The 55,672-nt window shown below is 67.9% G+C and carries 54 protein-coding genes and 1 tRNA gene (2 of these 55 only partly in view); 34 read left to right on the top strand and 21 right to left on the bottom strand.

Annotated elements, in window-relative coordinates; genetic code table 11:
• From paaA to HWX03_RS35610, 8 genes are all read left to right on the top strand, one after another.
• Positions 1 to 998, top strand: the 3' portion of a protein-coding gene (gene paaA, locus HWX03_RS35645) for a 1,2-phenylacetyl-CoA epoxidase subunit PaaA (RefSeq protein ID WP_175874528.1). 1 nt of this gene lie to the left of the window's left edge; only the last 998 of its 999 coding nucleotides appear in the window; only part of the start codon is in view: it crosses the left edge, with 2 bases visible at positions 1 to 2; its stop codon occupies positions 996 to 998.
• A 36-nt stretch (positions 999 to 1,034) separates the two neighbouring features.
• Positions 1,035 to 1,319, top strand: a complete 285-nt coding sequence (gene paaB / locus HWX03_RS35640; RefSeq protein WP_006482881.1) for a 1,2-phenylacetyl-CoA epoxidase subunit PaaB — start codon at positions 1,035 to 1,037, stop codon at positions 1,317 to 1,319.
• 10 nt (positions 1,320 to 1,329) lie between these two features.
• Positions 1,330 to 2,133 carry a 1,2-phenylacetyl-CoA epoxidase subunit PaaC gene (gene paaC, locus HWX03_RS35635; protein ID WP_175874527.1) on the top strand — a complete coding sequence of 268 codons (804 nt, stop codon included), beginning with the start codon at positions 1,330 to 1,332 and terminating at the stop codon, positions 2,131 to 2,133.
• A gap of 25 nt (positions 2,134 to 2,158) precedes the next feature.
• A complete protein-coding gene (paaD, locus tag HWX03_RS35630) occupies positions 2,159 to 2,722 on the top strand; it encodes a 1,2-phenylacetyl-CoA epoxidase subunit PaaD (protein ID WP_175874526.1) in 564 nt (187 codons plus the stop codon).
• A gap of 2 nt (positions 2,723 to 2,724) precedes the next feature.
• On the top strand, positions 2,725 to 3,813 hold the full coding sequence (gene paaE, locus HWX03_RS35625; protein ID WP_175874525.1) for a 1,2-phenylacetyl-CoA epoxidase subunit PaaE: 1,089 nt from the start codon (positions 2,725 to 2,727) through the stop codon (positions 3,811 to 3,813).
• A gap of 129 nt (positions 3,814 to 3,942) precedes the next feature.
• Entirely contained in the window at positions 3,943 to 4,755 is an 813-nt protein-coding gene (locus HWX03_RS35620; protein ID WP_175874524.1) for a DUF1835 domain-containing protein, read from the top strand.
• A gap of 16 nt (positions 4,756 to 4,771) precedes the next feature.
• Positions 4,772 to 5,377 (top strand): TetR/AcrR family transcriptional regulator, encoded by a 606-nt coding sequence (locus HWX03_RS35615; RefSeq protein WP_006757885.1) that lies wholly within the window; start codon positions 4,772 to 4,774, stop codon positions 5,375 to 5,377.
• 233 nt (positions 5,378 to 5,610) lie between these two features.
• Positions 5,611 to 6,258: a GNAT family protein gene (locus HWX03_RS35610; protein ID WP_175823282.1), complete on the top strand. Its 648-nt coding sequence runs from the start codon at positions 5,611 to 5,613 to the stop codon at positions 6,256 to 6,258.
• A 66-nt stretch (positions 6,259 to 6,324) separates the two neighbouring features.
• Here HWX03_RS35610 and HWX03_RS35605 read toward each other — a convergent pair whose 3' ends face one another.
• The gene (locus HWX03_RS35605) at positions 6,325 to 6,849 is read right to left on the bottom strand and encodes an Lrp/AsnC family transcriptional regulator (protein WP_040143005.1); all 525 of its coding nucleotides are present in this window, start codon (positions 6,847 to 6,849) and stop codon (positions 6,325 to 6,327) included.
• Between the two features lie 214 nt (positions 6,850 to 7,063).
• Between HWX03_RS35605 and hppD the strand changes: the two genes are divergently transcribed.
• Positions 7,064 to 8,161, top strand: coding sequence for a 4-hydroxyphenylpyruvate dioxygenase (gene hppD / locus HWX03_RS35600; protein WP_132023223.1), 1,098 nt, complete (start codon positions 7,064 to 7,066; stop codon positions 8,159 to 8,161).
• Positions 8,162 to 8,292: 131 nt separating this feature from the next.
• On the opposite strand, the gene HWX03_RS35595 is transcribed toward hppD, so the two are convergent.
• Positions 8,293 to 8,487: a hypothetical protein gene (locus HWX03_RS35595; protein ID WP_174432447.1), complete on the bottom strand. Its 195-nt coding sequence runs from the start codon at positions 8,485 to 8,487 to the stop codon at positions 8,293 to 8,295.
• Between the two features lie 330 nt (positions 8,488 to 8,817).
• Here HWX03_RS35595 and HWX03_RS35590 point away from each other — a divergent pair, with 330 nt between their 5' ends.
• Positions 8,818 to 12,408, top strand: a complete 3,591-nt coding sequence (locus HWX03_RS35590; RefSeq protein ID WP_175874523.1) for an indolepyruvate ferredoxin oxidoreductase family protein — start codon at positions 8,818 to 8,820, stop codon at positions 12,406 to 12,408.
• Positions 12,409 to 12,555: 147 nt separating this feature from the next.
• On the opposite strand, the gene HWX03_RS35585 is transcribed toward HWX03_RS35590, so the two are convergent.
• Entirely contained in the window at positions 12,556 to 14,826 is a 2,271-nt protein-coding gene (locus tag HWX03_RS35585; protein ID WP_175823284.1) for an NADP-dependent malic enzyme, read from the bottom strand.
• Between the two features lie 460 nt (positions 14,827 to 15,286).
• On the opposite strand from HWX03_RS35585, the gene HWX03_RS35580 reads away from it, so the two are divergent.
• The 7 genes from HWX03_RS35580 (at position 15,287) to HWX03_RS35550 (ending at position 22,825) form a co-directional block, all read left to right on the top strand.
• The gene (locus tag HWX03_RS35580; protein ID WP_011546659.1) at positions 15,287 to 15,973 is read left to right on the top strand and encodes an orotate phosphoribosyltransferase; all 687 of its coding nucleotides are present in this window, start codon (positions 15,287 to 15,289) and stop codon (positions 15,971 to 15,973) included.
• A gap of 240 nt (positions 15,974 to 16,213) precedes the next feature.
• On the top strand, positions 16,214 to 16,810 hold the full coding sequence (locus HWX03_RS35575; RefSeq protein ID WP_175874522.1) for a YbhB/YbcL family Raf kinase inhibitor-like protein: 597 nt from the start codon (positions 16,214 to 16,216) through the stop codon (positions 16,808 to 16,810).
• Between the two features lie 215 nt (positions 16,811 to 17,025).
• Positions 17,026 to 17,598, top strand: a complete 573-nt coding sequence (locus HWX03_RS35570) for a flavodoxin family protein (protein WP_175823286.1) — start codon at positions 17,026 to 17,028, stop codon at positions 17,596 to 17,598.
• Positions 17,599 to 17,789: 191 nt separating this feature from the next.
• The gene (argC, locus tag HWX03_RS35565) at positions 17,790 to 18,740 is read left to right on the top strand and encodes an N-acetyl-gamma-glutamyl-phosphate reductase (RefSeq protein WP_175874521.1); all 951 of its coding nucleotides are present in this window, start codon (positions 17,790 to 17,792) and stop codon (positions 18,738 to 18,740) included.
• A gap of 433 nt (positions 18,741 to 19,173) precedes the next feature.
• A complete protein-coding gene (locus tag HWX03_RS35560) occupies positions 19,174 to 20,586 on the top strand; it encodes a DUF2957 domain-containing protein (RefSeq protein WP_175874520.1) in 1,413 nt (470 codons plus the stop codon).
• A 145-nt stretch (positions 20,587 to 20,731) separates the two neighbouring features.
• Complete coding sequence (locus tag HWX03_RS35555; RefSeq protein WP_175874519.1) at positions 20,732 to 21,973, top strand: DUF2957 domain-containing protein; 1,242 nt, start codon at positions 20,732 to 20,734, stop codon at positions 21,971 to 21,973.
• Between the two features lie 18 nt (positions 21,974 to 21,991).
• Positions 21,992 to 22,825: an OmpW family protein gene (locus tag HWX03_RS35550; protein WP_174432440.1), complete on the top strand. Its 834-nt coding sequence runs from the start codon at positions 21,992 to 21,994 to the stop codon at positions 22,823 to 22,825.
• 184 nt (positions 22,826 to 23,009) lie between these two features.
• On the opposite strand, the gene HWX03_RS35545 is transcribed toward HWX03_RS35550, so the two are convergent.
• Entirely contained in the window at positions 23,010 to 23,939 is a 930-nt protein-coding gene (locus HWX03_RS35545) for a LysR family transcriptional regulator (protein WP_175874518.1), read from the bottom strand.
• A 97-nt stretch (positions 23,940 to 24,036) separates the two neighbouring features.
• On the opposite strand from HWX03_RS35545, the gene HWX03_RS35540 reads away from it, so the two are divergent.
• Positions 24,037 to 25,320 carry an MFS transporter gene (locus HWX03_RS35540; protein ID WP_175874517.1) on the top strand — a complete coding sequence of 428 codons (1,284 nt, stop codon included), beginning with the start codon at positions 24,037 to 24,039 and terminating at the stop codon, positions 25,318 to 25,320.
• 89 nt (positions 25,321 to 25,409) lie between these two features.
• Here the strand turns inward: HWX03_RS35540 and HWX03_RS35535 are convergent, their stop codons facing one another.
• Positions 25,410 to 26,045 (bottom strand): LysE family translocator, encoded by a 636-nt coding sequence (locus tag HWX03_RS35535; RefSeq protein WP_175874516.1) that lies wholly within the window; start codon positions 26,043 to 26,045, stop codon positions 25,410 to 25,412.
• A 75-nt stretch (positions 26,046 to 26,120) separates the two neighbouring features.
• On the bottom strand, positions 26,121 to 27,197 hold the full coding sequence (locus tag HWX03_RS35530) for an NAD(P)-dependent oxidoreductase (RefSeq protein ID WP_279612264.1): 1,077 nt from the start codon (positions 27,195 to 27,197) through the stop codon (positions 26,121 to 26,123).
• Between HWX03_RS35530 and HWX03_RS35525 the strand changes: the two genes are divergently transcribed.
• A complete protein-coding gene (locus HWX03_RS35525; protein ID WP_175874514.1) occupies positions 27,087 to 27,866 on the top strand; it encodes a Mut7-C RNAse domain-containing protein in 780 nt (259 codons plus the stop codon). The genes HWX03_RS35530 and HWX03_RS35525 overlap by 111 nt on opposite strands.
• Before the next feature lie 80 nt (positions 27,867 to 27,946).
• Here the strand turns inward: HWX03_RS35525 and HWX03_RS35520 are convergent, their stop codons facing one another.
• The gene (locus HWX03_RS35520; protein WP_174389400.1) at positions 27,947 to 28,183 is read right to left on the bottom strand and encodes a hypothetical protein; all 237 of its coding nucleotides are present in this window, start codon (positions 28,181 to 28,183) and stop codon (positions 27,947 to 27,949) included.
• Positions 28,184 to 28,542: 359 nt separating this feature from the next.
• Between HWX03_RS35520 and HWX03_RS35515 the strand changes: the two genes are divergently transcribed.
• From HWX03_RS35515 to HWX03_RS35500, 4 genes are read left to right on the top strand one after another with little or no spacing between them, the layout of a single operon-like run.
• On the top strand, positions 28,543 to 29,748 hold the full coding sequence (locus HWX03_RS35515) for an efflux RND transporter periplasmic adaptor subunit (protein WP_175874513.1): 1,206 nt from the start codon (positions 28,543 to 28,545) through the stop codon (positions 29,746 to 29,748).
• 5 nt (positions 29,749 to 29,753) lie between these two features.
• Positions 29,754 to 30,452 (top strand): ABC transporter ATP-binding protein, encoded by a 699-nt coding sequence (locus HWX03_RS35510; RefSeq protein ID WP_174432433.1) that lies wholly within the window; start codon positions 29,754 to 29,756, stop codon positions 30,450 to 30,452.
• An 18-nt stretch (positions 30,453 to 30,470) separates the two neighbouring features.
• A complete protein-coding gene (locus HWX03_RS35505) occupies positions 30,471 to 31,625 on the top strand; it encodes an ABC transporter permease (protein WP_175874512.1) in 1,155 nt (384 codons plus the stop codon).
• A gap of 8 nt (positions 31,626 to 31,633) precedes the next feature.
• Positions 31,634 to 32,800 (top strand): ABC transporter permease, encoded by a 1,167-nt coding sequence (locus HWX03_RS35500; protein WP_175874511.1) that lies wholly within the window; start codon positions 31,634 to 31,636, stop codon positions 32,798 to 32,800.
• A gap of 19 nt (positions 32,801 to 32,819) precedes the next feature.
• Here HWX03_RS35500 and HWX03_RS35495 read toward each other — a convergent pair whose 3' ends face one another.
• From HWX03_RS35495 to HWX03_RS35485, 3 genes are all read right to left on the bottom strand, one after another.
• Positions 32,820 to 34,151, bottom strand: coding sequence for a carotenoid oxygenase family protein (locus HWX03_RS35495; RefSeq protein ID WP_175874510.1), 1,332 nt, complete (start codon positions 34,149 to 34,151; stop codon positions 32,820 to 32,822).
• A 15-nt stretch (positions 34,152 to 34,166) separates the two neighbouring features.
• The gene (locus HWX03_RS35490) at positions 34,167 to 34,799 is read right to left on the bottom strand and encodes a DUF2239 family protein (RefSeq protein ID WP_175874509.1); all 633 of its coding nucleotides are present in this window, start codon (positions 34,797 to 34,799) and stop codon (positions 34,167 to 34,169) included.
• A gap of 131 nt (positions 34,800 to 34,930) precedes the next feature.
• Positions 34,931 to 35,662 (bottom strand): glutathione S-transferase, encoded by a 732-nt coding sequence (locus HWX03_RS35485; RefSeq protein WP_175874508.1) that lies wholly within the window; start codon positions 35,660 to 35,662, stop codon positions 34,931 to 34,933.
• Between the two features lie 39 nt (positions 35,663 to 35,701).
• Between HWX03_RS35485 and HWX03_RS35480 the strand changes: the two genes are divergently transcribed.
• The 4 genes from HWX03_RS35480 (at position 35,702) to HWX03_RS35465 (ending at position 40,122) form a co-directional block, all read left to right on the top strand.
• Complete coding sequence (locus HWX03_RS35480; RefSeq protein WP_175874507.1) at positions 35,702 to 36,676, top strand: LysR family transcriptional regulator; 975 nt, start codon at positions 35,702 to 35,704, stop codon at positions 36,674 to 36,676.
• Positions 36,677 to 36,891: 215 nt separating this feature from the next.
• Positions 36,892 to 38,232: an MFS transporter gene (locus tag HWX03_RS35475; RefSeq protein ID WP_175874506.1), complete on the top strand. Its 1,341-nt coding sequence runs from the start codon at positions 36,892 to 36,894 to the stop codon at positions 38,230 to 38,232.
• A gap of 40 nt (positions 38,233 to 38,272) precedes the next feature.
• Positions 38,273 to 39,676 carry an enolase C-terminal domain-like protein gene (locus HWX03_RS35470; protein ID WP_175874505.1) on the top strand — a complete coding sequence of 468 codons (1,404 nt, stop codon included), beginning with the start codon at positions 38,273 to 38,275 and terminating at the stop codon, positions 39,674 to 39,676.
• 134 nt (positions 39,677 to 39,810) lie between these two features.
• Positions 39,811 to 40,122, top strand: coding sequence for a hypothetical protein (locus HWX03_RS35465; RefSeq protein ID WP_175874504.1), 312 nt, complete (start codon positions 39,811 to 39,813; stop codon positions 40,120 to 40,122).
• A 69-nt stretch (positions 40,123 to 40,191) separates the two neighbouring features.
• On the opposite strand, the gene HWX03_RS35460 is transcribed toward HWX03_RS35465, so the two are convergent.
• The 5 genes from HWX03_RS35460 to HWX03_RS35440 all read right to left on the bottom strand — a co-directional run bounded on the left by HWX03_RS35460 (position 40,192) and on the right by HWX03_RS35440 (position 42,649).
• Positions 40,192 to 40,267, bottom strand: a tRNA-Ala gene (locus tag HWX03_RS35460).
• Positions 40,268 to 40,332: 65 nt separating this feature from the next.
• Entirely contained in the window at positions 40,333 to 40,695 is a 363-nt protein-coding gene (locus HWX03_RS35455; RefSeq protein ID WP_175874503.1) for a c-type cytochrome, read from the bottom strand.
• Complete coding sequence (locus HWX03_RS35450) at positions 40,692 to 41,492, bottom strand: BON domain-containing protein (RefSeq protein WP_175823304.1); 801 nt, start codon at positions 41,490 to 41,492, stop codon at positions 40,692 to 40,694. The genes HWX03_RS35455 and HWX03_RS35450 overlap by 4 nt, the downstream gene beginning before the upstream one ends.
• 17 nt (positions 41,493 to 41,509) lie before the next feature.
• Positions 41,510 to 42,094 carry an SIS domain-containing protein gene (locus HWX03_RS35445; RefSeq protein ID WP_174391265.1) on the bottom strand — a complete coding sequence of 195 codons (585 nt, stop codon included), beginning with the start codon at positions 42,092 to 42,094 and terminating at the stop codon, positions 41,510 to 41,512.
• 126 nt (positions 42,095 to 42,220) lie between these two features.
• Entirely contained in the window at positions 42,221 to 42,649 is a 429-nt protein-coding gene (locus tag HWX03_RS35440; protein WP_175823444.1) for a YraN family protein, read from the bottom strand.
• A 46-nt stretch (positions 42,650 to 42,695) separates the two neighbouring features.
• On the opposite strand from HWX03_RS35440, the gene rsmI reads away from it, so the two are divergent.
• Positions 42,696 to 43,583 carry a 16S rRNA (cytidine(1402)-2'-O)-methyltransferase gene (gene rsmI, locus HWX03_RS35435; RefSeq protein WP_175874502.1) on the top strand — a complete coding sequence of 296 codons (888 nt, stop codon included), beginning with the start codon at positions 42,696 to 42,698 and terminating at the stop codon, positions 43,581 to 43,583.
• An 80-nt stretch (positions 43,584 to 43,663) separates the two neighbouring features.
• On the opposite strand, the gene HWX03_RS35430 is transcribed toward rsmI, so the two are convergent.
• Positions 43,664 to 44,275, bottom strand: coding sequence for a septal ring lytic transglycosylase RlpA family protein (locus HWX03_RS35430; protein WP_175823307.1), 612 nt, complete (start codon positions 44,273 to 44,275; stop codon positions 43,664 to 43,666).
• A 655-nt stretch (positions 44,276 to 44,930) separates the two neighbouring features.
• On the opposite strand from HWX03_RS35430, the gene HWX03_RS35425 reads away from it, so the two are divergent.
• The 3 genes from HWX03_RS35425 (at position 44,931) to HWX03_RS35415 (ending at position 46,781) form a co-directional block, all read left to right on the top strand.
• A complete protein-coding gene (locus HWX03_RS35425; RefSeq protein ID WP_012327719.1) occupies positions 44,931 to 45,575 on the top strand; it encodes an MBL fold metallo-hydrolase in 645 nt (214 codons plus the stop codon).
• The gene (locus HWX03_RS35420) at positions 45,572 to 46,231 is read left to right on the top strand and encodes an exonuclease (protein WP_174432417.1); all 660 of its coding nucleotides are present in this window, start codon (positions 45,572 to 45,574) and stop codon (positions 46,229 to 46,231) included. Before HWX03_RS35425 ends, HWX03_RS35420 begins: the two co-directional genes overlap by 4 nt.
• 79 nt (positions 46,232 to 46,310) lie before the next feature.
• Positions 46,311 to 46,781 (top strand): Lrp/AsnC family transcriptional regulator, encoded by a 471-nt coding sequence (locus tag HWX03_RS35415; RefSeq protein WP_006477376.1) that lies wholly within the window; start codon positions 46,311 to 46,313, stop codon positions 46,779 to 46,781.
• Between the two features lie 43 nt (positions 46,782 to 46,824).
• On the opposite strand, the gene HWX03_RS35410 is transcribed toward HWX03_RS35415, so the two are convergent.
• The 3 genes from HWX03_RS35410 to HWX03_RS35400 form a co-directional block, all read right to left on the bottom strand.
• Positions 46,825 to 47,982: a cation diffusion facilitator family transporter gene (locus HWX03_RS35410; protein ID WP_174432416.1), complete on the bottom strand. Its 1,158-nt coding sequence runs from the start codon at positions 47,980 to 47,982 to the stop codon at positions 46,825 to 46,827.
• Between the two features lie 243 nt (positions 47,983 to 48,225).
• Positions 48,226 to 48,519, bottom strand: coding sequence for an H-NS histone family protein (locus HWX03_RS35405; RefSeq protein WP_006491875.1), 294 nt, complete (start codon positions 48,517 to 48,519; stop codon positions 48,226 to 48,228).
• A 361-nt stretch (positions 48,520 to 48,880) separates the two neighbouring features.
• Entirely contained in the window at positions 48,881 to 49,540 is a 660-nt protein-coding gene (locus HWX03_RS35400) for a pyridoxamine 5'-phosphate oxidase family protein (protein WP_175874501.1), read from the bottom strand.
• Between the two features lie 361 nt (positions 49,541 to 49,901).
• On the opposite strand from HWX03_RS35400, the gene HWX03_RS35395 reads away from it, so the two are divergent.
• The gene (locus HWX03_RS35395) at positions 49,902 to 51,014 is read left to right on the top strand and encodes an MFS transporter (protein ID WP_347879551.1); all 1,113 of its coding nucleotides are present in this window, start codon (positions 49,902 to 49,904) and stop codon (positions 51,012 to 51,014) included.
• 88 nt (positions 51,015 to 51,102) lie between these two features.
• On the opposite strand, the gene HWX03_RS35390 is transcribed toward HWX03_RS35395, so the two are convergent.
• Positions 51,103 to 52,245, bottom strand: coding sequence for a branched-chain amino acid ABC transporter substrate-binding protein (locus tag HWX03_RS35390; protein WP_175874499.1), 1,143 nt, complete (start codon positions 52,243 to 52,245; stop codon positions 51,103 to 51,105).
• A gap of 438 nt (positions 52,246 to 52,683) precedes the next feature.
• Positions 52,684 to 53,763: a nitronate monooxygenase gene (locus HWX03_RS35385; RefSeq protein ID WP_175874498.1), complete on the bottom strand. Its 1,080-nt coding sequence runs from the start codon at positions 53,761 to 53,763 to the stop codon at positions 52,684 to 52,686.
• A gap of 224 nt (positions 53,764 to 53,987) precedes the next feature.
• On the opposite strand from HWX03_RS35385, the gene HWX03_RS35380 reads away from it, so the two are divergent.
• Both HWX03_RS35380 and HWX03_RS35375 read left to right on the top strand, forming a co-directional pair.
• Positions 53,988 to 54,680 (top strand): dienelactone hydrolase family protein, encoded by a 693-nt coding sequence (locus tag HWX03_RS35380; RefSeq protein ID WP_175874497.1) that lies wholly within the window; start codon positions 53,988 to 53,990, stop codon positions 54,678 to 54,680.
• Between the two features lie 80 nt (positions 54,681 to 54,760).
• Positions 54,761 to 55,672: the 5' portion of an amidase family protein gene (locus HWX03_RS35375; protein ID WP_175874530.1), read on the top strand. Its footprint extends 567 nt past the window's final position; the window shows 912 of its 1,479 coding nt (coding positions 1-912); it begins with the start codon at positions 54,761 to 54,763; its stop codon lies off the right edge, out of view.

Here is a 55,672-nt window from a genome sequence, read left to right as displayed (position 1 = left end):
TGTACACGCAATCCCTCGACATCCCCGGCAACGTCGCGCCGCTCGACGCCGCAGCCGAGTCGCCCGAGCAGGCGCGGTTCGATGCAGTGATGGCCGCGGACGGCAAGATCGAACCGCAGGACTGGATGCCCGACGCGTATCGCAAGACGCTGGTACGCCAGATCTCGCAGCACGCGCATTCGGAAGTCGTCGGCATGCTGCCGGAAGGCAACTGGATCTCGCGCGCGCCGAGCCTGAAGCGCAAGGCGATCCTGCTCGCGAAGGTGCAGGACGAAGCCGGCCACGGCCTCTATCTTTATAGCGCGGCCGAAACGCTCGGCGTATCGCGCGACTCGCTGATCGACGCACTGCACGCCGGCAAGGCGAAATACTCGAGCATCTTCAACTACCCTACGCCAACCTGGGCCGACGTCGGCGTGATCGGCTGGCTGGTCGACGGCGCCGCGATCATGAACCAGATCCCGCTGTGCCGTTGCACGTACGGCCCGTACGCGCGCGCGATGATCCGCGTGTGCAAGGAAGAGTCGTTCCACCAGCGCCAGGGTTTCGACGCGCTGCTGTCGATGATGAAGGGCAGCGACGCGCAGCGCGCGATGGTCCAGCAGGCCGTCGACCGCTGGTGGTGGCCGGTGCTGATGATGTTCGGCCCGGGCGACGCCGATTCGGTCCACAGCAGCCAGTCCGCCAAATGGGGCATCAAGCGGATCTCGAACGACGATCTGCGCCAGAAATTCGTCGACGCGACGGTCGACCAGGCGAAAGTGCTCGGCGTGACGTTGCCCGACCCTGGCCTGAAATGGAACGAGGCGCGCGGCCACCACGACTACGGCACGATCGACTGGGACGAATTCTGGCGCGTCGTCAACGGCGACGGCCCGTGCAACAAGGAACGCCTCGCGACTCGCGTGAAAGCACACGAGGACGGCGCCTGGGTGCGCGAAGCCGCGCTCGCGCACGAAGCGAAGCGCCGCGCCCGCGCCGAACAACACGCCGCCTGAGCGGCAACCCTCGAATTCAGGAATCAGGAGAAAGCGATGAACAAGGAATGGCCGATCTGGGAAGTGTTCGTGCGCAGCAAGCAGGGCCTCGATCACAAGCATTGCGGCAGCCTGCACGCCGCCGACGCGACGATGGCGCTGCGCATGGCGCGCGACGTCTACACGCGCCGCCAGGAAGGCGTGAGCATCTGGGTGGTGCCGTCGTCGGCGATCACCGCGTCGGATCCGAGCGAAAAGGCCGAACTGTTCGAGCCGGCGGGCGACAAGATCTACCGTCACCCGACGTTCTATACGCTGCCCGACGAAGTCAACCACATGTAACGCCCGCGCCATGACGATCACGCCCGAACACCTCTCCTACGTGCTGCGCCTCGCGGACAACGCGCTGATCCTCGGTCAGCGCAACGCCGAATGGTGCGGCCACGGCCCGATCCTCGAGGAAGACATTGCGCTCACCAACATGAGCCTCGACCTCATCGGCCAGGCGCGCATGCTGTACACGCACGCGGCCGAGCTCGATCGCCAGCTCACCGGCGCGACGAAGACCGAGGACGACTACGCGTACTTCCGCACCGAGCGCGAATTCGCAAACTTCACGCTCGCCGAGCTGCCGCACTACGGCCCGCTCGCCGGCACCGCGCACGCCGACAAGGACTACGCGGTGACGATCGTGCGCAACTTCCTGTACGCGGCGCTGATGCTGCACGTGTGGAGCGCGCTGGAAACGTCGACCGACACGCAACTGGCCGCGATCGCCGCGAAATCGGTGAAGGAAACCCGCTATCACGTCCAACATGCGCGCGAATGGCTCGTGCGCCTCGGCGACGGCACCGATGAATCGCACCACCGCGCGCAGGCCGCGCTCGACTACCTGATGCCGTATACGCGCGAATTCTTCGCCGCCGATGCGGTCGACGACGCGATCGTCGCACCGGGCATCGGCCCGGCGCCGGCCGCGATCGAGGCCGCGTGGCGCGCGGACGTGGACGACGCGCTCGCCGAAGCGACGCTCACGCTGCCGGCCCCCGTGAAGCATGTGACGACCGGCAAGCAGGGCGAGCACTCGGAACACATGGGCTACCTCCTCGCGGAAATGCAGAGCCTCGCGCGCCAGCACCCCGGCGCGAGCTGGTAACCGGCCCACGCCACGGAGCCCGACGATGTCCGCCCAGACCGCCGCCCCTGCCCACGCCGCCCCCGCCGCGCACCCCGACGATCCGCTGCTCACCCGCGCGTGGGACGTGCTGGAAGCCGTGCCCGATCCGGAGATCCCGGTCGTGTCGATCCGCGAGCTCGGCATCCTGCGCGACGTCCGCCGCGCGGACGACGGCCGGCTCGAAGTCGTGATCACGCCGACCTACTCGGGCTGCCCGGCGATGTCGCAGATCGCCGAGGACATCGCCGCCGCGCTGCAGGCCGCCGATCTGCCGCCGCACCGGATCGAGACCGTGCTCGCCCCCGCGTGGACGACCGACTGGATCACGCAGGAAGCGCGCGACAAGCTGCGCGCGTACGGCATCGCGCCGCCGGTCGGTCAGTGCGGCAGCGCCGCGCCGCGGGAAAACGTCGTGCGCTTCGTGCCGCGGCCGGTCGCGGCGCCCGCCTGCCCGCGTTGCGGCTCCGCGCGCACCGAACGTCTCGCGCAATTCGCGTCCACGGCCTGCAAGGCGCTGTATCGCTGCGTCGACTGCCGCGAACCCTTCGACTACTTCAAACCCTACTGAATATGGCGACCCCGCAATTTCACCCGCTGCGTATCCGCGACGTGCGGCCCGAGACCGCCGACGCCGTGACCGTCTCGTTCGACGTGCCGCCCGAGCTGCGCGACGCATACCGCTTCACGCAGGGCCAGTTCGTCACGCTGAAGACTCACATCGACGGCGAGGAGACGCGCCGCTCGTATTCGATCTGCGTCGGCACGACGGACTACGACCGTGACGGCGAACTGCGCATCGGCATCAAGCGCGTGCGCGGCGGCCGCTTCTCGAACTTCGCGTTCGACACGCTGAAGCCCGGCCACACGATCGACGTGATGACGCCGGACGGCCGCTTCTTCACGCACCTGAACGCCGACCACGGCAAGCAGTACGTCGCGTTTTCCGGCGGCTCGGGGATCACGCCGGTGCTCGCGATCGTGAAGACGACGCTCGAACTCGAGCCGCGCAGCACGTTCACGCTGATCTACGGCAACCGCAGCGTCGACGCGATCATGTTCGCGGAGGAGCTCGAGGACCTGAAGAACCGCTACATCAACCGCTTCGTCCTCTATCACGTGCTGTCGGACGATCTGCAGGACGTCGAGCTGTTCAACGGCGTGCTCGACCAGGCGAAATGCGCGGAATTCCTCGGCACGCTGACGCCGGCCGACGCGATCGACGAGGCGTTCATCTGCGGCCCGGCGCCGATGATGGACGCCGCCGAAGCCGCGCTGAAGGCGGCCGGCGTGCCGCCGGCGAAGGTGCACGTCGAGCGCTTCGGCTCGCCGCTGCCCCAGGCCGGCGCACCGGTCGTCGAGATCACCGACCAGACGCCGGCCGCCGACCTCGAAATCGTGCTCGACGGCAAGAAGCGCAAGCTGCGCTTGCCGTACGAAGGCGTGAGCCTGCTCGACGTGGGCCTGCGCGCGGGCCTCGCGCTGCCGTACGCGTGCAAGGGCGGCGTGTGCTGCACGTGCCGCGCGAAGGTGGTCGAAGGCGAAGTGCGGATGGAGAAGAACTACACGCTCGAGGCGCACGAAGTGAAGGACGGTTTCGTGCTGACGTGCCAGTGCCACCCGATCAGCGACAAGGTCGTCGTGAGCTTCGACGAACGTTGAGCGGCATCGCACCGGCGCGGCGCGCCGGTTTCTCGTCGTCACACATCTCGCTTACACTAGGGGCCGCCGGCCGGCGGGACATCGCAACGTCCGCCCGGCCGGCGGTTTTCTTTTGTTGACGACAGGCCGATGAGTACCATTCATGTGATTCAGGGCGGCACCGCCGCCGCGTCGCTGCGCGAGGCCCTTGCGCAAACCGGACGCGACGAGCGCGTCGTCGGTTTGCTCGACGATCTTGCGGTCGGGCCGCTGAAGGGCGTCGACGAGACGCCCGACACGCGCGCCGCTTTCTGGCAGCACGTGCTCGGCGACCAGATTCCCGACTGGAACGCGGAAATCGAAGGCGAAATCGCACGCCTCGACCAGCTCGCGACGGAGACCGGCCAGGTCGTCGTGTGGCACGCGCCGAGCGTCGGCGACAAGCTGCTGCTGCGCCGCGTCGCCTATCACCTGCGCAACGCGCCGCAGCGCCTGAACGAGGTGCGGCTGTCGGCCGCCGACCTCGACGCCGCGCAGCGCGCAGCGCTGTCGCGCACCGACCAGGCCTGCGCGACCGGGATGTTCTCGCCCGCGGAACTGGCGCGCAAGCGGCCGGTGGCCGCGCCGGTCTCGGTCCTGCGCATCGGCCGTCTCGCGCTCGAATGGCAGGAAGCGAAGCACCTGAACGCCGAACTGCGTTATTGGGTCAGCAACACGATCAAGAGCGGCCACTACGCCGATCTCGACGCACTGATCGTCGCGCGCGCGGAAACCGACTGGCAGCCCGCGCGGCACCTCGTCGGCAGCATCATGGCCGCCGCCGACCGCGGCGGGCTGTTCGTCAGCGACTCGATCGCCTGGTGGCGCTGCCGCGAACTCGCGGCCGCCGGCCGGCTCGAGCTGCGGGACGACGCGCCCGACGCCCTCTCTTCCACGCAGGTGCGCGCGGCCGCGCACCGCTAATCTTCCGTATTCGACCATGGCCCGAACCCGAGCGCCCGACCACGAATCCCAGCGCGAGCAGATCCTCGACCTGGCCGCAGAGAAATTCGCGCAGACGAGCTACCCGAGCACGTCGATGTCCGATCTCGCGACCGCGAGCGGCACGTCGAAGGCGCGGCTCTATCACTATTACGAGAGCAAGGAAGCGATCCTGTTCGACCTGCTCGACCGCTACACGAAACGGCTGATGCTGATCATCGCCGAGGTCGAGGGCGCGAGCCAGCGGCGCGGCCTCAGCGAGCGCGACGCGTTCGCCGAACTCGTGCGCGCGTTCCTCGCCGAATACGAGACGTCGCACAGCCGCCACGTCGCGCTGCTCAACGACGTGAAGTACCTGGAGGATGCGCAGCGCGAAATCGTGCTCGACCGCCAGCGCGATATCGTCGCGGCGTTCGCGCGCCAGCTCGCGCGCGCCTATCCGGACCGGATCTCCAAGGAAAACCAGACGTCGGTCACGATGATGGTGTTCGGGATGATCAACTGGACGTTCACGTGGCTCAAGCCGGGCGGCCGCCTCGGCTACCGCGATTTCGCCGAACAGGTGATCGACCTGATGGAACGCGGCCTGTCGCCCGGCGCATGATTGCCGCGCAGCAGCATGCGTTGCGCGGAAGGCACACTGCGACAGCCCGCCGCGCATTTCATATGATGAATTTTAAATCTATTAAAAATCAAATAGATACAGAATGAACTAAGCAGGTTTAGAATTTCCCCTCAGGACAAACAACGTCAAATGCGGGTTTTCCCCAACCCCGCTCGGGTAAAATGCTGTTGCATTGCACAACACGTTTGTGCACCCACACTGAGGAACCCACGATGAACACGCCATTCAACGGCCGTGCCGATGCTGTCGGCAAGGTCGGTACTGCGCCGGTTCTCGTCAGGGAACTGGCTTCCAAAGACCGTGAGCAGATGCTCACCCACTTTCTCTCGCTCGACGAAGAGGACCGCCTGCTGCGCTTCGGCCAGATGGTGCCCGACCACGTGATCGAGAACTATGTCCGCACGATCGATTTCGGTCGCGATACCGTATTCGGCGTGTTCGACCACGACCTCGAACTGATCGGCGTCGGCCATCTGGCCTATCTGCCGGCCGAGGGCGACGCGCGCACGGCGGAATTCGGCGTGTCGGTGCTCGAGAGCGCGCGCGGCCGCGGCGTCGGCTCGAAGCTGTTCGAGCGCGCGGCGATCCGCAGCCGCAACACGCACGTGACGATGCTGTACATGCACTGCCTGTCGCGTAACGCGACGATGATGCACATCGCGAAGAAGTCCGGGATGCGGATCGAGTACACGTACGGCGAAGCCGATGCGTACCTGTCGCTGCCGCCGGCCGACCACTCGACGATCATCGCCGAGATGCTGCAGGAACAGGCCGCGGTGTTCGACTACGCGATGAAGCGCCAGGCGCACCGCACGACGAAGTTCATCGAATCGCTGATGCCCGCCGCACTGACGGCCTGACGTCGATGACGTCGGCCAGCCGGGCCGCGCCTGCGGCACGCCCGGCGCCCTTCCTTCCCCGCCGCGCTAGCGCACCGAACGAATCGGCAACGCCGTCGTTTCCTTGAAGCAGTCGAGCGAAAAGCTCGTTTTCACGTCGATCACCGACGGGTGATGCAGCAGATGCTCCTGCACGAAGCGGGAGAAATGCGCCATGTCCTCGACCTGCACGCGCAGCAGGTAATCCATGTCGCCGGTCATCGCGTGGCACGCGACCACTTCCGGCCAGGTCTGCACGGCCGCGCGAAACAGCTCCGCGTGGGTCGCGCCCGCGCGCGCCGACGTCTCGTCGGCCCGGACCGGCGCGAGGCCGCCGCGCTTCTCCAGCCGCACGCTCACGTAGGCAAGCAGGTCGAGCCCGAGCTTCTGCGGATTCAGCAGCGCGACATAGCCGGTAATCACGCCGATTTCCTCGAGCCGCCGGATCCGCCGCAGGCACGGGCTCGGCGACAGGTTCACGCGCTCGGCGATCTCCTGGTTCGACAGGCGCCCGTTCTCCTGAAGAATCGCGAGAATTCGCCGATCGATGGCATCCAATTCGGCTTGCGCCATCTTCTGCCCTCCATTGATTATTTTGAGACTGGAAATTGCGCCATCGTAGGCGCGGGCGATTAAGTTCGCAAGTTTCCGCTCGCGGCCGCCCGCTACACTCTGTCGCATGTCTCGACTCGCCGCGCACGTGCCTTGCCGGCGCGGCCGTCGACCTCGAACCACGCCGGGCACGCGCACGCCGCCCCGGCCGATCGCCCCGTACAGGAGACACGACATGCAGATCCCCACCTGGGACAACCCCGTCGGCACCGACGGCTTCGAATTCATCGAATACACGGCACCGGACCCGAAAGCACTCGGACAACTGTTCGAACGGATGGGTTTCACCGCGATCGCGCGCCACCGCCACAAGGATGTGACGGTCTACCGCCAGGGCGACATCAACTTCATCATCAACGCCGAACCCGATTCGTTCGCGCAACGCTTCGCGCGGCTGCACGGCCCGTCGATCTGCGCGATCGCGTTCCGCGTGCAGGACGCCGCGAAGGCATACCAGCACGCGCTGGAACTCGGCGCATGGGGCTTCGACAACAAGACGGGCCCGATGGAGCTGAACATCCCGGCGATCAAGGGCATCGGCGATTCGCTGATCTACTTCGTCGACCGCTGGCGCGGCAAGAACGGCGCGCAGCCGGGCGCGATCGGCGACATCAGCATCTACGACGTCGACTTCGAGCCGATTCCCGGCGCGAACCCGAACCCGGTCGGCCACGGCCTCACCTACATCGACCACCTGACGCACAACGTGCATCGCGGCCGCATGCAGGAATGGGCCGAGTTCTACGAGCGCCTGTTCAACTTCCGCGAAGTGCGCTATTTCGACATCGAAGGCAAGGTGACGGGCGTGAAGTCGAAGGCGATGACGTCGCCGTGCGGCAAGATCCGCATCCCGATCAACGAGGAAGGCTCGGATACGGCCGGCCAGATCCAGGAATACCTCGACGCGTATCACGGCGAAGGCATCCAGCACATCGCGCTCGGCGCGAGCGACATCTACCAGGCGGTCGACGGGCTGCGCAGCAAGGAAGTGAAGCTGCTCGACACGATCGACACGTATTACGAGCTGGTCGACCGCCGCGTGCCGAACCACGGCGAATCGCTGGACGAGCTGAAGAAGCGCAAGATCCTGATCGACGGCGCGCGCGACGACCTGCTGCTGCAGATCTTCACCGAAAACCAGATCGGCCCGATCTTCTTCGAGATCATCCAGCGCAAGGGCAACCAGGGCTTCGGCGAAGGCAACTTCAAGGCGCTGTTCGAATCGATCGAGCTCGACCAGATCCGCCGCGGCGTCGTGCAGGACAAGGCCTGACGCTTCCGCCGCGCGGCGGTGCCGGGCGACCGGGCAGCTGAGCGATCCGGCGGCACAAAGAAAAAGGGCGGGAATCCTCGGATTCCCGCCCTTTTTGCATTCCGGCGCAGCCAGCGGGCCGCGCGATCGCGTCAACGCACGTTCGCCTTCGACTCGACGGCACGCTCGGCCGACGGCTGTGCTGCGGCGTCCTGGGCCGGCACGATCTGACGCATCTGCGCGCCGGCTGCCGCCAGTGCGCTCGCGCCTCGCGCGTGCACCGGGCCGGTCATCGCGAAAAACGCCGCGGACACGATCAGGAAACTCTGGATATGACGTGTGTTCATTGCACCTCCTGTAAAACTGCCGGCGCCTCCCCGACTGCGTCGGAACGAACCCACGCGGCCGGGCACCTCCGGCAGGCCGACAAGATTAACGGCATTTGCCCGCAGATAGGGCCGGCTTTACATGCCTTTACATGATGTAACGCATTATCACGCCCTGTTTTATGGCGCGCTGCCGCAATCCACTCCGCCTTTCAGCCGATGACCGGCGGGTTTGCCCCAGTGCTACCATCCCTTAAAACCGGCGAACATGCCGGCCACTGCAGACGCATCCAAAAGATGCCGACGCAACCGAAGTTTTGGTGATCCCAGACCGGGTGGAGGAGACAGTTAATGAATGCCCCGCTAGACGCAGACCAACGCGCGTCGCTAGAAGCCGCGCTGAAGTCCGTCACGCTTGACGACAAATACACACTGGAACGCGGCCGCGCGTACATGAGCGGCATTCAGGCCCTCGTGCGCCTGCCGATGCTCCAGCAGGAACGCGACCGCGCCGCCGGTCTCAATACGGCCGGCTTCATCTCCGGCTACCGCGGCTCGCCGCTCGGCGGCCTCGATCTGTCGCTCTGGAAAGCCAAGCAGTACCTGGCCGCCCACCAGATCGTCTTCCAGCCCGGCCTCAACGAAGATCTCGCCGCCACCGCCGTGTGGGGCTCCCAGCAGGTGAACCTGTACCCCGGCGCGAAGCACGACGGCGTATTCGGCATGTGGTACGGCAAGGGCCCGGGCGTCGATCGCACCGGCGACGTCTTCAAGCACGCGAACTCGGCCGGCTCGTCACGGCACGGCGGCGTGCTGGTGCTCGCCGGCGACGACCACGCGGCGAAATCATCGACGCTCGCGCACCAGTCCGAGCACATCTTCAAGGCCTGCGGGCTACCGGTGCTATTCCCGTCCAACGTGCAGGAATATCTCGATTTCGGCCTGCACGGCTGGGCGATGAGCCGTTATTCGGGCCTGTGGGTCGCGCTCAAGTGCGTGACGGACGTCGTCGAATCGTCGGCGTCGGTCGACATCGACCCGCATCGCACCGAGATCGTGTTGCCGACCGATTTCATCCTGCCGGAAGGCGGCCTGAACATCCGCTGGCCCGATCCGCCGCTCGTGCAGGAAGCGCGGCTGCTCGACTACAAGTGGTACGCGGCGCTCGCCTACGTCCGTGCGAACAAGCTCGACCGGATCGAGATCGATTCGCCGCATGCGCGCTTCGGGATCATGACCGGCGGCAAGGCGTACCTCGACGTGCGCCAGGCGCTGATCGATCTCGGCCTCGACGACGAAACCTGCGCGCGGATCGGCATCCGGCTGTACAAAGTCGGCTGCGTGTGGCCGCTCGAAGCGCAGGGCGCGCAGGCGTTCGCGCGCGGCCTCGACGAAATCCTGGTGGTCGAGGAAAAGCGCCAGATCCTCGAATACGCGATCAAGGAAGAGCTGTACAACTGGCCCGATGCGCAGCGCCCGCGCGTGTTCGGCAAGTTCGACGAGAAGGACGGCGCCGGCGGCGAATGGTCGGTGCCGATGGGCAACTGGCTGCTGCCCGCGCACTACGAGCTGTCGCCGGCGATCATCGCGAAGGCGATCGCGACGCGGCTCGAGAAGTTCGAATTGCCGTCCGACGTGCGCGCGCGCATCGCCGCGCGGCTCGCGGTGATCAACGCGAAGGAAATGGCGCTCGCGAAGCCGCACGTGCAGACCGAGCGCAAGCCGTGGTTCTGTTCGGGCTGCCCGCACAACACGTCGACCAACGTGCCGGAAGGCTCGCGCGCGATCGCCGGGATCGGCTGCCACTACATGACCGTGTGGATGGACCGCAGCACGAGCACCTTCAGCCAGATGGGCGGCGAAGGCGTGCCGTGGATCGGCCAGGCGCCGTTCACGGACGAGAAGCACGTGTTCGCGAACCTCGGTGACGGCACCTATTTCCACTCGGGCTTGCTGGCAGTGCGCGCGGCGATCTCGTCGAAGGCGAACATCACCTACAAGATCCTCTACAACGACGCGGTGGCGATGACGGGCGGCCAGCCGGTCGACGGCGTGCTGACGGTGCCGCAGATCACGCACCAGCTCGCGTCCGAAGGCGCGAAGAAGATCGTGATCGTCACCGACGAGCCGGAGAAGTACGACAGCCAGAAGGCGCTGCTCGCACCGGGCGTGACGATCCATCACCGCGACCAGCTCGACGACGTGCAGCGCGAGCTGCGCGAGATCGAAGGCACGACGATCCTGATCTACGACCAGACCTGCGCGACCGAGAAGCGTCGTCGCCGCAAACGCGGCACGTATCCGGACCCGGCCAAGCGCGTCGTGATCAACGACGCAGTGTGCGAAGGCTGCGGCGACTGCTCGGTGCAGTCGAACTGCCTGTCGGTCGAGCCGCTGGAAACCGAATTCGGCACGAAGCGCCAGATCAACCAGTCGAGCTGCAACAAGGACTTTTCGTGCGTGAAGGGCTTCTGCCCGAGCTTCGTCACGGTCGAGGGCGGCCAGTTGAAGAAGCCGAAGGCCGTGTCGGTCGACGGCAGCGCATTGCCGCCGATTCCGGAACCGACGCTGCCGCCGATCGACCGTGCATACGGCGTGCTCGTCACCGGCGTGGGCGGCACGGGCGTCGTCACGATCGGCGCGCTGCTCGGGATGGCCGCGCACCTGGAGAACAAGGGCGTGACCGTGCTCGACGTCACCGGCCTCGCGCAGAAAGGCGGCGCCGTGATGAGCCACGTGCAGATCTCGCACGCGCCGACCGACATCCATGCGACGCGGATCGCGATGGGCGAAGCCGATCTCGTGATCGGCTGCGATGCGATCGTCACGGCCGGCGACGAGTGCACGTCGCGGATGCGGCACGACACGACGCGGGTGGTCGTCAACAGCGCGCAGACGCCGACCGCCGAATTCATCAAGAACCCGAACTGGGCGTTCCCCGGCGTGTCCGCCGAGAACGACATCCGCGCGGCGGCCGGTGAAGCGGTCGACTTCATCGACGCGAACCGCTTCGCGGTCGCGCTGCTCGGCGACGCGATCTACACGAACCCGTTCGTGCTCGGCTACGCGTGGCAGAAAGGCTGGCTGCCGCTGACGCTCGCGTCGCTCGAACGCGCGATCGAGCTGAACGCGGTGTCGGTCGACAAGAACCGCGCGGCCTTCGACTGGGGCCGCCGCGCCGCGTACGACCTGGCCAGCGTGAAGCAGGCCGCGGCCGGCGACGCCCGCCCCGCGCAAGGCGCCACGGTGATCTCGCTGCACACGAAGAAGGCGGTCGACGCGCTGATCGCGAAGCGCGTGGAATTCCTCACCGCGTACCAGAACGCCGCGTACGCGTCGCGTTATGCGGCATTCGTCGACAAGGTGCGCGCCACCGAGCGTGCGCTGGCGGACGGCGACACCGTGCAGGAGCCGCTGACCGAAGCGGTCGCGCGCAACCTGTTCAAGCTGATGGCGTACAAGGACGAATACGAGGTCGCGCGGCTGCAGTCCGATCCCGCGTTCCTCGCGCGCCTGACCGCGCAGTTCGAAGGCGACTGGAAGCTGAAATTCCACCTCGCGCCGCCGCTGTTCGCGAAGACGGATGCGCACGGCCATCTCGTGAAGAAGGCGTACGGCCCGTGGATGATGTCGGCGTTCCGGCTGCTCGCGAAGGCGAAGTTCCTGCGCGGCACGGGGCTCGATCCGTTCGGCCGCACCGCGGAGCGCCGCACCGAGCGCGCGCTGATCGGCGAGTACGAAGCGCTGATCGGCGAGGTGCTGACCAGGCTGAACGCGGCCAACCGTCCGCTCGCGCTCGAGCTCGCGGCGCTGCCGGACGGCATTCGCGGCTACGGCCACGTGAAGGAGAACAACCTGCGCGCGGTGCGCCAGAAGTGGGACACGCTGCTCGCGAAGTGGCGTTCGCCGGCAGGCGGCCAGTCGCACCAGCAGGTCGCATAACGGTACGCGGCGGGCGGGGCGTTCGCGGTCAGAACGCCCCGCCCGCGCCGCCTCTTACGGTTCACGCAAAAAAAACGCCACGGAACGCAGGTTCCGTGGCGTTTTTCATTGCGCCGCGCGTGACGCGCGGCACACGCGGGCGTGGACTTACTTCGTGTTCACGTTCGCGGCGGCAACGGCCGTCATGTTGATGATCCGGCGCACGGTCGCGGCCGGCGTCAGGATGTGGACCGGCTTGGCCGCGCCGAGCAGGAACGGGCCGACCGTCACGCCTTCGCCGCCGACCATCTTCAGCAGGTTGTACGCGATGTTCGCGGCTTCGACGTTCGGCATGATCAGCAGGTTCGCTTCGCCCGACAGCGTCGTGCCCGGGAACGCCTGCTTGCGGATCATTTCCGACAGCGCCGCGTCGCCGTGCATTTCGCCGTCGACTTCGAGGTTCGGCGCACGTTCGACGATCAGCTTGCGGGCCTCGGCCATCCGGCGCGACGACGCGGACGGCGCGCTGCCGAAGTTCGAGTTCGACAGCAGCGCGGCCTTCGGCACGATGCCGAAGCGCTCGATCTCGGCGGCCGCCTGGATCGTCATGTCGGCGAGCTGCTCCGCGCTCGGCACTTCGTTCACGTACGTGTCGCACAGGAACAGGTTGCGGCCCGGCAGCATCAGCAGGTTCATCGCCGCGAGGTGCTCGGCGCCGTTCGCACGGCCCAGCACCTGCTCGACGAACTTCAGGTGGCTGTGGAACGTATCGATCATCCCGCAGATCATCCCGTCCGCATCGCCCAGGTGCACGAGCATCGCGCCGATCAGCGTGTTGAACTTGCGCATCGCGGCCTTCGCGACTTCCGGCGTCACGCCGTCGCGCGCGCCGATCTCCTGATACGCCTGCCAGTAACGGTGGTAGCGCGCATCGTCTTCCGGATCGACGATTTCGAAATCGGTGCCGGCCTTCAGCTTCGAGCCGATCTTCGCGAGGCGCATGTCGACGACCGACGGACGGCCAATGATGATCGGCTTCGCGATCTTTTCCAGCAGCACGAACTGCGCGGCACGCAGCACGCGCTCGTCCTCGCCTTCGGCGAACACGATGCGAGCCTCCTTCTGCTTCGCGGTCGCGAACACCGGGCGCATCACCATGCCGGTGCGGTAGACGGTCGCGCCGAGCTGCTCGCGGTACGCGTCCATGTCCTGGATCGGGCGCGTGGCGACGCCCGAATCCATCGCGGCCTGGGCGACGGCCGGCGCGATCTTGATGATCAGGCGCGGGTCGAACGGCTTCGGAATCAGGTAGTCCGGCCCGAATTCGAGCGAATGGCCTTCATACGCCTTCGCGACTTCCTCGCTCTGGTCGGTTTCCTGGGCCAGCTCGGCAATTGCGCGCACGCACGCGAGCTTCATTTCTTCCGTGATCGTCGTCGCGCCGACGTCGAGCGCGCCGCGGAAGATGAACGGGAAGCACAGCACGTTGTTGACCTGGTTCGGGTAGTCCGAGCGGCCGGTCGCGACGATCGCGTCCGGGCGGACGGCCTTCGCGTCTTCCGGGCGGATTTCCGGTTCCGGGTTCGCGAGCGCCAGGATCAGCGGGCGGTCGCCCATCGTCTTGACCATGTCCTGCTTCAGCACGCCCGCGCTCGAGCAGCCGAGGAACACGTCAGCGCCGACGATCGCGTCGGCGAGCGTGCGCGCGTCGGTGTTCGCCGCATAGCGCTGCTTCGACGGATCGAGGTTGCCGCGCCCTTCGTAGATCACGCCCTTCGAATCGGCGACGAGGATGTTCGACTTCGTGAGGCCGAGGTTCACCAGCAGGTCCAGGCACGCGATCGCTGCCGCGCCCGCGCCCGAACACACGAGCTTCACGTCCGACAGCTTCTTGCCGACGACCTTCAGGCCGTTCAGGATCGCGGCCGACGCGATGATCGCGGTGCCGTGCTGGTCGTCGTGGAAGACGGGGATCTTCATGCGCTCGCGCAGCTTCTGCTCGATGTAGAAGCATTCCGGCGCCTTGATGTCCTCGAGGTTGATGCCGCCGAGCGTCGGCTCGAGCATCGCGATCGCCTCGACGAGCTTGTCGGGGTCGGACTCCGACAGTTCGATGTCGAACACGTCGATGCCCGCGAATTTCTTGAAGAGGCAGCCCTTGCCTTCCATCACCGGCTTCGCGGCGAGCGGGCCGATGTTGCCGAGACCGAGCACGGCCGTACCGTTCGTGATGACGCCGACGAGGTTGCCGCGCGACGTGTACTTCTGCGCGTCGAGCGGATCGGCGTGGATCGCCTCGCACGCGGCGGCGACGCCGGGCGAATACGCGAGCGACAGATCGAGCTGGTTCGACAGCGGCTTGGTCGGGGTGACCGAAATCTTGCCGGGTTTCGGGTTCAGGTGATAAGCGAGAGCGGCCTGCTTCAGTTGTTCGTCCATGATTGACCTGCGAGAGACATGCGAAATATTGACGACTCAGTACACAGCACCTTCGGCCGCGTCTGCCTGAATCGAGGGGATAGTCGACTGCGAGACGGCCCGCGACGCGCCGGATCGGCACGCCAGCGAACCTTGGCGGGTGGCAAGAGGAAAGTACAAAGTACTGAACGATTTCCAAGGGTCGCCTAGTGTACACCCCCTAAATGACCTCTGTTGGTGCACCGCCGCATCCCCGGCATCAGCATCGGACTGGTCGCACCCCGTTTGTTTCGCCGGTGGTGAGCGGCCCGGCGAACCCGCGCGAATTCCGCCGAAAACCGGCCTGAATCGGGTAAAATATCGGGCTACGCGCGCAGCGATGCGATCGGCGCTCCGATCGCGCCCCGGCCCCCAGGGCAGGTTCCCCTTGCTGCGCCACCGGGCCCGCGCCCGCTCCTCGCTCATCACCCAAGGAATGCCCATGACAGGCTACGATCGTCAGTCGATCTCGGATACGACCGCCAAAATCCTGCTCGAAGTGCAGGCGGTGCACTTCAATGCCGAAAAACCGTTCATCTTCACGTCCGGCTGGGCAAGCCCCGTCTATATCGACTGCCGCAAGCTGATCTCGTATCCGCGCGTGCGCCGTGCGCTGATGGAAATGGCGGAAACGACGATCACGCGCGACATCGGCTTCGAGCAGATCGACGCGGTGGCGGGAGGCGAGACGGCCGGCATCCCGTTCGCGGCATGGATCGCGGACCGGATGATGGTGCCGATGCAGTACGTGCGCAAAAAGCCGAAGGGTTTCGGCCGCAATGCGCAGATCGAAGGCCATCTCGAGGAAGGCTCGCGCGTGCTGCTGGTGGAAGACCTGACGACCGACAGCCGCAGCAAGATCAACTTCGTCAACGCGCTGCGCACCGCGGGCGCGACGGTGAACCACTGCTTCGTGCTGTTCCACTACGACATCTTCAAGGAAAGCGTGTCGGTCCTGAAGGACATCGACGTCGACCTGCACGCGCTCGCCACGTGGTGGGACGTGCTGCGCGTCGCGAAGGCGTCGGGCTACTTCGAGACGAAGACGCTCGACGAAGTCGAGAAATTCCTGCACGCACCGGCCGAGTGGTCGGCCGCGCACGGCGGCGCGACGGCCCCGAAGGAATGACGCCACGCCGGCACGCATGCCGGCGCACTGGCCGAGAAAACCGCCTGCTTCATCGCAGGCGGTTTTTTTTCGTCCGTCGACCGGCGCCCTGACCGATCGCAATCGCGGGCGCCGGTGTGCGTCGCTCATCGAACCCTAATGCTAGACTTGATTCATCGCCGCCATCAGCGGCGCGGGCAACACACAACGCCAACAACGCCGGGCGCCTCGGTCCGGCCCACGTGACGGGAGATGCGCCATATGCGTGTGGATCGCCGGATCACTCCGCCTGCGCCATCGGGTCGCCCGTCCCTGTTCCTCCTCCCCGCCCTCCTGTGCGCCGCCGTTTTCGCGGCGCTGCCGGCGCATGCCGAAGGCCCGTTCACCGTGACGAGCGACGACCTGACGCCCGGCGCCCGCGTGCGGCCCGCGAACGTGTTCGACCGCGGCGACTGCAAGGGCGCGAACCGCTCGCCGCAACTCGCGTGGCGCAACCCGCCGGCCGGCACGCGCAGCTACGCGGTCACGATCTTCGATCCCGACGCGCCCGGGCACGGCTGGTGGCACTGGGCCGTCGCCGGCATCCCGGCGACCGTCACGAGCCTGCCGGCCGACGCGAGCGCATCCGGCTTCCTGCGCCGCATCGGCGCGAGCGAGGCGCGCAACGATTTCGGGATCGACGGCTACGGCGGCCCGTGCCCGCCGCCCGGCAAGCCGCATCGCTACGTGATCACCGTCTACGCGCTGAAAGGCACCGACCTGCGCATCTCGCAGGGCCGCCCCGCGCCGATGTTCGAGCATGAGATCGGCACGCTCGCGATCGGCACCGCGCAACTCACGGTCACTTACGGGCAGTAAGCGCTCGCACGCCGTCGCCCGTTGCAGGTCGCGATTGCCCGCGCCCGCGAATTTCTGTGCGCGGCCCGCGCGCTTTTTTCCCGTCATTTCGGCTTGCTAGACTCGGCTGCACCGGTCGCGGCATCCCGCCGCGCATCCGTCGCGCCGCCCGAGTGCGGCGCGTGACGCGGCGAGCCTGCGGTCCGCCGTTCCCATCCCTTTCCGGAGAACGCTTCATGTCGAACATCGTCATCGTCTATCACAGCGGCTACGGTCACACGCAGAAACTGGCCGAGGCCGTGCACGCGGGTGCACAGGATGCCGGCGCCACCGCCCGCCTGATCGCCGTCGGCGAGCTCGACGACGCGGGCTGGGCCGCGCTCGACGCGGCGGACGCGATCGTCTTCGGCGCGCCGACCTACATGGGCGGCCCGTCCGCGCAGTTCAAGCAGTTCGCCGATGCCACGTCGAAACCGTGGTTTACGCAGAAATGGAAGGACAAGATCGCCGCGGGCTTCACGAACTCCGCGACGATGAACGGCGACAAGTTCTCGACGATTCAGTATTTCGTCACGCTGGCGATGCAACATGGGATGGTGTGGGTCGGCACGGGCATGATGCCGGCCAACTCGAAGGCGGCCACGCGCAACGACATCAACTACGTCGGCGGCTTCACGGGCCTGCTCGCGCAGTCGCCGGCGGACGCGACGCCCGACGAGGGCCCGCTGCCCGGCGACCTCGACACCGCAAAGGCGTTCGGCCAACGCATCGCCGAAGCGACGGCGCGCTGGGTGGCCGGCGGACGCTGAACGCACCCGGCCGGCCGCCCGCCCGCGCGCGCCGCCGTTCGCGCGGCCACGCAGCGCCGGCCGCGTGAAAGGGACACAAGACGGCCCGCGGGCCGTCTTTTTTCACCCCGCGCGGTGCAGTGCCGCCGGATGACGTCTTAAAATGGCGGTTTCAGGGCGCCGCGGCTCCCGTTTCATTCAGTGAGAGCGAAATGAGCACCAAAGTTTTTGTCGACGGCCAGGAAGGCACGACCGGCCTCAAGATCTTCGAATACCTGTCGGCACGCAGCGACATCGAGATCCTGCGCATCGATGAAGCGAAGCGCAAGGACGTCGACGAGCGCCGCCGCCTGATCAACGCGTCGGACGTCACGTTCCTGTGCCTGCCGGATGTCGCGTCGCGCGAATCCGCCTCGCTCGTCGAGAACCCGAACACCACGCTGATCGACGCGAGCACCGCGTTCCGCACCAGCGCCGACTGGGCCTACGGCCTGCCCGAGCTGACCCGCGCGCAGCGCGAGAAGATTCGTACGTCGAAGCGCATCGCGGTGCCCGGCTGCCACGCATCGGCGTTCGTGCTCGCGATGCGGCCGCTCGTCGATGCGGGCATCGTCGCGCCGACGTTCGCCGCGCACAGCTACTCGATCACCGGCTACAGCGGCGGCGGCAAGTCGATGATCGCCGAGTACGAAAGCGCCGCGCCGGGCGGCAAGCTCGCGAGCCCGCGCCCGTACGCGCTCGGTCTCGCGCACAAGCACCTGCCGGAAATGGCCGCGCACACGGGCCTCGCGAACGCGCCGATCTTCACGCCGATCGTCGGCCCGTTCCTGAAGGGCCTCGCGGTGACGACCTACTTCACGCCCGAGCAGCTCGCGAAGCGCGCGACGCCGCAGGACGTGCAGCGCGTGTTCGCCGAGTACTACGCGGACGAAGCGTTCGTGCGCGTCGCACCGTTCGATGCGGATGCGAACCTCGACGGCGGCTTCTTCGACGTGCAGGCGAACAACGACACGAACCGCGTCGACCTGTTCGTGTTCGGCAACGCGGAGCGCTTCGTCACGGTCGCGCGCCTCGACAACCTCGGCAAGGGCGCGTCGGGCGCCGCGATCCAGTGCATGAACCTCAACATCGGCGCGGCCGAGGACGCGGGCCTCAAACGCTGATTCAGCATCGCACGCCATGCAAAGCCGGCCAGTGGCCGGCTTTTTATTTACCCGTATCAGGCAATATATAAAAACACCGGATCGCGCATTTACAAATATTTACAAGCTTTCCATTGCGCGATTACCAGCGAATTAATCCAGCCCTTCCTTATCCAGTCAATCCCGAATAGGGATAAACCGGATACCGTCGATTCAAACGCTGCCGTTATGCGCAGGAAGGCGCTTCGAGAGCATGCCGAGCGTCGCGCATCCCCCACTCCGGCAGCTTTCGGCAGCCTGTCTCGCGTTTAAATTCTTACCAATTTCCTTATCGGGCAAGGATTCAAATTGCCGATCCCGTTTCAATCGCCTTTTTTAGACGGGTTCATCAATTGACAGCAAAAACCCAGGCAGCGACATTAGCTCGCACAATTAAACGATTGGAGACAGCGGCATGTCGCACGCCTTATCGAAGGGGGTGGCAACGGCCTTTGCCATTGCCCCTTTCCTGGTTGCATGTGGTGGGGGGGACTCCGGTGGCGCGCTCGCGCCGATCGATGCGCCCCAATGTTCCGGCTCGAGCTGCGGCACGCAAGGGCCGCCGCCTTCGCAGCCGATCAACGGCGCACTGTGCCCGGCCAACGCGGATATCGTGAAGAGCACGTATCTCGGCGGCGCGGGTAGCGGCGAGATCGTCAGCGTCAACATCGACGCGGTCGCGATGACGTACACGCTCAAGTGGCTCGAATCGCCGATTCCGCTGAAGACGGGCACCGTCACCCCGAGCCGCGTCGGCACGACCATCACCGGCAAGGTCATTCACCCGCCGACCGGCACGCTGCCGACCGCCGAGCAGACGCGCTGCGCGTTCGTCCTCACGCCGGGCACCGGCCCCGCGCCGGACGGCTCGACCTATTCGACGGCCGCCGACTTCAACCAGGCGAACCCGCCGATGCTGCTGGTCGGCATGGGCGTGGCGGGCGGCGGCATTCCCGGCGCGACGATCCAGTACGACGGGCTGACGATCGTCCCCGTCATCGCCGAAAACGTCGGCAAGGTGCCCAACCGGCACTTCGACTTCTATCCGTTCCTCGGCTTCGCGAACACGACGACCGACCTCTCGAAGCTGCCGGGCACGTACAACGCGCTGCTCTACCACCTCGTGCCGTCGGGCAACTACGCGACGAAGGGCTCGAACTCGAGCGAGACGTTCGATGCGAACGGCGCGTGCACGTCGAGCGGTTCGGGCGGCTGCCAGACGACCGGCGATCCGTGGAAGACGAGTGCGAAGGGCGGCTACTTCGACAGCACCAAGGCACCGCAGACGCTGCCGCAGACGCAACTGCCGATCGTCGGCGCGACCGGCAAGTCAGCCACCGCGCACATGGTGATCGGCCAGCTCAACGGCGCGACGGTGCCGGTGATCGTGCGCACGGGCAACGTGAACCTCGGCACGCCACCGCTGCACCTCGACGCGCAGGTCGACGACGAATCGGGCATCGCGGTGCTCGGCGCGGCGACGGCGGTCACGTCGGGCACGATCGATGGCGGCTACGCGGGCGCGGACTCGAACTTCAAGTACACGGCCGCGCTGATCCGCGGCAGCAACGCGTCGTTCATCAACCCGTCCACGCAGGCCGAGGAAGACGGCTTCACGCTCGACTACGGCCAGGCGACGCCGGGCCTGCTGAACGCGACGACGATACCGAAGAGCGGCCCGTCCGCATCGGGCGTGGTGATCGCGACGGGCGGGCTGTACGCAGCGCTGATCCAGGGCACGGTGAACGGCGGCGTCACGTCGACGTCGGCGATCACCGGCACGTCGTCGACCCCGTACTTCGGCGTGGGCGCGCAGATCAGCAAGTAGCGATCGAGGACGCGGCGGCCGGCCCGCCGCCGCGTGACGCAGGGAAGGCACGAAGGCGCTCGGCTCGGCGCAAGCAGGACGAGCACACAACAGAAGCGGCCGACAGGGAGCTGGCCGCCGCACAAGACAAATCTGGAGGAGCAACATGAAGCGCAACCTCATTCTGGCGGCGGCCCTTGCCGCCCCCCTTCTTTCCGCATGCGGCGGCGGCAGCGACAATCCGCCCCCGCTCGTCGAAGACCGGCTCTGTCCTGCGTCGCTCGACTACAACACCGTGTTCACGGGCGGCGCGGGCAGCGGCGAACTCGCGAAGGTCCAGCTCGACACGACCAAGATGACCTGGCAGGTCACCTATGTCGAATCGCCGGTGCCGCAAAAGACCGGCACCGTCGTGCCGACTCGCGCGGGCACCGTCGACAGCGGCACGCTCACGCAGGAAACGCTGCTGCCGACCAACAAGCTGAACCAGTGCGCATTCCGCCTGAACGGCGCGAGCCTCGGTGCGTCGCGTCCGGCGCGCATCTTCGTCGGCTTCGGCGTCGCGGGCGGCACGATTCCCGGCAAGGAGATCCAGTTCGACGGCGTGCTCGGCCAGGCCGCCGTGCCCGACACGAAATTCCCGTACTACCCGTTCATCGGCTTCTCGTCGATCGAAACCGACATCACGAAGGTCGCGGGCACGTACAGCCACATCGGCTTCGGCGAAGTGCCGTCGCAGAAATTCGGGCCGGCGTCGATCGATGCGAAGGTGACGATCAACGCGGACGGCACGTGGACCAAGTGCGACACGACCGGCCAGTTCGCCGGCGGCGCGTGCACGCAGCAGGGCACGAACTTCGTGCAGTCGGCCGACGGCAGCGGCGCGTTCCAGACGAACAACTACCGGAGCCAGCTGAAGCCGACGCTGTCGGCCACGCCGCAGGGCAAGGGCTTCATGATCGTCGGCAAGCTGCGCAACCAGCTCGTGCCGATCCTCGTGCGCACAGGGGTCGCGAACCCGAACCCGACGCCGGACAGCAACGGCGTGCCGGGCCTGACCGCCGACGACGAATCGAGCATCTCGATCCTCTCGCCGCAGACGGCCGTGGCGGCCGGTTCGCAGAACGGCGAGTACATCGGCGTCGACAGCCAGTTCGACTACCGGACCACCGCGCTGATCGACAAGCAGGCCACGCTGCTCGATCCGTTCCAGCCGTCGCAGGCGTCGCTCGCGACCGCGCTCGATCTCGACTACACGCAGAAGGTGCCGGGCACGGTCACGACGATCCACACGGGTTCGGGCAGCACGTCGCCGACCGGCAAGTTCATCTTCACGGGTGGCGTGTTCGGTTTCCTCGACAACGCGGGATCGACGCCGTATTTCACGATCGGCGCATTCGTCCAGTAAGCGGAGGGAGAAGCCGTGATGAAGAAAACCCTTCTCTGCGCGGCGGCCGGCGCCGCCGCGGTGGCGCCGCTCGCGGCGCACGCGCAGAGCGCCGGCAGCAACGTCGTCACGCTGGGCTGGTTCCACATCATGCCGCAGCAGAGCAGCACGCCGATGACGACCAACGTCGCGCCGACGCCGATCAACACGCCGCTGCGGCTGCCGCCGTCGTTCACGTCGCCGGGCACCGGGCTGCGCACGAACGGCGCGGACACCGTCGGCCTGACGGTCAGCCACTTCCTGACCGACCACATCGCGGTCACGTCGGTGGCCGGCGTGCCGCCGGTGTTCAAGGTGTCGGGCCAGGGCACGATCAAGCCGCCCGGGCCGGCCGGCGCGCTCGGCACGCAGAACATCGGGCTGGGGTCGGTCAACCCGATCGTGAAGAGCGTGCGGCAGTGGAGCCCGGCGGTGATCCTGCAGTACTACTTCGGGCAGGCCACCGCGAAGTTCCGGCCGTTCCTCGGCCTCGGCGTGTCGTACAACTGGTTCAGCGACCTGCAGCTCAACACGAACTTCATCAAGCAGACGCAGGACAACCTCGGCGCGATCCTCGCGGCGGGCGCCGGTAAGCCGGGTACGACATCGGTGGAAGCGAAAGCGTCGTCGTCATGGCAGCCGGTGTTCAACGCCGGCCTGCAATACAACCTGACGGAACACTTCGGGCTGGTCGCGTCAGTGACCTACATTCCGCTGAAGACGACGTCGACGGTGACGATCAAGGCGGCCGACGGCTCGGTGCTCGCCGAGTCGAAATCGGACCTGAAGGCGGACCCGATCATCAGCTACGTCGGGATGACGTACAAGTTCTGAGCGCGGCGACCGCCGGCAAATGGAGTGCCGCGACAAAATCGCAGGCAAAAAAAAGCCCGCCTAAGTGGCGGGCTGAATCCATATCAGAGGAGACATGGAGGAGACAGGTGCCACTATAGCGAAACAGTTTCCGCAATGCAACATTTCCGTAGAGAAAATAAGGATTTTCCCTCGAATGCGGCCTCTAGTTCATCGTTACGGCACCTGACCCCTTTCCATTCTCCCGTTCGAGCACGTCGCCCAGCGCGTCGCGCAGCAGCGCGACCGGCCGCACCAGCCGGCCCGGCAACGTGCCGTGCACGATCCACACGTTGATCCGCGTTTCCAGCCCCGCCGTTTCCACCACCCTCAGCGCATCGCGATGCGCGCTGCGCGCCAGCGCGTTCGGCGCGGCGATGCCGATGCCGGCGCCGCGCGCGACGAGTGACAACTGCAGCTCGGAACCGAATGCCTCGACCGCGACGTCGAACGGCAACCCGGCCGCGCCGAGCGCGCGGCTCAGCGCCGAACGCATCCCGCAGCCGTCCTGGCTCAGTACCCACGGAAAACCGGCCAGCGTGTCGAGCGACAGCGGGCCGTCCGGCAGCGGGAAATCGCGCGCGGCGACGAGCACCGTCGGCTGCGTGGTGAGCAGCGTCGCCGTCAACGCGTCGGGCAACGCCGCGCTCGCCGGCACCATCACGGTCGCGACGTCGAGCGCACCGCGCTCGATGCCCTGCACCAGCGCGGGCGACCAGCCGGCCGTCACGCGCAGCGTGAGGCGCGGGAACGCGTCGCGCAGCCGGTCGATCGGCCGCTCCAGCGCGAGCTCGGACAGGAACGGCGGCACGCCGATGCGCAGCTCGCCGGACGGCTCGCTGTCCGGCGAGCCCGCCGCCATCAGCTCGTCGACCGCGCCGAGCACGTTGCGCGCGAGCGCGTAGACGTCGCGCCCGGCCGCGGTCGGCTTCAGCGGTTTGCTCTGCCGTTCGAGCAGCGGCACGCCAAGCAGCGTTTCGAGGTTCTGCACGCGCCGCGTCAGGCCCGGCTGCGTCAGGTGGAGCTTCGCGGCCGCGGCGACCATCGACCCACTGTCGACGACCGCGACGAACGCCTGGAGATCACGCGTATTCAAAACAAACTCGCATAATCATGTTAGACATATTCCAATTGTCGCATAAACATCGAGCACCTACGATGGGGGGTTCCTTCGATCTTCACCCAGGCTTCCGATGAACTGCCATGCCAATCGTTGCTCCGCCCCCGTTTCGCCGTCCGTTGCCGCGCCGCCCGCACTGAGCACCGGCATGACGCTGTTCTTCGCCGCGACGGTCGGCGTGATCGTGATGGATCTGTTCGCCGCGCAGCCCCTCACCGGCCCGATCAGCGCGGACCTGCACCTGCCGTCCGGCCTCGCCGGCCTCGTCGCGATGCTGCCGCAGCTCGGCTACGCGGCCGGGCTCGTGTTGCTCGTGCCGCTGGTCGACCTGCTCGAGAACCGCCGCCTGATCGTCACGACGCTCGCCGTCTGCGCGGCGGCGCTCGCACTGCCCGCCTTCACGCGGTCGGGCACCGTGTTCCTGCTCGCGACGCTCGCGGCCGGCGCCGCGTCGAGCGTGATCCAGATGCTGGTGCCGATGGCCGCGTCGATGGCGCCCGAAGCGCAGCGCGGCCGCGCGGTCGGCAACGTGATGAGCGGGCTGATGCTCGGGATCCTGCTGTCGCGGCCGCTCGCGAGCCTGATCGCGGGCTCGGCCGGCTGGCGCGCGTTCTATCTGCTGGCCGCGCTCGCGAACGCGGCGATCGCCGTCGTGCTCGCGCTGCGCCTGCCGGCGCGCACGCCGTCGATCACGGCCGGCTACCGCGCGTTGCTCGCATCGATGGGACGCCTGCTCGCCGACGAGCCGGTGCTGCGCCGGCATGCGCTGTCGGCCGCGCTCGCGATGGCCGCGTTCAGCGCGTTCTGGACCGCCGTCGGGCTGCGGCTCGCACAGCCGCCGTTCGCGCTCGACCTGCACGGCATTGCGCTGTTCGCGTTCGCCGGCGCCAGCGGCGCGATCGTCACGCCGCTCGCCGGCCGCGCCGGCGACCGCGGCCACGGCCCGGCCGCGCAGCGGCTCGCGCACGGCACGATGCTCGCGGCGCTCGTCGTGCTCGGGATCGCCGGCGCCGGCTGGTTCGGCTTCGATGCGCACGCGCATCGCGGCGTCGCGCTCGCGCTGCTGGCCGGTGGTGCGGCGCTGCTCGATGCGGGCGTCATCGTCGACCAGACGATCGGCCGCCGCGAGATCAACCTGCTGAACCCGGCCGCGCGCGGACGCCTGAACGGGCTGTTCGTCGGGCTGTTCTTCGTCGGCGGCGCGCTGGGTGCGGCGCTCGCGGGCAGCGCATGGGCATGGGGTGGATGGAGCGCGGTGTGCGGTGTCGGGCTCGCGTTCGCCGGCGCGGCGGCCGTGTTCGGGCTGGCGGCCGGACGCAGGGCCGGCGCGGCGGCGTTGAATCGCCCGCGTGCGTAAGCGGGCAGCGGTGACGTGACGCCCCAAAGCCGAACGCCCCGCCCTCTCGCGAGGAACGGGGCGTTCGGTACGCCGGTGTCGGTCGGGAATCAGTGACGAACCAGCGCCATCATCGCGCCGAAGCCGACGAACAGCCCGCCCGTCAGCCGGTTGAACACCTTCGCGACGCTCTGGCTCTTCAGCGTGGCGCCGATGCGCGTGCCGAACGCCGCATAGACGAGATACCAGCTCACCTCGATCACCGCGAACGTGACGACGAGGATGCCGAACTGCGGCAGCGTCGGCTCGGCCGCGTTGATGAACTGCGGCAGCAGCGCGGCCGCGAACAGGATCGCCTTCGGGTTGCTGCCCGCGACCAGGAAGCCATTGCGGAACAGCACCGCGCGCGATGCCGATGCCCCTTGCGACACGGCATCGACGTCGGCCGCCGGCGCGTCGTCCACGCGCGCGCGCCACGCCTTCACACCGAGATAGATCAGGTAGGCCGCGCCCGCGAAGCGCAACGCATTGAACGTCGCCGGCCATGCCTCGAGCACCGCGCCGAGCCCCGCCGCAGATACCGCGAGCATCAACACCAGCGCGCTCAGGCAGCCGGCCATCGTCGCAGACGAGCGCCGCAGCCCGTGCCGCGCGCCGTGCGTCATCACGAGCAGCATGTTCGGGCCCGGAATCGCCGACACGACGAACACCGTCGCCACGAAAAGCCACCACGTATGCAAGTTCATGACTGCCTCTGCCTGGAATGATGTAGGGAAAACGAACTGCCGATTATGCCGTGCGCACCGCGCTTCTGTCGCGTGTCAGCGGCCCGCGCGGCGCAGCGCGACCTCGCCGAGCACCGCGAAATCCTGGTCGCCGCCGCCGTGCGCGAGCGCGTCGAGCAGGCTGTCGCGCACGACGCTCGCCACCGGCAGCGGCACCGACGTCGCGTCGCCGGCCTCCAGCGCGAGCCGGACGTCCTTCAGCCCGAGCCGCGCCTTGAAGCGCGCAGGCTCGTAGCGCCGCTCCGCGATCATCGCGCCGTAGCCTTCGTAGACGGGCCCCGGAAACACGCTGCTGGTGATCACGTCGAGGAAATCGCGCATCGCGACGCCGTGCGCGCCCAGTAGCGCGGACGCCTCGCCGAGCGTCTCGATCGCCGACGCGAGCGTGAAATTCGCGGCGATCTTCGCGACGTTCGCATGCTGCGGCAGCGAACCGAAGCGCCAGGTCTTCTGGCCGATCGCGTCAAACAGCGGCTGCACGCGGTCGATCGCCTCGGCCGGGCCGCCCGCCATGATCGTCAGGCGCGCGGCGGCCGCGACGTCGGGCCGCCCCATCACCGGCGCGGCGACATAGTCGATGCCGCGCGACGCATGCGCGTGCGCGAGCGATTCGGCGAGCGCGACCGACACCGTCGCCATGTTCACGTGGATCAGCCCGCGCGGCGCGTGGGCCAGCAGCGCGTCGTCGAACACCGCGCGCGCGGCGGCATCGTCGCCGAGCATCGAGAACACGGCGTCGCCGCGAAACGCGTCGGCCGGCGTGTCGACGATCTGCGCGCCGAACGCTGCCAGCGGCTCGGCCCGCTCGCGCGACCGGTTCCAGACCCGCACCGTGTGGCCCGCCTTCAGCAGGTTCGTCGCGATCGCCTGCCCCATTTCGCCCAGCCCGATAAACCCGAGATCCATGTCCCGCTCCTTCGTTCCGTGAAGCCGCGAGTTAAACACAGATGCCGGCGCTCTGCAGCGCCTGCCGCCGGCCGGGCGCGGTGCGATACTGCCCGGATGGCGACCGCGACCTTCCGCTTTCACGGCGAACTGAACGCCTTTCTCGCGCGCCCGCAGCGCGACCGGGCGTTCGCGCACGCGTGCGCCCGCGACGCGACGGTCAAGCATGCGATCGAGGCGCTCGGCGTCCCGCATACCGAAATCGGCCGACTGTGCGTGAACGACGCGCCGGCCGCGCTCGAGCGGCCGCTCGACGATGGCGACCGCGTCGAAGTCTTTCCCGAATGCGCACGGCCGGCGGCCGACGGTGCAATCGGGCTGCAACCGGCGTCATGGCGCTTCGTCGCCGACGCGCATCTCGGCGGCCTCGCGCAACTGCTGCGCCTCGCCGGCTTCGACACCTGCTACGACAACCACTACCGCGACGACGAACTCGCGGCGCTGGCCGAGCGGGAGAACCGGATCGTGCTGACGCGCGACCGCGAGCTGCTCAAGCGACGCGCGGTCGTGCGCGGCTGCTACCTGCATGCGCTGCAGCCGGCCGACCAGTTGCGCGAACTGTTCGAGCGGCTCGATCTCGCGCCGCACATGCGGCCGTTCCGGCTGTGCCTGCGCTGCAACGCGCCGCTGCATCCGCTCGACGCGGCCGCCGCCGCGCCGCGCGTGCCGGCCGGCGTCCGGCTGCGGCACCGGCGCTTCGCCGCGTGCGACGTGTGCCGGCGCGTGTTCTGGGAAGGCTCGCACTGGCGGCGCATGCGCGCGGTGGTCGACGCGATGCGCATGCCGCCGCCCGTCCGGCCCGACCATCCCGGCGAACGGGGCGAAACCGGCGCCTGAAAAAACAAAACCCCGCATGCCGGAGCATGCGGGGTTGGCCGACCGATGACCGGCAACGCCGGCCGTGGCGGCAGAACCGCTTAGTTCTGCGTGCCTGCGTCGTTCGTGCCGGCGGCCGATGCGGCAGCGGCCTTTGCCTTGCCCTTCGCCGAACCGTGGGTCTTCAGCTGGTGCTTCGGCTTGCTGTGATCCTTCTTCATCGGCGCGGAAGCGGGCGCCATCGCGCCTGCCGGCGCCGACGCCGCCTCCTGTGCGAATGCCGAAACCGATGCGAGCGCGAATGCCGCGGCGATGATCGAAGCGAGCGTCTTCTTCATTGTTCTTCCTTTAGCGGAGAAAAAATCAAACGTACCGGTAATCAAAGATGCGAGGCATTCGCACCGGAGCCCCAGGCCGCGAGGCCGGCTTGCGCCGTTCCGTCGCGACAAAACCTGACGCACTGGTTCCATAACGCACCGCGTTCGCGGCAAGTTGACACGTTGCTTGCATCCTCGGGTTTCCCCGGGGGCAGGCGCGTCAGCCGGTGCCGACGGGCCGGACACGACGCCGCCGGACGGCGCCGCAAACCGGCTCGCGCGGTGCCGGGGCGACGCTTATACTGGCGTCCATCCGTCCCTTTCCCCGGAAACCGGATCGCGGCCGGTCGCACGACCGCCGCCGTCTCGAGGCGCTCAAATTGCCCGATCACAATCTGGACAAACTGAAAATCGACCGGCGTCCGATCGCCCCGGTGCCGCGCCGGCGCCGGTGGGCACGCTATGCGGTCGCCGGCGCGCTCGTCGTCATCGCGATCGTCGCCGGCCTCGCGCTCACCGGCCGGCCGACCGTCGACACCACGTCCGTCACGTCCGCCTACCCGTACCAGAACGACACGCAGCTCAATGCGACCGGCTACGTCGTGCCGCAGCGCAAGGCCGCGGTCGCGTCGAAGGGCCAGGGGCGCGTCGAATGGCTCGGCGTGCTCGAAGGCACGCGCGTGAAGCAGGACCAGATCATCGCGCGGCTGGAAAGCAACGACGTGCAGGCGTCGCTTGCCCAGGCGCGCGCGCAGGTGCAGGTCTCCCGCGCGAACCTCGGCGTCGCGCAGGCGGAACTGAAGGATGCGGAGATCGCATTGCGCCGCACTGCCGCGCTCGCGCCGCGCGGCGCCGTGCCGGCCGCGCAGCTCGATACCGACACGGCGCGCGTGAACAAGGCGCGCGCGACGCTCGATAGCGACCAGGCCGCGATCGCGTCGGCCGAGGCGAACGCGCAGGCCGCGCAGGTTGCGGTCGACCAGACGGTGATCCGCGCGCCGTTCGACGGCATCGTGCTCGCCAAGCATGCGAACGTCGGCGACAACATCACGCCGTTCTCGTCCGCGTCGGACAGCAAGGGCGCGGTCGTGACGATCGCCGACATGGAGACGCTCGAGGTCGAAGCCGACGTCGCCGAATCGAACATCGCGAAGATCCGCGCCGAGCAGCCGTGCGAGATCCAGCTCGACGCGCTGCCTGACATGCGCTTCGCGGGCCGCGTGTCGCGCATCGTGCCGACCGTCGACCGCTCGAAGGCCACCGTGCTCGTGAAGGTGCGCTTCGTCGACCGCGACGAGCGCGTGCTGCCCGACATGAGCGCGAAGATCGCATTCCTGTCGAAGCCGGCGACAGCACAGGACCGGCAGCCGGTGACGGCCGTGCAGGCGAGCGCCGTGGTCGAGCGCGACGGCCGGCCAGTCGTGTTCGTCGTGAAGGACGATGCCGTGCATACGATGGCCGTGACGAAGGGCACGCGGATCGGCGAGCTCGTCGCGATCCGCGGCGTGAAACCCGGCGACACGGTCGTGCTCGCACCGGGCGCGAAACTGAAGGACGGCACGAAAGTGACCGTCGCGAAGAAGTAGCGCGCGTGAACGACGCCCCGCCGCCCCTCGTCGAGCTCAGCCACGTCGCGAAGTCGTACCGGCGCGGCAACCAGATCGTGCCCGTGCTGACCGACATCACGCTCGACATCGGCGAAGGCGACTTCGTCGCGCTGATGGGGCCGTCGGGCTCCGGCAAGAGCACGCTGCTGAACCTCGTGGCCGGCATCGACCGGCCCGACAGCGGCGAGCTGCGCGTGGGCGGCCTCGACATCTCGCAACTCGCCGAGGCGCAACTGGCCGAATGGCGCGCCGCGAACGTCGGCTTCATCTTCCAGTTCTACAACCTGATGCCCGTGCTCACCGCGTTCGAGAACGTCGAGCTGCCGCTGATGCTCACGCACCTGTCGCGCCGCGAGCGGCGCGAGCGCGTCGAGCTCGTGCTCGACATGGTGAATCTCGGCGATCGCACGAGCCATTACCCGTCCGAGCTGTCGGGCGGCCAGCAGCAGCGCGTCGCGATCGCGCGCGCGCTGATCACCGATCCGGTGCTGATCGTCGCCGACGAGCCGACCGGCGACCTCGACCGCGCATCGGCGACCGACGTGCTGGCGATGCTGCAGCGGATGAACGCCGAACTCGGCAAGACGATCATCATGGTGACGCACGACGCGCACGCGGCCGGCGCCGCTCGCTCGCTCGTCCATCTGGAAAAAGGGGAGCTGATCGATGGGCACGCCGTCTGACCGACGGGAGCGCGCGACATGTACGTGCTGAAGCTGATCGCGCGCAACGCGCTGCGGCACCGGCTGCGCACGCTCTTGACCGTGCTCGGGCTCACGATCGCCGTGCTCGCGTTCGGGCTGCTGCACACCGTCGTCGACGCGTGGTACGCGGGCGCGGCGGCCGCGTCCAGCGGGCGACTCGTCACGCGCAACGCGATCTCGCTGGTGTTTCCGCTGCCGGTGAGCTACGAGAACCGCATCCGCGGCGTCGACGGCGTGACGGCCGTGGTCCGCTCGAACTGGTTCGGCGGCATCTATCGCGACCCGAAGAACTTCTTCGCGAGCTTCGCGGTGTCGGACAACTATCTCGACCTGTATCCGGAATTCATCCTGCCGGCGCAGCAGCGCGCCGACTACGACCGCGACCGCCGCGGCTGCCTCGTCGGCCGCCAGCTCGCGACGCAGTTCGGCTTCAAGGTCGGCGACGTGATCCCGCTGAAGGGCACGATCTATCCGGGCACGTGGGATTTCGTCGTGCGCGGGATCCTCGACGGCCGCGACGATTCGACGATCACGCGCCAGCTGGTGTTCCACTGGGATTACCTGAACGAGACGGTGCGCAAGCGCACGCCGAAGCAGGCCGACCAGGTCGGCGTGTTCGTGCTCGGCGTCGCGAACCCCGACGACGGCGCGTCGATCGCGCGCAACGTCGACGCGGTGTTCAAGAACTCGCTCGCCGAAACGCTGACCGAGACCGAGCAGGCGTTCCAGCTCGGCTTCGTCGCGATGTCGAACCAGATCATCGCAGCGATCCGCCTCGTGTCGTACGTGGTGATCCTGATCATCATGGCCGTGATGGCCAACGCGATGGCGATGAGCGCGCGCGAGCGCACGGCCGAATACGCGACGCTGAAGGCGCTCGGCTTCGGCCCCGGGTTCCTCGCGCTGATCGTGTTCGGCGAATCGGTCGTGATCGCGGTGGCCGGCGGCGGGCTCGGCATCCTCGCGACGCCGCCCGCCGCGAGCCTGTTCAAGCAGGCGGCCGGCGGCCTCTTCCCGGTGTTCAAGGTGTCGACCGAAACCGTCGCGCTGCAGGCCGCGTGTTCGGTCGCGGTCGGCCTCGCGGCCGCGCTCGTGCCAGCGTGGCAGGCCGCGCGCGTGCGCGTCGTCGAAGGCCTGCGGGCGATCGGATAGAGGCTCGCATGGCGATCCCGCTCACCTACATCGCGCGCAACCTGTGGACCCGGCGGCTCACCACCGCGCTCACCGCGGGCGGGATGGCGCTCGTGATCTTCGTGTTCGCGACGGTGCAGATGCTCGACGCAGGGCTCACGAAAACGCTCGTGTCGACCGGCGAACCGGACAACGCGGTGGTGATCCGCAAGGGCGCCGAGACCGAGATCCAGAGTTCGATCGACCATCAGCAGGCCAACGCGCTCGAGATGCACCCGGCCGTCGCGCTCGGCCCCGACGGCCGCCCGCTCGTGTCGAAGGAAGCCGTCGTGCTGATCTCGCTCGTGAAGACGTCGACCGGCAAGCCGTCGAACGTCGTGATCCGCGGCGTGTCGCCGGCCGGCCTCGCGCTGCGGCCGCACGTGACGCTCGTGGCCGGCCGCCCGTTCGCGCCCGGTTCGTCGGAGATCGTCGTCGGCAGCGCGATCGCGAAAGGCTTCAGCGGCACGCAGCTCGGCGACCGCCTGCATTTCGCGCAGCGCGACTGGACCATCGTCGGCATCTTCGACGCGGGCGGCAGCGGCTTCGACTCGGAGATCTGGGGCGACGTCGACCAGCTGATGCAGTCGTTCCGGCGCACCAGCTATTCGTCGATGGTGCTGCGCATCCCGAGCACCGACGGCTTCGCGCGCTTCAAGGCCGACATCGACGTCGACCCGCGGCTGACCGACGAGGCGAAGCGCGAGCAGACCTTCTACGGCGACCAGTCGAAGGCGCTGTCGACGTTCATCAACATCCTCGGCATCACGCTGTCGACGATCTTCTCGATCGCCGCGATGATCGGCGCGATGATCACGATGTATGCGTCGGTCGCGAACCGCGTGGCCGAGATCGGCACGCTGCGCGCGCTCGGCTTCAAGCGCACCAACGTGCTCGCCGCGTTCCTGCTGGAGGCGCTGCTGCTCGGCTTCGTCGGCGGTGTGATGGGGCTCGCGTGCGCGTCGCTGATGCAGTTCGCGTCGTTCTCGACGACCAACTTCCAGACCTTCTCGGACCTGTCGTTCCGCTTCGTGCTGACGCCCGCGATCGTCGTGAAGACGCTCGCGTTCTCGCTCGTGATGGGGCTCGTCGGCGGCTTCCTGCCGGCGATGCGCGCCGCGCGGCTGAAGATCGTCGACGCGCTGCGCGCGCAGTGATGCGCGCCGCCGCTCACGTTCAACGTTCGTGCGGCACCCACGCGCCGTGGAACCCAGCCGGCACGCGGCGCGGCAGGTGCACGGTCGCAACCGGCCCCGCGTCGATCGCGCGCGCATCGAGGATCACGACGTCGCTCGTATCCGTCGCCGCGCGGTAGACCATCACCACCAGCCAGCCGTCGTCCTCGTCGGCACCGCCCGGGCGCGGCACGAACACCGGCTCGCCGTTCTGGTCGCCGGCCGGCACCGCGTAGCGCGTCGTCGTGCCGCGCGCGTGGTCGAAGCGCATCACGCCGCGCATTTCCGCATTGTTCGGCTGCTCGACCGCATACAGGTAGCGGTAGGAGCGCCCAGTCCGGCTTTCGTTGATGCGCGGCAACTCGATGCCGCCGTCGGCGAGCGGCCCTTCGTCGATCAGCCCGTTCGCCGTATCGATCACGTAGCGCCACAGCTCGCCGACCGGGTTGTCGGCGAAGCGGCCCGTGCGCGCGTCGAGCCGCAGGAACGACGGATAGCGTACCGCGTCGAGCACGATGCACGACGCGTCGCAGTCGTACGCGTTCACGACGTGCTGGATGAAGCACGGCTCGACGCCGAACCAGCGTACGTCACCGCCGTGGCGCGGCAGCACGCCGATGCGCGCGGGCCGGTCGTCGTGCCAGCGCAGCGGCATCCGGTGGCCCTGCTTCAGCAGCGAGAAATCGTAGCCGACGTTCAGGTCGAGCAGCAGGCTGCGGGTTTCGGTGATCGCGAGGTCGTGCATCATCGACGGCGCGTTCAGCTCGATCTCGAGATCGACGCGCGGCACGCCCTGCGCATCCACGACGCCGTAGCGCAGCCACGGTGCGCGCCAGTCCGCGCGGAACATGATCAGCTCGCCGGTCACCGGGTCGATCTTCGGATGCGCGGTCATCCCGCCGTCGAAGCCCGCGTGCCGTGCCGGCATGCCGAGCGAATCGAGCGCGGCGGTAATCGCGAGCGGCGCGCCGCCCTCGGCCAGCGCGAGCAGTTCGCCCGCATGCTGCAACACGTTCACGTTCGGATTGGTGTCGGGCAGATGCGGCGCCTGCCCCGGTGCGTGGACGGCGGCCCAACGCTGCGTGCGCGCCCAGCGGTTCCGGTAGCCGGCCGCGCGGCCATCGTCGAACGCGATCGCGTGCAGCATCGCGGCCTCCGGCCACCACGACAGCACGTCGTTGCCTTCGAAGCGGCCGCCCGGCGGGTTCGGGCCGTTGCGCAGCAACGTGCCGTCGAGTTCGCGCGGAATGACGCCCGTCACACGCAGGTCGACGATGTCGACTTCGTCGGCGACCGGCGCGATCGCGCCGCGGTTCAGGTCGAATACGGTCATCGCGTCGGCGCTCCGTCAGCAGTCGTCGGCGGACGGCGGCAGATCGCCGCGCGCCAGCGCGAGCGCATGGTCGCGCACGTCGTCCGGCCAGCCGGCGACCAGTTCGGCCAGCCGCGCCGGATCGTTCGCATACAGCGCCCGCGCGGCTTCCTCGAAACCGGGCAGGTCGCCGGCCATCGCCGACATGAAGTGGTAGGCGCGCGCCTGTGCGTCGCGCTGCCGGTCGGCCGCCGCATGCGTGCGCCGCGCGTCCTCGACGAGCTTGCGCAGCGCGACCGACGCGCCGCCCGGCTGCGCGCCGAGCCATTCCCAGTGACGCGGCAGCAGCGTGACCTCGCGCGACACCACGCCGAGCTTCGGCCGGCCGCGGCCGCGCTGTTCGCCCGCGCCCGCGCCTGCCGGCTCGCCGGCGCCGCCGGATGCGTCGCCCGACGGCACCGCGTAGCGCGCGCGAATGTCGTCCGCCGTGCCGCGCAGGTCGAGGTCGATCGAGCGGCCCGTCGCGTCATCGAAGATCAGGATCGAACCGGGCATCGCGTCGCCGGCCGCTTGCCGGGCCGTGAGCGCGACCGCCGCGAGCGGGCCTGAGGCGAGCCGCCGGTGGCCGTCGAAGGCCGTGTACGAAGGGAGGAGCGTGGAAGTCGTCATGGTGGTCGCCCGCAGGCTGGAATCGGAATGACGCTATTTTTATCCGGGTATTAATTGGATGTCAATATTATCCGGGTAAAAACCATCGTCATCATCGAATTCCATCCTGCGGGGGCGACCGCGGTGGCCGATCAGATCGCCCGCGCCGGCGCCACGATGCCGCGCGCGCTGGCCAGCGCGTCGTCGAGCGATACATGCCCTTCGAACGCCGACGACGACGCCGGCGGCAGGTTCTCCTCGATCGCATGCGCGAACTGCACGCCGGCATCGTCGGCGAGCCGCTCGCGCAGTGCGGCGACGCGCGGGAACGCGTCGCGCTCGAACACCGCGTGATAGTCGGCCCAGCGCGCGATCCCGGCGAAGTACGCGTCGGCCAGCGTGCGCCGCGCGCCGAGCAGCCATGGGCCTTCGCCGCGCTCGAGCAGCGCTTCGAGTTGCCGGTGCGCCTTCAGCACCTCGCCGCGGCCGTACGCCTGCAGCGCCGCTTTCTCGGCGCCTTCGGTGTCGTGTTCGTACACGTACCAGAGCGCGCCGAACGCGCTGAAGAACGTCGTGTTCAGCCACGCCAGCATCCGGTTCAGCCGGTCGAAATCCGCGCTGCCCTGGCGAAACGCGAGGCCGCTGTCGAGCGCCTGCGCGCCGATATGGCCGAGGATCGCGATGCTTTCGGTCAGCACGTCGCCGTTCGCGGTGACGAACGCCGGCGTCTCGGCGACGGGGTTCAGCGCAAGGAACGCATCGCTCGTCACGAGGCCCGGCATCGTGATGCGCGACAGCCGGTACGGGCGGCCGGTCCATTCGAGCGCGACGATCGAGCCGAACGAGCAGCCGGCGGGAATACCGTAGAGAAGGATCGGAGACATCGGGAATTCCGCAGAAGTTGAACGAGCAGTCATGCTCCCATGGCGAACGATGGCGCAGTAGCCACTAAAATTGAAACCCGTCGTTTCTCCGTGTGGACGCTGGAAATGAATCTGAACGACCTCTACCTGTTCGTGCAGGCCGTCGACGCCGGCAGCATGTCGGCGGCCGCGCGCCGGCTCGACCTGCCGAAATCGACGGTCAGCAAGCGCGTGGCCGAGCTCGAGCGCACGCTCGGCGCGCGGCTCGTGCATCGCACGTCGCGCAGCTTCCGGCTCACGCCGGTCGGCGCCGAATTCTTCGAGCATGCGCGCGCCGCCGTGATCGAGGCCGAAAGTGCGCGCGACGCGGTGCTGCGGCAGGCCGCCGAGCCGGCCGGCGTCGTGCGGATCACGAGCTCGGTGCCGGTCGCGCAGCACATCCTCGCGCCGTGCCTGCCGGCGCTGGCGATCGCGCACCCGAAGCTGCTGCTGCAGATTCATGCGAGCGACCGCCTCGTCGACATTGCACAGGAAGGCTTCGACATCGCGGTACGCAGCCATTTCGCGCCGCTGCCCGATTCCGCGCTCGTGCAACGGCCGCTGGCGGCGTCGCCGATCGTCGTCGTGGCGGCGCCGGCCTATCTCGCGCGGGCCGGCACGCCCGACACACCGGCCGATCTCGCGCAGCACGACGGGCTCCACCCGGGCCCGCAGCCGTGGCGGCTGCAGCGCGGCGGCGACGCCGTCGACGTGACGCCGCGCCTGAGGCTGCAGGCCGACGAATCGACGCTGCTGCTGCAGGCAGCGACGGCCGGCCTCGGCCTCGCGTGCCTGCCCGACTGGATCGCCGGCGCCGCGCTCGCGTCCGGCGCACTCGTGCGCGTGCTGCCCGGCTGGTGCGCCGGCACCGTCACGACGACGCTGCTGATGCCACACCGGCGCGGCCAGTTGCCCGGCGTGCGCGCCGCCGTCGAGTTTCTCGCGCAGCATGTGGCGCGCCATCACGGCAGCGGCGCGGACGACGCGCACGCATGACCGCGCACCTCGTTCGATCGATTCAAATGCTGAATCGATCAAGTCAGCAATTGGCATGAAAGCGCAAATGTCGACATGACAGAATGGCCCGGACGCTCCGCCTGCATCGGCGTCCGGTGCCCGGCCTTCCGCCGGCGGCACTCATCTACGAAAACGCGCGCACCCGACGCGCCTGCCGCACGACGGCACCTTCCGCCCTTCGGAGGAGACAAGTCATGAATCCGCTTCACGCGCTGCCGGTGTCCGCATCGGCAACGGCCCGGCGCACCCGCGTGCGCTGGCTGGTGCTGGCCGTCCTGTTCGCGGTCACGACGATCAACTACGCGGATCGCGCGGCGATCGCGATCGCGGGCCCGGCGCTGGCCCGCTCGATGCACCTGAGCCATGTGCAGATGGGCTTCATCTTCTCGGCATTCGGCTGGTCGTACGTGATCGCGCAACTGCCGGGCGGCTGGCTGCTCGACCGCTACGGATCGCGCATCGTCTATGCGTTCAGCATTTTCTTCTGGTCGCTGTTCACGCTGCTGCAGGGCGGCATCGGCTTCTTCGGTGGCGCAGCCGCGTTCGCGCTGCTGTTCGGGCTGCGCTTCCTGGTCGGCGCGGCCGAGGCGCCGTCGTTCCCCGCCAACAGCCGGATCGTGTCCGCGTGGTTCCCGGCGCCTGAGCGCGGCACCGCGTCGGCGATCTTCAACGCCGCGCAGTACGCGGCGACCGTCGTGTTCGCGCCGCTGATGGGCTGGCTCGTGCACGCGTTCGGCTGGCAGTCGGTGTTCGCGGTGATGGGCGTGCTCGGCTTCGCGTTCGTGCTGGTGTGGAACCGCACGATGTTCGACCCGAACGCGCACCCGAACATCAACCGCGCGGAACTCGACTACCTCGCCGAAGGCGGCGCGCTCGTCAACATCGACCAGGCGACGGGCGCGCGCGACGGCGGCCCGTCGATGCGCCACGTGAAAGCGCTGCTCAGGAACCGGATGCTGGTCGGCGTGTACGTCGCGCAGTACTGCATCAACGCGCTCACCTACTTCTTCATCACGTGGTTCCCCGTCTATCTCGTGCAGGCGCGCGGGATGTCGATCCTCAACGCGGGGCTCGTCGCGTCGATCCCCGCCGTGTGCGGCTTCCTCGGCGGGATTCTCGGCGGCGTCGTGTCCGATGCGCTGCTCAAGCAGGGCCGGTCGCTGTCGGTCGCGCGCAAGGTGCCGATCGTGATCGGCATGCTGCTGTCGATGTCGATGATCGTCTGCAACTACACCGATTCGCACGTGCTCGTCGTGGTGTTCATGGCGCTGTCGTTCTTCGGCAAGGGGCTCGGCGCGCTCGGCTGGGCCGTCAACGCCGACACCGCGCCGCGCCAGATCGCCGGCCTGAGCGGCGCGCTGCTCAACACGTGCGGCAATCTTTCCAGCATCACGACGCCGATCGCGATCGGCTATATCGTCGACCGCAGCGGCTCGTTCAACGGCGCGCTCGTCTATGTCGTCGCGCATGCGCTCGTCGCCGTGATCTGCTACCTGTTCGTCGTCGGCGAGATCCGCCGCGTCGAGCTTCAATGAACGACGTGGGCCGCGCGCCAACGGAACCAGGAGCGAACCGATGTCCGAACCCAGCCGTGCCGGCACCCCGCGCGTCACGCGCATGCAGGTGATTCCCGTCGCCGGCCGCGACAGCATGCTGCTCAACCTGTGCGGCGCGCACGCGCCGTACTTCACGCGCAACCTCGTGATCCTCGACGACAGCAGCGGGCACACGGGCGTCGGCGAAGTGCCGGGCGGCGAAGGCATCCGCCACGCGCTCGAGCGCATGACGGATCGCGTGGTCGGGCAGTCGATCGGGCGCTACAAGGCGACGCTCAATGCGGTGCGCGCGGCGCTGTCCGGTGCGGGTGCGGGCGCCGGTGCCGGCCGCACGATCCGCCATGAAGTGACGTCGGCCGGCGAGGCGGCGGTGCTGCGCCAGCCGCACGAGATCAACCTGCGGCTCGACAACGTGATCACCGCGATCGAAGCCGCGCTGCTCGACCTGCTTGGCCAGCACCTCGACGTGCCGGTCGCGGCACTGCTCGGCGAAGGCCAGCAGCGCGACGCGGTGCCGATGCTCGCGTACCTGTTCTATATCGGCGACCGGCGCCGCACCGATCTGCCGTATCGCGACGAGACGGGCTCGAGCGATCCGTGGTTCCGGCTGCGCAACGAAGCGGCGCTCACGCCGGCCGCGATCGCGCGGCAGGCCGAAGCCGCGGTCGAGCGCTACGGTTTCGCCGATTTCAAGCTGAAGGGCGGCGTGATGACCGGCGCGGACGAGATGGAAGCGATCGCGGCGATCAACACGCGCTTTCCCGACGCGCGCACGACGCTCGATCCGAACGGCGCGTGGTCGCTCGACGAGGCCGTCGCGCTGTGCCGCGGGCAAGGCCACCTGCTCGCCTATGCGGAAGATCCGTGCGGGCCGGAAGGCGGCTATTCGGGCCGCGAGGTGATGGCCGAATTCCGCCGCGCGACGGGGATCCCGACCGCGACCAACATGATCGCGACCGACTGGCGGCAGATGGATCATGCGGTGCGGCTGCAGGCGGTCGACATCCCGCTCGCCGATCCGCATTTCTGGACGATGCAGGGCTCGGTGCGGCTCGCGCAGCTGTGCCGCGACTGGGGGCTCACGTGGGGCTCGCACTCGAACAACCACTTCGACGTGTCGCTCGCGATGTTCACGCATGCGGCGGCGGCCGCGCCCGGCACGATCACCGCGATCGACACGCACTGGATCTGGCAGGAAGGCGACGCGCGGCTCACGCGCGAACCGCTTGCGATCGTCGGCGGCAAGGTGGCCGTGCCGGAACGGCCGGGGCTTGGTATCGAGCTGGACATGGCGCAGGTCGAGGCCGCGCATGCGCTGTACAACGAGGTGGGCGGCACCGCGCGCGACGATGCGGTGGCGATGCGATATCTGGTGCCGGGGTGGACGTACGATCCGAAGCGGCCGAGTTTTGGGCGGGTTTAGGGCGGGGTGACAGGACGACGGGCGGGTGGCGGTTGCCAAACGCGGGAAACGGTCGCATCCTGCCGGCTGCCTGAATCGGCCCGCACGGCGCACGGTCGGGCGCCCTCATCCATCCGCAAAAGAACGCTCTCGCCATGACGTCATCCGATCCGACACCGCGGCAGATCATCGTCTTCGTGCTGTATTCGGTGCTGTGTCTGCCCGCGAGCATGACCGTCGCTGGTTTTGTCGCAACCCGGATCACGCGGAACGTATCGAATTTCGAAGGCGGTGCGGGCTATGCGGCGCTGTGGTGGATCTTCATTCTGACCTGCGCGTTCTATGGGCTGTCGATCGCCCTCTGCGCGCTGCTGCGGAAGAGGACCGCGGTGCTCGCGGTCATTACGGTGGGGTTCGCGGTGCTGTCGGTGCCGACGTTCAGATTGATCCACGAGTTGGCTACCTAGCTCGTCGGCCACTGGATCCGCAGAAAAACAAAAAGGCCCGATCTTGCAATCGAGCCTTTCGAATTCCGTTGGTGGAGCGGAGGAGGATCGAACTCCCGACCTTCGCATTGCGAACGCGACGCTCTCCCAGCTGAGCTACCGCCCCAACAGTCAATCATCATACACACGCATTTCCGCGCTTGGCAATAGGGGTTACGTCACCCCGACGCGTTACTTTGACGGCGCGCCGGCCAGCACCCATTCGACCACCGAACGGACGTCGGCGTCGCTCATGCGCGGATGCGCCGGCATCGGAATCGCGCCCCAGACACCCGAGCCGCCGTCCTTCACCTTCTTCGACAGCTTCGCGACGGCCTGCGGATCGGCCTTGTAGCGCGCGGCGATATCCTTGAACGACGGGCCGACGAGCTTGCGGTCGACCGCGTGGCAACCCATGCACGCGTTGCTGCGCGCCACCTTCAGGCCGTCGCCGACGTCCGCATGCGCGGCGCCCAGCGTGCCGGCCACGAGCGCCGCAGCCGCGGCGCCCTGCACCATCCATCGTTTCATCTGCCTCATCTGCCTGCCCGTCATTGCGCCTTCGCCTTCGGATTGCCCGGATGCACGTTCGACGAATTCGAGATCGGCGCGGGCGGCTGCAGCGGCGCGGACTGCACCGACGCGTCAGGCACCGCGCCGACCGTCGCGCTATCCGCCGGTGCGGCAGCCGCCTGTGCGCCGGATGCGCCGCTCGCGGGCGACGCGTCCTGCAGCGCCTGCGCGTCCTGCGGCTTCACGTACTGGAACACCTTCACGACCTTCTCGACGCCCGGCACCTGGCTCGCGGCTTCCGCACCACGATTGCCTTCGTCCACCGTCACGAGGCCCATCAGGTAAAGATTGCCGCGTTCGCTGACGACCTTGTAGTAGTTCGCCGAGATGCCCTTCGTCGCGATCAGCTCCGACTTCACGCGCCCTTCGAGGTACGAGTCGTTCGCGCGCGACGACAGCGACGACGCCGGCTCGACCGACAGCTCGTTGACGATGCCGTTCACGTTGTTGATGCCGCGCACGATTTCCTCGGCGCGCTGCTTCGACGCATCGTTCGGCACTTCGCCCGTCAGCAGCACGCGGCGGTTGAACACCGTCACGTTCACGTGCGACTGGTCCGGCAGCCCGTTGTTGATCTGCGTGAGCGACTTGACCTGGATCTCGCGATCCTCCGTCTGCGCGCCGAGCGTACGGCGATCGGTCGCGATCAGCGCGCCGCCGCCGGCCGCTGCGCCCACGACCCCGAGCACACAACCCTGCAGCGACACGGCGAGGCCCGCCGTCAGCGCGGCGAGCAGCGTGGTTCTGACGAGCGTCTGTTTGACGCGGCTTTGATTCATCGACGGCTCTCCTTCGTTCAATCCTCACCCAGCAGCATCGCGTCGATGCCGTCGCACAGGCAGTGGATGGTCAGCAGATGGACTTCGTGGATGCGCGCCGCGCGAACGGCGGGCACGCTGATCGGAATATCGGTGTCGGACAGCGCGGCCGCGACCGTGTGGTCGTTGCCGCCCGTCAAGGCGACGACGGTCATCTCGCGCTCGTGCGCCTCGTCGATCGCCGCGAGCACGCGCGGCGATGCGCCGCCCGCGTCGAGCACCAGCAGGATGTCGCCCGTCTGGCCCAGCACGCGCACCTGCTGCGCGAACAGTTGCTCGACGGCGGCCGCGCCCGCGAGGCCGGCCTGCGACGCGTCGGTGGCCAGCGCGATCGCGGGCAGGCCCGGACGTTCGCGCTCGAAACCGCCGACGAGCGACGCGGCGAGGTACTGCGCGGCGGCGGCCGACGGGCCGTCGCCGCACGCGACGATCTTGTTGCCGTTCGCCAGTGCGGCGAACATCGCATCGACCGCGGCTGCGATCGGCAGCGACAGCGCGTCGGCCGCTTCGGCATGAAGCGCGGCGCTGTCGCGGAATTGTTGCTGAATACGTTCGACTGACATCGATTCCTGGTGAACTGGGCGCGCGGCACAACTCGCGCGACATCGTGGGTGCGGCGAGTTTACCGTACTCCGGCGCCCTCTCCGGGGGTCCGGCAAGAACTCTTTACATCTCGTCACAGCTCGCGGCTACGCATCGTCGGTACGAAATGCGTCGCGCAGCCACGCAAGCCGTCCTGCCTCGAACGCGACGACGTCGAAACGGCACGCGGCGCCGGCGCCGTGCCGCGACCAGAACTGCAACGCAGCCGCGACCAGACGCCGCCGCTTGCGCCAGCCGACGCTCGCGGCCGCGCCGCCATGCCGGGTACTGCGCCGCGCGCGCACTTCGACGAACACGAGCATGCCGTCGGGCTCGCGCATCACGAGATCGAGCTCGCCGCCGCGCATCGTTACGTTCGCGGCGACGAACCCGAGACCATGACGCTCGAGAAACTGCCGCGCGCGCTGCTCGAACGCCGCGCCGACCGGTTTGGATCGCGCCGCACCGGAAACGTTGTCGCCCGAATGCGGCCGACCGCGCGCGTCATCCGGCCCGGCCGGCGCCGCGTGGCACAATGCCGTCCTTGTTCCGCTCGTGCCGCGATTGCGTGCATTGCCTGCCATGACTGCCCTCCTCGAACTCGCGCATACGCAGCACTACCCGGACGCCGCGCTCTACGTGGTCGCCACGCCGATCGGCAATACGGCCGACATCACGCTGCGCGCGCTGCACGTGCTCGGCCTCGTCGACCGCATCGCGGCCGAAGACACCCGCAACACGGGCCAGTTGCTCGCCCGCTACGGGATCTCGAAACCGCTCGTCGCCGTGCACGAGCACAACGAACGCGAAGCCGCGCAGCGCGTGATCGAACTGCTGCGTGGCGGCGAACGCGTGGCCTACGTGTCGGACGCCGGCACGCCCGGCATCTCGGACCCCGGCGCGCGGCTCGTCGACGCCGTGCGTGCCGCCGGCTTCGCGGTGATCCCGCTGCCGGGCCCGAGCGCGGCCGTGACCGCGCTGAGCGTGGCCGGCGACTGGGCCGGCGCGTTCACGTTCGCGGGCTTCCTGCCGCCGAAGGCGAAACAGCGCGCGACCGCGCTGCAGGCGCTGGCATCGCACCCGTACGCGCTGGTGTTCTATGAAGCGCCGCACCGGATCGCCGAAACCGTCGCGGCACTCGCCGACGCATTCGGCCCCGCGCGCCGGCTGCTGATCGCGCGCGAACTCACCAAGCTACACGAGCAGTTGTTCCAGGGCACCCTGGCCGAAGGACAGAGCTGGCTCGCCGGCGATGCGAACCGGCAGCGCGGCGAGTTCGTGCTGGTCGTCGAAGGCGCGCCGGCGGCAAGCGGCGAAGCCGACGACACCGCGCACGACGCGCTGCTCAGGCTGCTGCTGGAAGAGGTGCCGGTGAAGAGCGCGGCCAAGCTCGCGGCCGCGCTGACGGGCGCATCGCGCAACACGCTGTATGCGCGTGCGCTCGTGCTGAAGGAAGGCAAGGAAGGCTGACGCGCGACGCTGGCGCGCAGAAACGACAAAGGGCTGCCGGGAGGCAGCCCTTTGTGCATGAGCGGACGATCCGCCGCGCGTTACCTCGTCGAGATCGACGCGAGCATTTCGTCGCGTGCCTCGCGCGCTTCCTGCGGCGACAGCCCTTCGATCTTCACGCGGCCCGTGCCGGCGTGCACGAGGCCGATCACCTTGGCAGCCGCGTACGACAGGTCGAGCACGCGGCCGCGCTTGAACGGCCCGCGATCGTTGACCTTCACGACGACCCACTTGCCGGTCGATGCGTTCGTCACCTTGATGTACGACGACAGCGGCAGCGTGCGGTGCGCGGCGGTGAGCGCGTTCATGTTGAAACGCTCGCCGTTCGCGGTGCGGCGGCCGTGGAAATCCCGCCCGTACCACGATGCGCGGCCGGACTGACGGAAGTCGGACACGTCCTTGCCGTCGATCGGCTCAGCCTCCGCCAGCGACGACTTCTTCGCGTCCTTGGTGTCGGCAGCCGGCATCGATGCCAGCGCGGAATCGAAATTCAGTTGCTGCTTGTCGTTGTCCGCCTTCGCGGCAGCGGCCGTCTTGTCGACCGCGTTCTTCTGGTTCGCGCTGCCGGTGGTCTGGCTGGGTGGCACCGCGCAGCCCGTCAACGCAAAAAATAATGCAATGGTCCCGAATCGGCTCGGAAAACGTAAATTCATCGACGTGTCGCCTTGTGGTTCGGGCCGCATCGATACAACGCTGCTTCACAACGCAGAGATGCGGCCCGGACGGCAAATGCGTGCACGCCCCGCTCGAATGCGAGCAGGCGGCTAGCATGGGCGCGGCGTTCGTCTAGGCCGCAACCGTCCTGATTAGCTTTCACGTCTGGCGCAACCTGTCCCCAACAGCCTGACCAGACCCCACATGCCGCCATCGAACATGGCTTCACGTTCGCGCGCGTCGATACGACCAACGCACAGGAACGGCGGCACAGGCCTCATCCGGCGGCGCGGCAGCAGGGCCGCAGGCGGGCGCGCAGCGCCCGGCCGGACAAGACGTGAGCACCGAATGTTCGGTGCTGGATACACCGCCGGACTCCCCGGCGGGCGATGCTTGACGGTGAATCGGACGCCTCGTTTAACGGGGCCGAAACACCAGCGAATTGCGTGAAATTCACGCGCAATGGGCCGCATTATACATAAATCAAAACCTTGTCTCGAAAAGCGCCCCCGGCGGACCATTGATTCTCGCTATGGCTGTAACAATCGGCATGCTCCGGGAATGCCCTCGTCCGCGCGCCGCGGCATGCATCGCACGCACGGCAGGCGGCGCGCGCGACCGGTACAATCGGTCCTTTTAGCCGCCGGTGCCCCCATGAAAGTCACGCTCATTCCGGTCACGCCGTTCCAGCAGAACTGCTCGCTGCTCGTCTGCGAGAAGACGGGCCGCGCCGCCGTCGTCGACCCGGGCGGCGACCTCGACCGGATCGAACAGGAAGTCGCGCGGCAGAACGTGCAGGTCGAGAAGGTGCTGCTCACGCACGGGCACATCGACCACTGCGCGGGCGCGAAGACGCTCGCGACGCGCTACGGCGTGCCGATCGAGGGGCCGCAGGAAGAAGAACGCTTCTGGATCGAGAAGCTGCCGATGCAGAGCGAACGCTTCGGCTTTCCGGCCGCCGACGTCTTCGAGCCCGACCAGTGGCTGAACGACGGCGACACCGTGCAGTTCGGCGACGAGACGCTCGAGGTCTATCACTGCCCGGGCCATACGCCCGGCCACGTCGTGTTCTTCAGCCGCGCGCATCGCGTCGCGATCGTCGGCGACGTGCTGTTCGCCGGCTCGATCGGCCGGACCGATTTCCCGCGCGGCAATCACGAGGATCTCGTGCGTTCGATCAAGGAAAAGCTGTGGCCCCTCGGCGACGACGTCACGTTCGTGCCCGGCCACGGCCCGGTGTCGACGTTCGGCGACGAGCGCCGCACGAACCCGTTCGTGTCCGACAAGGTATTCGGATGAACCAGACCGCCATCCCGGAAATTTACGTCAGCACCGACGTCGAAGCCGACGGCCCGATTCCCGGCCCGCACTCGATGCTGAGCTTCGCGTCGGCCGCCTATACCGAGGACAAGCAGCTGATCGCGACGTTCTCGGCGAACCTCGAGACCCTGCCCGGCGCGCACGCGCACCCGGTGCAGGAAGCCTGGTGGAAGACCGAACCCGACGCCTGGGCCGCCTGCCGGCGCGACCTGCAGGCGCCCGAGGCGGCGCTGGTCGCCTACGTCGAATGGGTCGAGGCGCTGCCCGGCAAGCCGGTGTTCGTCGCGATGCCGGCCGGCTTCGATTTCACGTTCATGTTCTGGTACATGATGCGTTTCGCGGGGCGCTGCCCGTTCTCGTGGTCGGCGCTCGACATCAAGACGCTCGCGTTCGCGATGACCGGCCTGCCGTACCGCAAGGCGATCAAGCCGCGCTTTCCGAAGCACTGGTTCGACGACCATCCGCACACGCACGTCGCGCTCGACGACGCGATCGAGCAAGGCGCGCTGTTCTGCAACATGCTCGCCGACCTGCGCCGTCAGCAGGCCGCGCTCGCGGGCCTCGCCGTGTCGGATACCGATCGGTCGGAAGGCGCGGGGGCGGGACAAAATCCCACGGATCCGCGAGCAAATTAGCGAATCTCGCTCAACAGCGCGTCGCCAGATTGCCTTTCCTTCCCCGGCCCTCTAACATTCAGCGTGTTGTAGCTGCCGCATGGAGGCGCAGGTGACGCTCGATTCCTTTTCGCAAAAAATCCTTCGCCTGTTGCAGCTCGACGCGCGCCGTTCCGTTCAGGAAATCTCCGACCAGGTCGGGCTGTCGAGCACGCCGTGCTGGCGCCGCATCAAGGACATGGAACAGTCGGGCGTGATCCAGCGCTACACGGCGCTGCTCGATCGCGAGAAGCTCGGCCTGCACGTCTGCGCGCTCGCGCACGTGCACCTGACGCGCCACAACGAAGGCGGCGTCGAGCAGTTCGAGCGCGAGATCGCGACCTGCCCGGAAGTCACCGAGTGCTACAGCACGACCGGCGAAGCCGATTACATCCTCAAGATCGTCGCGCCGGACATCAAGGCCTACGACGTGTTCCTGCACGAACGCATCTTCAAGATCCCGGCCGTATCGCAGGTGCGCACGAGCGTCGTGCTGCGCGAAATCAAGTTCGACACGCAACTGCCGCTGTAACGCGCAGGCCGGCCCCGCGGCAGGCCGCTTTCGCGGCTGCCGGTCACTTCTGCACGGGCAACGTGCGCGTGAAGCCGATCCGGCGCGCGCCGAACTCGCGCTTCAGCGTCTCGACGTCGAGCCGGCCGGCCAGCGCCGCATCGGTGTCGCGCGGGTCGCTGTCGAGCGTCACGTCGACCTCGAGCCCCGTACTCAGGTAATGCAGGTTGATCGCCGCCGCGCGCAGCCCGCGCTGCGCGAGCGCGGCCTCGAGCCGGGCCGCGAGCTCGCCGCGCGGCGGCAGCGCGAGCGCCGGACGGCGCGCCGCGTCGTTCTCCGGGTCGACATGGATCAGCGCATCGAGCACGCGCGGGTCGGACAGCACGCGCGCACGCGCGGTCTCGGCAATGTAATGCCCTTCGGAGACGGAGATCTTCGGATCGACGAGGATGTGCGCATCGACGAGCGCGGCATCGCCCATCTTGCGCGTGCGCAGGTCGTGCACGTCGCGCACGCCGGGCGTCGCGGCGAGCAGCGCGCGGATCTCGGCCGTGTCGGCCGTATCGAGCGCGCGGTCGGAGAGGTCCTGCAACGCGTCATAGCCGAACGTCCAGCCCATACGCGCGACCATGAAGCCGACGATCGCCGCCGCGATCGGGTCGAGCAGCCGCACACCGGCCAGGCTGCCGACGATGCCGATCGCGACGACGAGCGACGACGCGGCATCCGAACGCGCATGCCACGCGTTGGCGACGAGCATCGCCGAGCGCACGCGCCGCGCTTCGCGCAGCATGTAGCGAAACAGCGCTTCCTTCGACACGAGCACCGTCAGCGCAACAATCAGCGCGGAAAAATGCACGGCCGGAATGTTTTCGAGATTAACGAGGCGGTCGCCGGCGCGCCAGAGCATGCCGATACCGACCGCAATCAGGATCGCGCCGAGAAACAGCGACGCGACCGTCTCGTAGCGGCTATGGCCGTAATTGTGGTCGGCATCCGGCGATGCACCGCTATGCCGATTCGCAACCAGCACGACAAAATCCGAGATCAAGTCGGAAATCGAATGCACACCGTCAGCAATCAATGCCTGCGAATGCGCAATCACGCCGACGACGATCTGAAATGTCGCAAGCACGACATTCAGGACAATACTGACGAGCGTGCTCCTGCGCGCAACTGCGTGCTTATCTGCGCTCTGCGCGTCGCCGGAAAACGTGGACATGAAATATGAGATATCTGTGTGCGGTACGCAATTCTATCAAAGGCGCCCCGCAAGCTCTTCCAATACCCACAAATTTCTCATTTAAATCAATCGCTTATACGAACGTGTCGCATTTTCATTCACATAGCATGCTTACACTTTTGTGACAGCGCCGAGGGGCCCGCCGGCGTCCGGAAAACAAAAAAGCCGCGCTCCTCGACGGACACGCGGCTCTTTTGAAGAGCGGGCAACCTGAACGAACGTTTAAATCGCAAACTGTTCGCGGTTCTTGCCGGCGATCCAGCGCGGCGGCTTGCCACGACCCGACCACGTCGCGCCCGTTTCCGGATCGCGGTATTTTGCCGCCACGCCCGCGCGCGGACGACCGACCTTGCCGGCCTTCGCGCGGCTGAGACCGAGTTCGGCGAGCGAAAAGCCGTAGTCGGCAATTTTCTGCTTCACGTCATTCAGCACTTCAGCGTATTCACGCGACTTCGCTTCTTCGATTTGCTTCTCCAGCTTCTCCCGCTGGGCCAGCAGGTCCTTGTAAGAAGACATAGTTTCCCTTTCTATCTATCTGACCAATGGCGCCGATCTGTAGCCAGCTCACCATTCATGAAATATATGTGCCTCGGATTTTCGAAGGCAGAGATTAGCACAAAAAAGATTTGATAGAAGCGAGATTCATGAAAATCCCGAGATCAATTGTAATTCTCACATGTCATTTTGACCGGCCGCGGCCTTTTCTCAAATTTTTACGCTCCTCCATAGAGATTAGGACATTAGCGATTGGCTATTAGGTCTATCAACATACGCAATTACCCTGCATTCAAAAAAATCAAAGCTTTCATCGGACGACAGTTTTGCGAAAAACCACATGACGCGGTTTGCTAAACGGACAAATCACTGACCCGCGACGTCACGTCACATCCTGTGCGCAGGCGATCAGCCGCTCGCGCAGCGCGCCGGTATCGGCCGACGGCGCCTCGAACGGCGTGCGCACGCGGCGCCCGTCGCATCGCCAGTCCGCGCCATGGCGATCGACACCGAGCAGGTCGAGCCCGTCGCGGCGTGCGGCGCCCGCCTCGTAGGCACGCCACAGCGCCTGTTCGTCGTCGAACGCGAGCGGCGGCAGCGCATCGAGATGCGTGCCGTCGACCCATCCCATCCGCCCGAACCCGCCGATATAGCGCAGCCGCTCGATCTCGAGCGCCCAGAACGCGAAATCGCCGAGCGCGAGATAGCGCGCGGCGTCCGGTTCGTAGCGCAGGTAACGCGCGGTGACGTGCGGATCGTCGCCGAGCGGCACGAACCGGCCCAGCAGCGTCGCGCGCTCGGCGTTCAGGACATCGCCGCCGCTTGCATCGACGACGAGGAAACCCGCACGCGGATCGGCGGCGAGATTGCGCGTGTGCTCGGCCAGGCCGCTCACCAGGATCACGGGCCGATGGCTTGCATCGGGTGCAAACGGCACGACCGTCGGATACGGGAAGCCCTGCGGTTCGCGCGCATGGGTGGCGAGCGTGCCGAGCGCGCAGCGGTGCAGCAGATGCAGGGCGAAGGCGGGATCGATGTTCAAGGCAGACTCCTGCGGTCGAAAGGCGGCGCGTCGGGCATGGCTTCGATGTTACCCGCGCTCGCCGCACGCTGCGCCTCGGCCGAACGGCCGATGCACCACCGGGCCGCCGCCGCGGGATGGCCCGATCGCCCGCGCATCGACCGAACGGCCAGCGCCCGGCAGGAACGTAAGCGGTTCGATAGAATCGGACAAATCCGACGGGCGCCGTGTGCGCCCGTGCATTTTCCTGACGAGCCTGCCCGTGTCCGAATCCTCCTCCCCCGAATCGTCGTCCCCCGAATCGTCGTCCCCGTTCGCCGCGCCGCCCGATGCGCATCGCGTGCTGCCGCTGCCGGCCCGCCAGCGTGCGCGCACGGCGTCGATGGCGCTGTTCTTCGTCGCCGGCATGATGTACGCGTCGTGGGGCGTGCACGTGCCGACCGTGCGCGACAAGTTCGCGCTGAGCCCCGGGCTGCTGTCGATCGCGCTGTTCGCGGTCGCCGGCGGGTCGATCGCCGCGATGCTGACCATCGCGCGCTGGATCACGCGCGTCGGCTCGCGCACCGCGTGCCTCGCCGGCGGGCTCGTGATGTCCGCGTGCGCGGCGCTGATCCTCGTCGTGCCCGACTACTGGATGTTGCTCGCGGTGCTCGCGCTGTTCGGCTTCTCGATGGCGACGCTCGACGTCGCGATGAATGCCGAGGCCAGCGCGGTCGAAATCGCGCTCGGCAAGCCGATCATGTCGTCGCTGCACGGGATGTTCAGCATCGGCGGGATGGCCGGCGCGGCGGCCGGCGGCGCGCTGCTGTCGGCCGGCATGGCGCCCGTCGCGCATCTCGCGCTCGCGGCGGCGGTGAGCGCCGCGGTGCTCGTGGCCGCGAGCCCGGCCGTGCTGCCGCACGTGCCGCATCACGAACACGCGCACGGCGGCGGCAACCGCTGGCGCTCGCCCGCGTTGTGGATGCTCGGCGGCATCGCGCTGATCGCGCTGATCGCCGAAGGCGCGATGTACGACTGGGCGACGGTCTACATGCGCGACGTCGTCGCGGCGAGCCCCGCGCTCGCGAGCGCCGCATACGCGGCGTTCTCGGGCGGGATGGCCCTCGCGCGCTTCGCGGGCGACGCCGTGCGCGCCCGCTTCGGCGCGCCGCAGCTCGTGTTCGCGAGCGCGTCGCTCGCGTGCGCGGGGATGATCGGCGCGCTGCTGCTGCCGAATCCGGTCGCGGTGCTGACCGGCTTCACGCTGATGGGCCTCGGGCTGGCCAACATGATGCCCGTGCTGTTCGCGGCCGCCGCGCGCGTGAAAGGCATCCACGCGGCCGAAGGGCTCGCGCACGTGGCCGGGCTCGCGTATTTCGGACTGCTGTTCGGTCCGGTCGTGATCGGCGCGGTCGCGCAGGCCGCGAACCTGACGATCGGCCTGTCGGTCGTCGCGCTGTGCGCGGCGCTCGTCGCGCTCGTCGCGCCGAAGGTGCTCGCGCACCTGAAGCTCTGACGGCGCGGCGGCGCACGCCGGCCCAAAAAGAAAGCGCGCATGCGTTGCCGCATGCGCGCTTTCACCCCTTCTGCCGGCCGCTTGCGCGTTACATCTTCACTTCGTCGAGCAGCGACTTCTTGCCGCTCTTGTAGTTGTACAGCGAGATCACGCCGTGCTGCAGGTCGCCCTTCGAGTCGAAGGTCGTCGTGCCGATCACGCCGGTGTACTTCGTCGCCGGCATCGCCGCGAGGATCTTCGCCGGGTCCGTCGAGTTCGCGCGCTTCATCGCGTCGGCGACGATGTACACGGCGTCATACGTGAACGGCGCGTAGATCTGGATCGGCTGGCCGAAGCGCTTCTCGTACTTCGCCTTGAACGCGCCGCCGCCCGGCATCTTCTCGAGCGAAGCACCGGCTTCCGAGCACACGATGTTGTCGGTCGCGTCGCCGGCCAGGTCGGCCAGCTTTTCCGTGCACACGCCGTCGCCCGCGAAGATCTTCGCGCGCAGGCCGAGCTGCTTCGCCTGTTTCGCGAACGGGCCGCCGGTGGCGTCCATGCCGCCGTACATGATCGCGTCCGGGTTCTCGCCCTTGATCTTCGTCAGAATCGCGCGGAAGTCGACTGCCTTGTCGTTCGTCGCGTCATGCGACACCACCTTCAGGCCGAGCGCCTTCGCCTTCTTCTCGAACTCGTTCGCGAGACCCTGGCCGTATGCGGTCGAATCGTCGACCACCGCCACGCTCTTGATGCCCTTCGAGTGCGCGTAGTTCGCCAGTGCCGGGCCCTGCTGCGCATCGGTCGCCACCACGCGGTACGTGGTCTTGAAGCCTTGCTGCGTGTACGCGGGGTTGGTCGCCGACGGCGAGATCTGCACGATGCCCGCATCGCTGTAGATCTTCGAGGCCGGGATCGACGTGCCCGAGTTCAGGTGGCCGACCACCGCGACGACCTTGTCGTCGACGAGCTTCTGCGCAACCTGCGTCGCCTGCCGCGGGTCGGCGGCGTCATCCTGCGGGTCGAGTTGCAGCGTGATCTTCTGGCCGCCGATCGTGAGACCCTTCGCGTTGATCTCCTCGACTGCGAGACGTGCGCCGTTTTCGTTGTCCTTGCCCAGGTGTGCAATGCCGCCCGTCAACGGCGCGACGTGGCCGATCTTGACGACTTGATCGGCGGACGCGTTGCTTGCAGCTGCAGCGCACAGCATCGCCGCTGCGGTGATCGGCAACAGCTTTTGCATCTTGATATTCATGTAAGTCTCCAGTTCGGTCCCAAAAAACGCCATCGCCCGGTGCCCCGCTGCCATCCCCGTGTTTGCAATCACTGGACGATTCGCCGGTTGCATCGTTCATGCACTTGGCCTCAAGCACGTGAAAACCGCCGCTTTTAGCAGCCGCCCGCCCGTACTAGCGCGCAAGTGTAGGTGATCAAATTAATTTGTGGGACTTTTTTAGGATAGTGGTAACACTACCGATATGCACGCTTTGGAAGGGTGACTCGAATAGCGCTGCAAGCCCCGACGAATAAGGGTTTCCGCTAATTCCCGGCACACTTTCGAAAGGTCGTTTCAAAGCAATCCCGAAGGCATTTCGATTCGGTATTTTGTGCCCGGGATCATTGAATGAAACGCGCGTGACACCACGCGCGTTTCGCCGTCCGATATCAACGGTTCTGGCGGATGAAGCAGCGTTCAGGCGGCCGATGCACGCCATTCCGCATCGAGCGCGGCGACCAGTTGCGACGTCGTCAGCGCATCGCCGCGCCGCCGCGCGAGCGGCGCGCCCTGGCCGGCCCACAGCGACAGGTAGTCGCCGTCGTTCGCGCGAGCCGCGGCCTGGCGCAGCGGCTGGGTCAGCGCGTTCTGCACCGGATACGGTGCGGCGTCGGCCACGTGCTCGCCGAGCCGCGCCATCAGCGTGTTGCGCAGCCCGCGTGCATGACGGCCGGTGATCGCGCGCGTGACCTGCGTCGACGTATCGGCGCTCGCGAGCAGGCGCGCCTTCCAGTCCGGCGCGATCGCGCTTTCCGCGCACGTGAGGAACGCGGTGCCGAGTTGCGCGCCCTGCGCGCCGAGCGCGAGCGCGGCCGCGATGCCGCGGCCGTCCATGATGCCGCCCGCGGCGAGTACGGGCAGGCCCGTCGCATCGACGAGCTGCGGGACCAGCGCGAACGTGCCGATCAGCGCATCGTCGGCGGAACCGATGAAGGTGCCGCGATGGCCGCCCGCCTCGGCGCCCTGCGCGGACAGCGCGTCGGCGCCGGCCGCCTGCCATGCGAGCCCTTCGGCCACGTGCGTCGCGGTGCCGATCACATAAGTGCCGGCGGCTTTCAGGCGGGCGACATCGGCCGCGTCGAGCACGCCGAACGTGAAGCTCGCGACCGGCACGCGCAGCGCGACGAGCGCATCGAGCTGCGCACGGAAATCGGGCGCGTAGCGCGCAGGCGCCGTGCCCGGCGGCAAGCCGAGCGTTGCGTTCAGCGGGTCGATCGCCGCGAGGGCGCGCGCGACGGTCGCCGCATCGGGCGCGACGTCGGGCAGCACGAACAGGTTGATCGCGAACGGGCGATCGGTCGCCGCGCGGATCGCGGCGACTTCGGCCTCGATACGCTCCGGCGCGAGTGCACCGGCGCCGAAGCTGCCGAGCGCACCGGCATTCGAGGCGGCCGCGGCCATCGCGGTCGTGGTCGCGCCGACCATCGGCGCCTGCACGAGCGGCAGGCGCAGGCCGAAGCGTTCGGAAAAGGGTGTGGAAAACGAGCGGGCAGACATGGCGAATCCTTCGATGACGATGCGCGAAAGCGCTTTGTAAAGGCCGACACATCGACTCTATCGAAGCCGCGCGGCGCCGAAAAATGAATAATCGAGATCGAAACGATCGCTGCGCGAGAAGCGCGCGCGTGCACTGCAGCACCGGACGATTGGTGGCACACTAGGCCGCCCTCTTTTCACCCTCCGGGGCGCCTCGCGCACCCCGTACGCCAGGAGTTCAGAACGTGACTGCCCAATGGATCGACATCCCGACCGGTAACGACAGCTTCGGCGGCTATCTCGCACTGCCCAAGCGCGGCAAGGGCCCTGCCGTCATCATCATCCAGGAGATCTTCGGCGTGAACGCGCACATCCGTGCGGTCGCCGACCAGTACGCGGCCGACGGCTTCGTCGCGCTCGCGCCGGACGTGTTCTGGCGCACGCAGCCGCGCGTCGAGCTGACCTACGAGGGCGCGGATCGCGACAAGGGCATCGAGCTGCTGAAGAAGACCGACGTGGGTCTCGCGGTCGCGGACATCGGCGCGGCCGCCGACGCGTTGCGTGCGCGCCCCGAAGTGGCCGGCAAGCTCGCCGCGATCGGCTACTGCTTCGGCGGCCAGCTTGCGTACCGCGCGGCCGCGAGCGGCAAGGTCGATGCGGCGGTCGCGTATTACGGCGGCGGCATCCAGAACGCGCTCGACCTCGCCGGCCAGGTCACGCAGCCGATCCTGTTCCACTACGCGGAGAACGACCACGCCATCCCGCTCGATGCCGTCGAGCAGGTGAAGGCCGCGTTCGCGGGCCGCCACAACGCATCGTTCCACGTGTACCCGGACGCCGAGCACGGCTTCAACTGCACGGACCGCGCGTCGTACAACCAGCGCGCCGCGGCGCTCGCGCACGGCCGCACGCTGACCTTCCTCGCCGAGCACCTCTAAAAACGCCGGCCGCGGGCCCGCCACGCCGGGCCCGCGTTATGCTCGCACCATCGCCACGAGTCACAACGGGGGTGACCGCGATGCACTCGGACTATCTCGCGCATGACGCAATCGGCCTCGCCGCGCTCGTGCGCGACCGCCACGCCAGCCCGCGCGAACTGCTCGACGCCGCGATCGGCCAGGCCGAAGCGGTCAACGGCGCGATCAACGCGATCGTGCTGCAGGACTACGAAGCCGCGCGCGAGCGTGCGGCGGCCGCGCCCGAACCCGGCGCCGATACGCCGTTCGCCGGCGTGCCGTATCTCGTCAAGGATCTCGGCGCGGCGGTCGCCGGGCTGCCGCTGTCGATGGGCAGCCGGCACTACCGTTACTTCGTGCCGGCCGACGATTCGCCGGTGATCGCGCGCAGCCGCGCGGCGGGCCTCAACGTATTCGGCAAGACCAACACGTCCGAGATCGGCCAGATGCCGTACACGGAACCGGAGCTGTTCGGCGCGTGCCGCAATCCGTGGAACCTCGATCACACGCCCGGCGGTTCGAGCGGCGGCGCGGCGGCGGCCGTCGCGGCCGGCATCGTGCCGCTCGCGCATGCGTCCGACGGCGGCGGCTCGATCCGCATTCCGGCGTCGTGCTGCGGGCTGTTCGGCCTGAAGCCGAGCCGCAACCCGGTGCTGGTCGACCTGCCGTCGAACGGCGAACTCGTCGTCCAGCACGCGGTGTCGCGCAGCGTGCGCGACAGTGCGCTGCTGCTCGACGTGACGACCGGCCAGACGCTGCCGCCCGGCGCGCCCGGCACCTTCCTCGGCGCGCTCGATACGCCGCCCGGCCCGCTGCGGATCGGCCTCGTCGTCGATCCGATGCTCGCACCGGCGCTCGCCGACGACACGCGCGCGGCACTCGACGACGCGGCCGCGCTGCTCGAATCGCTCGGCCATCACGTCGAGCCGGCGACGCTGCCCATCGACTACGCGCGCGCGGCCGAAACCTTCCTG

The sequence above is a fragment of the Burkholderia sp. BCC0397 genome (assembly GCF_902832865.1).
GTDB lineage: Bacteria > Pseudomonadota > Gammaproteobacteria > Burkholderiales > Burkholderiaceae > Burkholderia.
The sequence above is the reverse complement of the archived record's forward strand: the minus strand, read 5'-3'. Positions and strand labels throughout refer to the sequence as shown.

Bases quoted from the DNA above. Each gene is read 5' to 3' on its own strand.
- HWX03_RS35610 (WP_175823282.1), top strand. From the start codon at position 5,611: ATGAACACGCCATTCAACGGCCGTGCCGATGCTGTCGGCAAGGTCGGT.
- HWX03_RS35480 (WP_175874507.1), top strand. From the start codon at position 35,702: ATGGCGAACGATGGCGCAGTAGCCACTAAAATTGAAACCCGTCGTTTC.
- HWX03_RS35405 (WP_006491875.1), bottom strand. From the start codon at position 48,519: ATGTCTTCTTACAAGGACCTGCTGGCCCAGCGGGAGAAGCTGGAGAAG.
- HWX03_RS35520 (WP_174389400.1), bottom strand. From the start codon at position 28,183: ATGAAGAAGACGCTCGCTTCGATCATCGCCGCGGCATTCGCGCTCGCA.
- paaD (WP_175874526.1), top strand. From the start codon at position 2,159: ATGTCCGCCCAGACCGCCGCCCCTGCCCACGCCGCCCCCGCCGCGCAC.
- HWX03_RS35550 (WP_174432440.1), top strand. From the start codon at position 21,992: ATGAAGAAAACCCTTCTCTGCGCGGCGGCCGGCGCCGCCGCGGTGGCG.
- HWX03_RS35465 (WP_175874504.1), top strand. From the start codon at position 39,811: ATGACGTCATCCGATCCGACACCGCGGCAGATCATCGTCTTCGTGCTG.
- HWX03_RS35485 (WP_175874508.1), bottom strand. From the start codon at position 35,662: ATGTCTCCGATCCTTCTCTACGGTATTCCCGCCGGCTGCTCGTTCGGC.
- HWX03_RS35445 (WP_174391265.1), bottom strand. From the start codon at position 42,094: ATGTCAGTCGAACGTATTCAGCAACAATTCCGCGACAGCGCCGCGCTT.
- HWX03_RS35415 (WP_006477376.1), top strand. From the start codon at position 46,311: ATGGAGGCGCAGGTGACGCTCGATTCCTTTTCGCAAAAAATCCTTCGC.
- HWX03_RS35495 (WP_175874510.1), bottom strand. From the start codon at position 34,151: ATGACCGTATTCGACCTGAACCGCGGCGCGATCGCGCCGGTCGCCGAC.
- HWX03_RS35475 (WP_175874506.1), top strand. From the start codon at position 36,892: ATGAATCCGCTTCACGCGCTGCCGGTGTCCGCATCGGCAACGGCCCGG.
- rsmI (WP_175874502.1), top strand. From the start codon at position 42,696: ATGACTGCCCTCCTCGAACTCGCGCATACGCAGCACTACCCGGACGCC.
- HWX03_RS35580 (WP_011546659.1), top strand. From the start codon at position 15,287: ATGACAGGCTACGATCGTCAGTCGATCTCGGATACGACCGCCAAAATC.
- HWX03_RS35390 (WP_175874499.1), bottom strand. From the start codon at position 52,245: ATGAATATCAAGATGCAAAAGCTGTTGCCGATCACCGCAGCGGCGATG.
- argC (WP_175874521.1), top strand. From the start codon at position 17,790: ATGAGCACCAAAGTTTTTGTCGACGGCCAGGAAGGCACGACCGGCCTC.
- HWX03_RS35450 (WP_175823304.1), bottom strand. From the start codon at position 41,492: ATGAATCAAAGCCGCGTCAAACAGACGCTCGTCAGAACCACGCTGCTC.
- HWX03_RS35490 (WP_175874509.1), bottom strand. From the start codon at position 34,799: ATGACGACTTCCACGCTCCTCCCTTCGTACACGGCCTTCGACGGCCAC.
- hppD (WP_132023223.1), top strand. From the start codon at position 7,064: ATGCAGATCCCCACCTGGGACAACCCCGTCGGCACCGACGGCTTCGAA.
- paaC (WP_175874527.1), top strand. From the start codon at position 1,330: ATGACGATCACGCCCGAACACCTCTCCTACGTGCTGCGCCTCGCGGAC.
- paaE (WP_175874525.1), top strand. From the start codon at position 2,725: ATGGCGACCCCGCAATTTCACCCGCTGCGTATCCGCGACGTGCGGCCC.
- HWX03_RS35425 (WP_012327719.1), top strand. From the start codon at position 44,931: ATGAAAGTCACGCTCATTCCGGTCACGCCGTTCCAGCAGAACTGCTCG.
- HWX03_RS35590 (WP_175874523.1), top strand. From the start codon at position 8,818: ATGAATGCCCCGCTAGACGCAGACCAACGCGCGTCGCTAGAAGCCGCG.
- HWX03_RS35585 (WP_175823284.1), bottom strand. From the start codon at position 14,826: ATGGACGAACAACTGAAGCAGGCCGCTCTCGCTTATCACCTGAACCCG.
- HWX03_RS35500 (WP_175874511.1), top strand. From the start codon at position 31,634: ATGGCGATCCCGCTCACCTACATCGCGCGCAACCTGTGGACCCGGCGG.
- HWX03_RS35540 (WP_175874517.1), top strand. From the start codon at position 24,037: ATGAACTGCCATGCCAATCGTTGCTCCGCCCCCGTTTCGCCGTCCGTT.
- HWX03_RS35560 (WP_175874520.1), top strand. From the start codon at position 19,174: ATGTCGCACGCCTTATCGAAGGGGGTGGCAACGGCCTTTGCCATTGCC.
- HWX03_RS35620 (WP_175874524.1), top strand. From the start codon at position 3,943: ATGAGTACCATTCATGTGATTCAGGGCGGCACCGCCGCCGCGTCGCTG.
- HWX03_RS35575 (WP_175874522.1), top strand. From the start codon at position 16,214: ATGCGTGTGGATCGCCGGATCACTCCGCCTGCGCCATCGGGTCGCCCG.
- HWX03_RS35455 (WP_175874503.1), bottom strand. From the start codon at position 40,695: ATGACGGGCAGGCAGATGAGGCAGATGAAACGATGGATGGTGCAGGGC.
- HWX03_RS35555 (WP_175874519.1), top strand. From the start codon at position 20,732: ATGAAGCGCAACCTCATTCTGGCGGCGGCCCTTGCCGCCCCCCTTCTT.
- HWX03_RS35605 (WP_040143005.1), bottom strand. From the start codon at position 6,849: ATGGCGCAAGCCGAATTGGATGCCATCGATCGGCGAATTCTCGCGATT.
- HWX03_RS35570 (WP_175823286.1), top strand. From the start codon at position 17,026: ATGTCGAACATCGTCATCGTCTATCACAGCGGCTACGGTCACACGCAG.
- HWX03_RS35420 (WP_174432417.1), top strand. From the start codon at position 45,572: ATGAACCAGACCGCCATCCCGGAAATTTACGTCAGCACCGACGTCGAA.
- HWX03_RS35615 (WP_006757885.1), top strand. From the start codon at position 4,772: ATGGCCCGAACCCGAGCGCCCGACCACGAATCCCAGCGCGAGCAGATC.
- HWX03_RS35530 (WP_279612264.1), bottom strand. From the start codon at position 27,197: ATGCTTGACCGTCGCGTCGCGGGCGCACGCGTGCGCGAACGCCCGGTC.
- HWX03_RS35595 (WP_174432447.1), bottom strand. From the start codon at position 8,487: ATGAACACACGTCATATCCAGAGTTTCCTGATCGTGTCCGCGGCGTTT.
- HWX03_RS35535 (WP_175874516.1), bottom strand. From the start codon at position 26,045: ATGAACTTGCATACGTGGTGGCTTTTCGTGGCGACGGTGTTCGTCGTG.
- HWX03_RS35410 (WP_174432416.1), bottom strand. From the start codon at position 47,982: ATGTCCACGTTTTCCGGCGACGCGCAGAGCGCAGATAAGCACGCAGTT.
- HWX03_RS35395 (WP_347879551.1), top strand. From the start codon at position 49,902: ATGGCGCTGTTCTTCGTCGCCGGCATGATGTACGCGTCGTGGGGCGTG.
- HWX03_RS35430 (WP_175823307.1), bottom strand. From the start codon at position 44,275: ATGAATTTACGTTTTCCGAGCCGATTCGGGACCATTGCATTATTTTTT.
- paaB (WP_006482881.1), top strand. From the start codon at position 1,035: ATGAACAAGGAATGGCCGATCTGGGAAGTGTTCGTGCGCAGCAAGCAG.
- HWX03_RS35525 (WP_175874514.1), top strand. From the start codon at position 27,087: ATGGCGACCGCGACCTTCCGCTTTCACGGCGAACTGAACGCCTTTCTC.
- HWX03_RS35470 (WP_175874505.1), top strand. From the start codon at position 38,273: ATGTCCGAACCCAGCCGTGCCGGCACCCCGCGCGTCACGCGCATGCAG.
- HWX03_RS35385 (WP_175874498.1), bottom strand. From the start codon at position 53,763: ATGTCTGCCCGCTCGTTTTCCACACCCTTTTCCGAACGCTTCGGCCTG.
- HWX03_RS35505 (WP_175874512.1), top strand. From the start codon at position 30,471: ATGTACGTGCTGAAGCTGATCGCGCGCAACGCGCTGCGGCACCGGCTG.